Genomic DNA, 57,671 nt, shown 5'->3' with positions numbered 1-57,671 from the left:
GTGCTCCAGATGGCGATGGTGCTGCTGCTGGCCGCCGTGGCCGTCGTCCTGCTGGTGCTGACGGTCCACCGCCAGGCCATCCGCGCCGCGACCGATCGTTCCTTCGCCGTCGCCGAGACGATCGCCCGGACCCCGAGCGTCGTGGCGGCCCTGGAATCCCCGGACCCGACGGCGGAGCTGCAACCACGGGCCGAAGCGATCAGGAAAGCCGCAGGCCTCGACTTCGTCGTCGTCGTGAGCAGGGACGGAATCACCTACACGTCGCCCGATCCGGAGAACATCGGTACGCGCATCCCCTACCGCGACGACCACGAGGCGCTGCGGACCGGGCGTGCGGTCACGGGGCGCAACGACAGCGCCGACGGCACCGCGGTCCGTACGTTCCAGCCCATCCAGGACAGCGACGGCACGGTGATCGGCGGGGTCGCCGTGGGTATCACGGTGGCGACCGTCAACGCCGAGGCCATGCGGCAGCTGCCGGTCCTGCTGGGCGTCACGGCCGCCGCCGTGGCCGTCAGCACGATCGGCGCGGTACTGGTCGCCAGACGCCTGCTGCGCCAGACCCATGGCCTCGGCCCGGCCGAGATCACCCGCATGTACGAGCACCACGACGCGGTCCTGCACGCCGCGCGCGAGGGCGTCGTCATCGTCGACGCCGACCGCCGTCTGCTGCTGGCCAACGAGGAGGCACAGCGGCTGCTCGAACTGGACGCGGACGCGCAGGGCCGGCGGATGGACGAGCTGGGGCTCGCGCCGCAGACCGCCGAGCTGCTGGCCTCGGGGCGCGAGGCCACCGACGAGGTGCATCTGGCCGGTGGCCGGGTGCTGGCGGTGAACCAGCGGCCCCTGGCCCGCTACGGGGGGCCGTCGGGCAGCGTGGCGACCCTGCGGGACTGGACCGAGCTGAGAGTGCTGTCCGACCGGGCGGAGGCGGCCCGGGAGCGCCTGAAGGTGCTCTACGACGCGAGTATCCGCATCGGCACCACCCTGGACGTGACCCGGACGGCCGAGGAACTGGCCGAGGTGGCGGTGCCGCGGTTCACCGACTACGTCACCGTCGACCTCGCCGAGCCGGTGCTGCGCGGCGACGAGCCGACCGGACGGGAGGAGGTGCTGCGCCGTGTCGCCGCCGCCGGGATCCGCGGGGACGCTCCGTTCGTCCGGGTGGGCCAGAGCGTCACCTTCGTGCCGCCGGACTCGCGGGCGGGCGGCCTGGCCGCCGTGCGCGCCGTGATCGATCCGGACCTGCGCGCCGTTCCCGGATTCGTCCCGGGGTACGTCCCCGGGTTCCGGGTCCAGGATCCCGAACGTGCCCGGCGCATCGTCGACCACGGGATCCACTCGCTCATCACGGTCCCGTTGCGGGCCCGCGGCGTGGTCCTGGGCGTGGCCGGCTTCTGGCGCTCGTCGAAGCCCGAGCCGTTCGAGAACGACGACCTGGCCCTGGCCGAGGAGATGGCCACGCGGGCCGCGGTGGCCATCGACAACGCCCGCCGCTACACCCGCGAGCACACCATGGCCGTGACGTTGCAGCGCAGCCTGCTGCCCCGGTCCCTGTCCGCGCCCAGTGCCCTGGACGTCGCCCACCGCTATCTGCCCGCCGAGTCCGGCGAGGTGGGCGGCGACTGGTTCGACATCATCCCGCTGCCCGGAGCGCGCGTGGCCCTGGTGGTCGGGGACGTCGTCGGCCACGGTCTGCACGCCGCGGCCACCATGGGCCGGCTGCGGACCGCCGTGCACAACTTCTCCTCCCTCGACCTGGCCCCCGGCGAGCTCCTGGCCCACCTGGACGAGCTCGTCACCCGGATCGACGCGGACGAGGCCGACGGCTACGGCGGCACCGCCGGCGGCGACACGGGTGACAGGGGCGACGGGGACGGCGGCGGCGACGACGGCCGGGCCGTCACCGGAGCCACCTGCCTGTACGTCATCTACGATCCCGCCTCCGGCCTGGCCACCATGGCGCGGGCCGGACATCCGGGACCGGCCCTGGTCCACCCCGACGGCACCGTGGACTTCCTCCCCGTGCCCGTCTCCCCGCCCTTGGGCGTGGGGGGCACGGAACCTTTCGACGCGGCCGAGCTGCGACTGGCCGAGGGAAGCCGGCTGGTGCTGTACACCGACGGGCTCGTCGAGGAACGCGGCCGCGACATCGACGTGGGCCTCGGTCTCCTGCGGGACGCGCTGGCCGGTCACCCGGGGCGGGACCCGGAGGAGACCTGCCGGGCCGTCTTCGACGCCCTGCTGCCCACCGCCCCCCGGGACGACGTCGCCCTGCTGGTGGCCCGGACCCGCCTGCTGGAACCGGACAGGATCGCCCGCTGGGAGATCCCGTCCGACCCCGCGGCGGTGGCGCCGGTGCGCGCCGCCTGCGGACGGCGGCTGGCGGCCTGGGGTCTGGAACACCTCGGCTTCGCCACCGAGCTGATCCTCTCCGAACTGGCCACCAACGCCGTCCGCTACGGCTCCCCGCCCATCACCGTCCGCCTGCTGTACGACCGGTCCCTGATCTGCGAGGTGTCCGACGGCAGCAGCACCTCACCGCACCTGCGGCGGGCTGCCGCCACCGACGAGGGGGGCCGTGGACTGTTCCTCGTGGCCCGGTTCGCACAGCGCTGGGGCACCCGCTACACCGCGCACGGCAAGGTGATCTGGACCGAGCAGGCACTGTACGACGAGGGCGCCGCGGAACCCGGCGACGACCTGACCGACGTCCTGCTCGACCAGTGGGGCGACGACACCATGTGACCGGGGCGGGCCCCACCGGCCGTGCGCGAGCCCTACCGTACGGCGGTGAGGGTCGCGTAGACCACGACGTTGCCCTGGTACCCGGCGCGCTCGACGTAACCGCCACCGCAGGTGATCACCCGTAGTTCGGGCCGGCCGGAACCGCCGTACACCTTCTCGTCCGGGAAGCTCTCCTTGGCGTAGACCTCCACCGCGTCGACGGTGAACACGGCCGTGCGCCGGTCCGCCCGGGGGATCTCGATCGTGTTGCCCTTGGTGAGCGCGCCGAGGCCGTAGAAGACGCCGGGCCTGCCGGTGGGCAGGTCCACGTGGCCCGTGGTGACCGCCGTGCCGGCGGAGCCGGGCGCTGTGCCCCCGCCGTACCAGCCGGCGAGGCCGGGGTCGTCGGCGGGCGGGGGCCGCAGTGCCCCCGATGCGTCGAGGCCCAGCTTCGTCAGGGGGGCGTCCACGCCGATGGCGGGGATCCGGAGCCGGAGCGGTCGCGCGGGGGGCAGCGGCCGGACGCCGGAGTGCGCTGCCCGCGCCGTGCCGCCGGGCGTGGGGGCCGCCGTGGCGGAGAACGCCTGGCCCACGGACGGCTGCGGCGGCTGCTCGTCGCGCAACGCGCTGGTCACCAGCACGGCGCCCGCCACCAGGGTCCAGGTCAGGACCTTGACCGACGGGACGAACGACGTCGACGGCGACGGCGTCGCCGACGTCGAGGACGGCGCGGACGCGCCGGTGTCCCGCGCCGGTGGCACTGCTTCGGCGTCGTGTGCCCGAGGCGGGGGCGGGGAGGACGGCGGAGGGGGCGGGTTCGGGGTAGGGCGACGCGGCCCCCGGGGCGAAGACGGTACCGGGGGCCGGCGCGCTGGAACGCGGGCGGTCAGGTGCGGCTTCCGTTCGAGCGGTGCCGTACCCGCACCAGCCACCCGGCCGCGGCCGCGGCGACCAGCGCCCCGCCCAGGGCGAGCTGCGGGCCGGTGTCCGCGGAGTCGCCGAAACCGGCCTCGACGGCGCCGCGGGGCCGTCGCTCCGTGAGCTCGTAGGTGTCCGTGATCCTGGTCCGCGGCGGGCACTTCACGGTCACGGTGTCGGTGCCGGGCGAGGCCTCTTCCGGCACCGTGAACTCGCCGGTCAGCACCCCCTTGCCCTCCTCCCCGTAGAGGTGGAACGGTCCCGCCACCTCAGACTCGCCCTTGCCGTACGTCACGTCGTCGCCGCAGGCGTTGGTGCTGACGGTGACCGTGGAGCCGGCGGAGCCCGCCCGGGGGCGGATGTCGAGACCCGAGTCGTCGGTGGCGGCGGCGGCCGGAGCCTGCAGGGCCAGGGCACCGAGCACCAGGCCGATACCCACGCCAACATGTGCGCTTCTCAAGATTCCTCCCATAACGCGGCGTCCAGCCGGTCTGCGCGACGCCCCTGTTCTACGCCACTTATGAGGCAATCGACCCCCCGTCACCACCGCAACATGGCGCATCGGCGCACGAGTCACCCGGGCAGGCGTAACGGTTGCTGCAAATCGAGCATCGGCGCAGGTCACTGCCGCGAAATCCGCGGCCGTCGAGGAATCCTCGGAGGTCGGCGAACAGCGTAACCAGCTAGCTTGGCAGTGTCATGTCAATTCGGGGCGGCCTGTCGAGGCGGCGACTTGCAGTTTGTGCAATGTTTGCGGGCTCTGCAAGAATGCGGTCGTGACCTCCCCGCCCCCCTCCTCCCGTGACGCCGTCTCCACGACGCCCTCCGCCGCACCGGAAGGGCTGCGGGCTCGCCGGCGGCGGGAGACGGCGCAGGCGATCCATGCCGCCGCCGTGCGGCTCGTGGAGCGTGACGGGCTGGCGCACGTGACCGTCGACATGATCAGCGCCGAGGCCGGGATCTCCCCGCGGACCTTCTTCAACTACTTCCCCACCAAGGAGTCCGCCCTCTCCGTCGGCCCCCCGCCGCTCACCGACGAGCAGCGGCTCCGGATCGCCGAGGGGGACCCGCGGCCGCGCCGCGTCCTGGAGGACCTGGTGGACGTCCTCATCCACCAGCTGGACGAGGACTCCCCGCCCCCGGGCGGACGCCGGCACTTCCGGGCGATGGTCCGCATCGCCACCGCGCATCCCGAACTGGCCGCCGTCCTGCACGCCCGGTTCGACGCCTTCGAGAGCGAACTGACCGGTGTCGTGGCCCACCGCCTCGGCGTCCCCGCGGCGGATCCCCTGCCCGCCCTGCTGACCGGCCTCGCCCTGTCCGTCGTCCGCGTCGGCCTCCAGCAGTGGTCCACCGCCGAGGAGGAGCCCGCGGAGCGCGACGGCACCCACGGCACGCCCACCCGGGCGGAGCGGCGCGACACCGGCGAGCCGGGGGACTCCTCGCCGGCCGCGGAACTCCGACACGCCGCCGCCCTGCTCCGCACGGTCCTGTCCGACCAGCCCGAGTGAGGGACGCGGATCCCGGCCGCTCCGGCGCCGGTGCCCCGCACCCTCCCCCCCGGCCCTTCAGCCCGCGTACCTCCCGCACCGGACCGGACGCCGGGCTGCCCGCACCACCGAACGAGTCAGAAAGTTCCCGACATGCCCACAGCCTCCTCCACCGCGGCCCGGCCCGACCCCGGCATACCCGGGCAGGGCGCGGCAGACGCTCCGCCCGCCGAACCCACCGGCCTCCCGCGCCACTTCGGGCTGATCTTCGCCAGCCTCATGATCGCGATGCTGCTCGGGGCCCTCGACCAGACCATCGTCTCCACGGCCCTGCCCACGATCGTCGGCGAACTCGACGGCGTCAGCCACATGGCCTGGGTGACCACCGCGTACATCCTCGCCGCCACCATCGGCATGCCCGTCTACGGCAAGCTCGGCGACATGCTGGGCCGCAAGGCCGTCTTCCTCTCCGGCATAGCCGTCTTCATCCTGGGCTCCGCCCTCGCCGGCGCCGCGCAGTCCATGACACTCCTCGTCATCGGCCGGGCCGTGCAGGGCCTGGGCGGCGGCGGCCTGATGATCACCAGTCAGGCGATCATCGCCGACCTGGTGCCGCCCCGGCAGCGCGCCAAGTACATGGCGCCGATGGGCGCCGTGTTCGGCCTCGCCTCGGTCGCCGGACCGCTGCTCGGCGGCTGGTTCACCGACAGCTCCGACTGGCGCTGGTGCTTCTGGATCAACCTGCCGCTCGGCGCACTCGCCCTGGCCATCTGCGCCTTCGGCATGCGACTGCCGCGCCGCCACGTCAAGGTCGCCTTCGACTACGCCGGCTTCGTGCTGATGGCCGCGGCCGTCGCCTGCACGGTGCTCGTCGCCACCTGGGGCGGCAACGACTACGACTGGACCGACCCGCTGATCCTGGCCCTGGCCGCCGGAGGCGTCGCCGCCTGGATCCTGTTCTTCACGGTGGAGCGCAGGGTCGCCGAGCCCATCATCCCGCCGGGCATCTTCCGCAGCCGGATCTTCAACATCTCCACCCTGATCGGTCTCCTCGTCGTCGGCGTCGGCATGTTCGCCGTCGTCGGCTACCTGCCCACCTACCTCCAGATGGTGTACGGCAAGACCGCCACCGAGGCCGGACTGCTGATGCTGCCGATGGTCGTCGGCATCATGTCCACCGCCATCCCGTCCGGCGCCCTGATCAGCAAGACCGGCCGCTACCGGGCCTACCCCATCGCCGGCTCGGTCATCACGGGCATCGCCGTCTTCCTGATGTCGACGCTGGACGTGGACGACTCGATCGTGCTCGTCTGCGTGTACGTCTTCCTGATGGGCGCCGGCGTGGGCCTGCTGATGCAGACCCTCGTCCTCGCCGTGCAGAACGACTTCCCGGCCACCGAGGTCGGCACCGCCACCTCGTCCAACAACTTCTTCCGCGAGATCGGCGCCACCCTCGGCACCGCCGCCGTCGGCTCCGTGTTCGCCTCCCGGCTCACCGACCAGCTCGCCGCCACCCTGCCGGGCGGCGCCACCGCCTCCGTCGGCAGCTCCGAGTCGCTGACCCCCGCCCTGGTCCACGCCCTCCCGGCGCAGACCCAGTCCCTGGTCATCGACGCCTACCAGCATGCGCTGACACCAGTGTTCCTGTACCTCACGCCGGTCTTCGTCGTCGGCCTGGTGCTCGCCCTGATCCTGCCGGAGAAGCCCCTCGCCGACACACAGCCCGACGCGGCGGACGACGCCTCCGACACCACCGCCAAGGAGGCGGCCCCGCAGGCCTAGCCCGACGGGGCGGCCGGCCGACCGGACGGGTCCGTCCGGTCAGCGATCACTGACGCGACGGGGGACGGGATCGAGCCGCTGATGCGGGCCGATCCGGTCCCCGGTCCGTGGTGGAAGCGCGTCCTGGAGGCGAGCCGGTCGTCCGGGAGACGGCCGGCTCCTCCCTGCTCCTCCCGGCTCTGCAAGTAGCCTCCGGGTGAGGAGAGCTCCGCTACGAGCAGCGGGCCCTCACCGCGGGAGTGTGCGCTCATCCGTGGTGGACACCACGTGTACCCGCGCGAGGTGGAGGAGGTCCTGCTGACGCACCCGGGCGTCCGCCTCGCGGCGGTCACCGGGGTGCCGCACCCCGGCTACGGCGAAGAGATCAAGGCCGTGGTGATCCTCGAACCCGGCAGCGGTCTCTCGAAGAACGCCCTCATCGCCTGGTGCGGGGAGAAGGATGCCCTCATCGCCTGGTGCGGGGAGACGACGGCCGCGCACAAGTACCCGCGCGTCGTCGAGTTCGCCGAGACCCTGCCCATGACCGCGACGGGCAAGATCCTCGAACGGGACCTGGCCACCCCGAACGCCAACGCCTGATCAGGGCCCGTCGGCCGCCTCCCGGGGCGGCTGGACGTCCGGACGCGCCCGGGTCGTGCGGTGCAGCGCCAGTCCCAGGCCGTCGAGGAACAGCTCCAGTGCTCCGGCGTAGGCGCTGCCGTTCATGGTGTCCGCCAGGGCGTCCACCGCCTCGGCGATGTGGGGGTACTGGTCCGCCGGGAGGTCGGCGTAGGCCGCCCGCCACGCCGCGCGGTCGGCCGCGGCGGCCTCCGGGGGCAGGGCCATGGCGGCCGCGTCGATCGCCGCGAAGCCCAGGGCCAGGTCGATGAAGCGGTGGTAGTGCCGGGATGCCTCGTCGGGGGAGAAGCCGGCTCGGCGCAGGACTCCCAAACCGATCTCCACCCCTTTGATCTCGTTGGGGCGGCGGGTGACCCGCGAGGCGGCGAGGACCGCGGCCTCGCGGGTGGGCGGTGTAGACGCGGTGCAGGCCCGTCCCGATGCGGTGCAGGTCCGCACGCCGGTCACCGCTGACGTAGACATCCCGCAGGCTCATGCCGATCAGTTCGTCCGCGACCGCGAGCACGAGGTCGTCGGTGCTGCGGAAGTAGCGGTACACCGACGACGGATCCGCTCCCAGCGCGGTTCCCAGCCGGCGCACGCTCAGTGCCTCACTGCCGTGCCGGCCGAGCAGGCGGAGCGCGGTCTGCACGATCAGATCGTGATCGAGGACGGTCCCCGTCTTGGTGGGGCGGCGCCGGCGTCCGGCCGCGAGCCGTTCCGCAGGGGCCGCGCGGTCGGCGTCGTCGAAGGCACTCATACAGGCTCCGGTCTGTCGCGATGGCGGGACGCCCGGTCCACTTCCACGCCCTGGGCGACCGGGCGGTACGCGAGGCCCTCGACGCCGTCGCCGCCGCCCGCACCGCCAACGGACGGCGGGACACCCGCCCCCACCTGGCCCATCTCCAAGTCGTCCTCCCCGACGACATCCACCGCTTCCGGCACCTGGGAGCCACCGCCAACATCCAGCCCCTGTGGGCCGCCCACGAACCGCAGATGGACGAACTGACCATCCCCTTCCTCGGCCCCGGACGCTCCGCCTGGCAGTACCCCTTCGGTGACCTGCTCCGCGCCGGCACCACCTTCGCGGCGGGCAGCGACTGGCCCGTCTCCAGCCCCGACCCGCTCGCCGGCATCCACGTCGCCGTCAACCGCGTCCTGCCCGGGACGGCGGCCGAACCGTTCCTGCCCGAACAGGCCCTCGACCTCACCACCGCCCTTGCCGCCTGCACCGCGGGCAGCGCCCACGTGAACCACCTCGACGACACCGGAAGCCTCCGCCCGGGCAACCGGGCCGACCTCGTCGTCCTCGACCGCGACCCCTTCGCCGCCGCACCGGAATCGATCGCCGACACCCGCGTTCACCTCACGTACGTGGACGGCCGCCGCATGTACGCGGCACCGGAAGCCTGACGGGGTCAGGCCGTCGTGGCGGTCTGCGCGGTCAGGGCCTCGAGCAGCCAGTCGTGCGCCGAGCCGGGGGTCGGCTCGGGCCGGCCGCCCGGGGGAGTGGTCAGTTCGGCGACGAGCTCCCAGTACCGGTCGATCCTCGGGTCTGCCGTGAGCTGCCCGGACAGCAGCCGGCGGAAGTCCGGGGTGTCCCGGGTGCCGTACGCGCTCGCGTACGCGGCCACGAAGCCGTCCAGCGCCTCGCCGGGACACGGCTCCCGGTCGCGGCGCAGCTGGTCGCCCGCCAGCGCGTACGCCTCGGCCAGGCCCGCGTACAGCACGGCCGCCCCGCGGGCCCCGGTGAGCCGGTGCGCCTCGGGCTGGGGCCGCGCGGCGCCCGCACACGGGCTGGTCGTCAGCGCGTGCAGCCGGGCGAAGGCGAGCACGTGGGCCGGGGCCGGGTCGTCGGGCGGCTGAGGGACCGCCGCCTCCAGGAACGCGGCCACCGACCGGGCCGGCATCCGCGGCGGGAGCCAGGCGCGCCAGAAACGGGCCGGCGCGGCCGTGCTCGGTGGGGCCGCCACCGCGCCGACCAGGCGCAGCCGGTCGGCGCGCTCCCCGGGCGGGCAGTCCCGCACCAGCCGCAGCGCCGCCTCCCGCCAGCGCAGCGCCCTGAGCTCGGAGCCGAGCGCACGCAGCCGTCCGGCGACGGCGTCCTCCAGCACGCCGCCCTCCGCACACCCCCGGTCCTGCTCGTCGAGGATGCGGCGCACCTCGGGCACCGGCAGGTCCAGGGCGCGCAGGGACCGGATAAGGCGCAGCCGGTCCAGGGCGTCGGGGCCGTAGCGGCGGTGCCCGCCGGCGCTGCGCGAGGTCTCCGGCAGCAGACCGCGGTCGGAGTAGAAGCGGACGGTCTTGACGGTCACGCCCGCGTGCTCGGAGAGTTCGCCGATGCTCCACAGGCCGTCGTACGACATGGACAGCTGAACCTCCCTTGAACCTCGCTTGAACCTCCCTCAGGGGGAGTTCCTACCGTACCGGCGAGCGCGGGCGGCACGAGCGGGCCGGTCCGCGGACGACGACGTGCTGGAGGAGAGAGTCATGACCGTGTTCATCCTGGTGTCCGGCGTGTTCACCGGTGCCCACGTGTGGGAGGAGACGGCCGCGCGACTGACCGCGGCGGGCGCCGAGGCGCACACGGCCCCCCTCACCGGGCTCGACGGGGCCCGCCGTGCCGAGCGGACCCGGATCGACCTGGAGACCCACATCGCGGACGTGGTCGCGGTGATCGACGCGGTGGGCGCGGCGCCGGCCGGGCGGGACATCGTGCTGGTCGGCCACGACTACGGCGTCCACCCGGTGCTCGGCGCCGCCGACCGCCGGGCGGAGCGCGTCGCGCGCGTCGTCTGCGTGGACGCGGGACTGCCGCGGGACGGCGTCCCGGCCCTCGCGGCCCTGCCCGACCACGAGCTGCGCGCGCGGTCGGCCGGGCACGGCGCGACGAGCGGGACCGACGGGGAGCTGGCGCCTCCCGGCCGTGACGCGTGGCAGCGCTGGGGCAGCACCGCCGGAGTGCCCGACCCGGCGCTGGAACGGCTCACCGCCCTCGCCGCACCGCAGCCCCTGGGCACCCTGCTCCAGCCGCTGCGGCTGACCGGCGCGGTGGCCGCGGTGCCCACCACCGGCGTGCTGTGCACCGGCAACGGTGCGAGCATCGAGACCGTCCAGAGACTCGTCGACTTCGGCGACCCCGCCCTTCAGGCGCTGACCGGTCCCCGGGTGACGTTCTTCGAACTCCCCACCGGGCACTGGCCGATGCTGTCCTGCCCCGCCGAGCTGGCCGACGTCCTGCTGCGGGCCGCGTCCGGCGAAGGGCACCGGCTGGCTCCGGCCGCTCGGGCGGAACCGCCCGCGCACCTGCGGCCGTTCCTGCTCGACGTGCCCGCACTCCCGCGCGAACGCCACGACCACGTCGACCTCTACCTGCCCGAGACCGAGGGCCGGCGTCCGGCGGTGGTGTTCGTGCACGGCGGCCCGGTGCCCGCCGAGGCCGTTCCGACCCCGCGGGACTGGCCGGCCCTGGTCGGGTACGCCCGGTACGCCGCCGGGCAAGGGGTGGTGGGCGCCACCCTCGACCACCGTCTGCACGACGTGGCGCACTACGAGCGCGCCGCCGCCGACGTGGCCGCCGCGGTGGAGCTGGTGCGGGCCCATCCGCGGGTGGACCCCGACCGGGTCGCGCTGTGGTTCTTCTCGGGCGGCGGACTGCTCACGGCCGACTGGCTGGGGGCGCCGCCGGCGTGGCTGCGCTGCCTGGCGGCCACCTATCCGGTCCTGGCGCCCCTGCCGAACTGGGGTCTGGCCGACAGCCGCTTCCACCCGGCGGACGCGCTGGCCGGGGCGGGCACCCTGCCCGTCGTGCTGACCCGGGTCGGGCGGGAGACCCCCGAGATCGCCGCGACCGTCGAGGAGTTCCTGACCGCGGCCGGGGACTGCGGGGCGAACGTCGAGGTGATCGACGTGCCGCACGGCCACCACGGCTTCGAGCCCCTCGACCCGACCGGCGAGTCCCGCGAGGCCGTGCACCGCGCGATGCGCTCGGTGCTGGCCCGTCTGACGGCGTGAGCCCCGGCCCCGCCCCCGGAGGGGACCCGGCCGCCATGGCCGTCACCCAGCAACTCGCCCGGACCCCGGCGGAGTACCTCACCGCCTGCCGGCGCGCGCACGCCCTGCGCTCCCGCGCGCGCGGCCCCGTCGCCGCGGCGAGCGGCAGCGGCGCCGGCCGGAACGCGTCGGCGTGCGCGGCTACTTCGTCGGCTCCCCGCCCGCGTCCGTGCCGAGGAAGCCGGCGACGAGGGCGGCGAACTCGTCGGGGCCGGCCAGGCGGATGCCGAGGGTCTCGGCCTTGGCGCGCTTGGAGTCGGCGTTCTCCCCGGCGACGACGAGGGTGGTCTTCCTGGAGACGGTGGAGGAGGAGCGGCCGCCGGCGCGTTCGACGAGCTCGTTCATCTGGTTGCGGCTGAGCCGCTCCAGCGGGCCGGTCATCGCGCCGGTGACGACCACGGTCATGCCGTCCAGCGGACCCCCGCCGCCGGACGGCTGCTCGGGCACGGTGCCGTCCGCGGTGTCGTGTGCGGGGGTGGGCGGGGTGGCGCCGGGCTCGGTCATGTTGACGCCGACCGCGACGAGTCTGTCGATGAGCGGGCCGAGTTCCGCGGGCTCGGCCACGATGGACGGCGCCTTCTCGGTGCCGATGCCCTCCACCTGCTGGACCGTCTCGGCGTCGGCGGCGCGGAGATTGTCCATGGTGGCGAAGTACCGGGCGATCCGGCGGGACATGGAGCGGCCGGTGCCCCGCACACCGAGCGCGCACAGCACCCGCGACAGCGGCTGGTTCCTGGCCGCGGCCAGCGCCGCGAGGAGGTTGTCGGTGCTGGTGTCCCCCATGCGGTCCAGACCGAGGAGCTGGTCGCGGGTGAGGGTGAACAGGTCGGCGAGATCGGCGACCAGGCCGGCCTCGACGAGCTGGACGACCCGGGTGTGGCCGAGCCCTTCGATGTCGAGCTGGTCGCGGCCGGCGGCGTAGGAGAGGGACGCGACGAGGTGGCAGTCGCGGCCGTTCTCACAGCGCCAGCGCTGCTCGCTGCCGTCGATGCCGGACCCGCAGCGCGGACACGCCTCGGGGAAGACGATCGGCTGCTCGTCGCCGGTCCGCAGGTGAGCGACGGGCGCTTCGACACGGGGGATGACGTCACCGGCCCGGTGGACCATCACATGGTCGCCCAGGCGCAGGTCGCGGCGGGTGATGTCGGCCGGGTTGTGGAGGGTGGCGTAGGTGATCGTGGAGCCGTCGATCGTGACCGGCTCCAGGACGGCGCGGGGGGCGATGACGCCGGTGCGGCCCACGTTCCACTCCACCGCCAGCAGCCGGGTGATCTTCTCGACGGCGGGCAGCTTGAAGGCGACCGCGTGACGCGGTGCCCGCGACCCCGACCCGGCGGCCCGCTGGTCGGCGGCGAGGTCGGCCTTGACCACGATCCCGTCGATCCCGAACGGCAGTCCGGGCCGCAGGGCCTCGATCTCCCGCACCCTCCCGAGGACCTCGTCGACGGTGCCGGCGGTGACGCCGGGCACGGCGGTGGCGGCGGTCGTGTTCACCCCGAGGGCGGCGGCCCGGGCCATCAGGTCGCTGTGCGCGGCCTCCGCCAGCCGGCCGGCGAGCGCGGACCCGGTGCCGGCGAGGGGCAGCAGGCCGTAGCCGAAGAACGTCATCGGCACCGTGTACGCGCGGTCCCTGGCACGCAGGGTGCCCGCCGCGGCGTTGCGCGGGTTGGCGAAGGGCTGGCCGCCGTGCGCGGTGCGCACCTCGTTGGCGTGCTCGAACTGGGCGGTGGTCATCAGGACTTCACCGCGCACCTCCACCGAGACCGGCTCGGCCAGTTGCTCCGGCAGGCCCTCGACGGTGCCGATCGCGTGCGAGACGTCCTCCCCGGCCGTCCCGTCGCCCCGGGTGATCAGCCGCGTCAGGCGGCCGTCGGTGTAGCGGGCCGCGATCGCCAGGCCGTCCAGTTTCGGCTCGACACTGAACCGCTCCACTTCGTGACCGACACGGCGGGCCAGCGACGCGGCCCACGCGGCGAACTCGTCCGGCGAGAACACGTTGTCCAGGCTCAGCATCGCCACCGTGTGCGGGACGTCCCCCCCCGACGGCGCCGCCGGCGACCTTCCCGGTCGGCGAGTCGGGCACCACCTGCCCGGGATGGTCCGCCTCCCAGGCCGCGATGCCGCGCACCAGCCGGTCGTAGGCGTCGTCGTCCAGTGCCGAGGTGCCCCCGGAGTAGTAGGCGGCCGACGCCTTCACCGCGTCCTCGACCGCCTGTGCGTAGGCGGTGGCGTCCACGATCACTGCAGCAGGTGTTGTCATGCGGGTCATCCTGCCTGCCACCACTGACAACGCCCCTCCGCCGCCGGGCCACGCTCGGGCCGGGGGAGGGACCGGCGAAGCCGGCCGTCCGGCCGCCCGACGCGTCCGCGCGGTTGCTACGCTCCCCGGATGAGGATTCCGGGACCCGATGAGATCCGTGCCCTGCACGAGAAGTACGCGCCGACCGCCGAGGCGTTGGCGCTGGTGCACGCGCACTGCGAGGTCGTCTGGTCCATCGCCGAGCAACTCCTCTCCGCGCCGCACCTGCGTCATCTCGACGCCGAACTGGTCCGCGCCGGCTGCCTCCTCCACGACATCGGCGTCTACCGCCTCTACGGGGACGACGGACGGCTGGACCACGAGAACTACATCCGGCACGGACTGCTCGGCCACGCCCTCCTCCAGGACGAAGGCCTCCCCGAGGTCCTGTGCCGCTTCTGCTCCCACCACACCGGAGTGGGAGTCACGAAGAACGACGTCCTGAGCCAGGGCCTCCCGCTGCCCGTCGCCGACTACCTGGCGGTGACGGACGAGGAGAAGCTGGTGATGTACGCGGACAAGTTCCACAGCAAGTCCAGGCCCACGGCGTTCCTCTCCGCCGACGAGTACGCCGCCCACGTCCGCCGCTTCGGCGAGGACAAGGTCACCGCCTTCCAGGCCCTGCGCGCACGGTTCGGCGACCCGGACCTCGCTGTTCCGGTGCCGCGCGGATGACGTGTCCGGCCGCCGCCCGTGACCGCGCTTCCACCCCGGCCGCGGCGGGGACGGGACCCTCCGCCGCGGCCGGGGCCGGCCGGGTCAGGACAGGTTCTTCTGCAGGACGTCCCAGTCGGTGGAGCACAGACCGCAGTTCGGCCCGACGAACTGGGCGCGCGCGGCGGTGTCGCCCTTGAGCTGCCACTTCAGCCAGTTCACGCCGACCCGCCCGAACTCACCGCCGTTCGGTTCGGCGTAGGTGCCGTAGTGCCCGACGTCCAGGTTGCCCATGAAGGCGGGCAGCCCGGCGGGGAGCCGGGACCAGTCGTCCATGGCGTTCTCGTACGCGATGTCGTCCGGCCCGCCGACGAAGTAGGCGATCGGCGCGTGCAGGTCGGGCAGCTGGGTCCATTTGTCGAGCAGGCTCAGCAGTCCGCTGTTCCACATCACGGTGGTGTCGATGCGCGGATCGTCCGCCACCTCCATGGTCTCCAGCCCGCCGCAGGACTGGCCCATCACCGCGACCTCGGACGTGTCGATCCTGCCCCTGTACTTGCTGAGCGGGTCGTTGTTCTCCGCGATCGCCCAGTCGACCGCCTCGATGAGCATGTCCGAGGAGGTCTGGCCGGTACCGCCGGGGCGGCCGTTGGCGATGACCAGGAAGCCGTGCGAGGCGAACTCGGTGAGGATGTTCTGGAACCAGGTGCCGTCCGCCCGGCACGCCCCGTTGCCCCAGGCCACGATCGGCAGTTTCCCGCTGGCCGGCAGGGTGTCCGGCCGGTAGACGGTGTGGTCGGGCAGATCGGAGACCGTCTCGTAGCCGGCCGGATACGGTCCTGTGCCGCCCGCCGCCAGGGCCGCGGTGTCCGCGGCTGCCGCGGTGGCCGGGGTGAGGAGTGCGGCGAGGAGCAGACCCGCCGCCGCGCCGGAGATACGGCGCATCAGGTGCTTCATTCCTGTGACACCTCCTGGATGGGGAACCCCCGTCGGTCGAGCAAGCTAGGGGCGGTGTCCGGGAGGTGTCACCGGCGGAGCCGGAAGACTGGCGAAAGTACCGATGACGACGGACGCGACGGACGGGCCGTTCCGGTCACGGGCCGGCGCAACAGCCGTCGGCCGCCGTTGTCAGTGGCCGCTCCTATGGTGTGAGCAGTGGGACCCGCCGGAAAGACCGCGGGTCCGTGTTCGGGGAGGGGCTGTCATGTCTGCGGGGTCCGCGGTGTCGACGACGTATCTGGAGCTGTCGCAGGAGAGCGGAGGCGCGCACAAGTTCTACGAAGTGGCCGTCGACGGCCAGGTGGTGACGCTGCGGTACGGGCGGATCGGCGCCGCCGGCCAGACCCAGACGACGACGTTCCCGACCCCGCAGAAGGCGCAGGCCGCCGCCGCGAAGAAGGTGGGGGAGAAGGTCCGCAAGGGATACGCCCCGGCTGTCGCCGGACAGCGGGCCCCCCGCGCGGTGACCCGGCGTCAGGTGTCGTCGGCTCCGTCCACCGCGCGCGCCGTGGCCCCGGTGCTGTGGCGGTTCCGCACGGGCTCGTCGGCGTTCGGCATCCACGTCGACGACCGGCACTGCTGGGTCGGCAACCAGTCCGGTGACGTGTACACCCTGGACCACGACGGCGGCGTCCTCGCCCGCTTCAGCCTGCCGGACGGCGTCAAGTGCCTGGTCGCCGACGACTTCTGGATCTACGCCGGCTGCGACGACGGCAAGGTCTACGACCTGTCCTCCAAGCTGCCGTTCGCCGCGTACGACATCGCCGCGGACGTCGACATCTTCTGGCTGGACATCCACGAGGGCATCCTGAACGTCTCCGACCGCGACGGCCGGCTCACCGTCATCGACCACGAGGACGAACACCAGTGGGCCCGCCGCAGCCAGGGCGAGCACGCCTGGATGGTCCGCGCCGACGACCGGGCCGTCTACCACGGTCACTACCGCGGCGTCACCGCCTACGCGCCCGACGGCGGCGGCGAACTGTGGCACACGCCCACCCGGGGCGGGGTGCTGTTCGGCTGGCAGGAGGACGACGCCGTGTACGCGGGAACCGCGCACCGCGTGGTGCAGCGACTGTCGAAGGCGACCGGCGGCATCGAGGCCACCTACGCCTGCGACAGCGCGGTGTACTCGTGCGCCACGTCGCCCGGCGGCCGGTTCGTCTTCGCCGGCGACGCCTCCTCCTCCGTCTACTGCTTCGACCAGGACGGTACGCGGCTGTGGAAGCTGGGTACGGGCGGAGGCTCGGCGCTGTCGATGCAGTACCGCGAGGAGCGGCTGTACCTGGTGACCACGGACGGCTCCCTGGTGTGCGTGGACGCGAGTGAGGCGGCCGTCGCCGCGGCCCAGCAGGGCACGGTGCCGGTGGCGCGGGACATCAAGCTCGCCGCGGCCCTGCCGGTCCACGCGCCGGCGACGGCCGCGGACGCGGTGGCCGGCGTGGACCGGGCTCCCGCCGGAACGGTCGTGGTCGAGTGCGTCAGCGAGGGCGGCCGGCTCCGCGTGCACGTGGTGTCCGACGGCTACGACTCGTCCTGGAGGGTCCAGTTCCCCCGCGCGATACGGGTACCCGGGGCACGCTACGTCGTGGACGCGCTGCACCCGGCGGCCGGCGGCTTCTACCGGGTCCGCGGCGACATCCGGCGCCTGCTGTAGACCGGGACGGACACACCCTCGGCCCGCGCGAGCGCGACCGGGCCGGTGCCGCAAGCCCTCGGCCTCACCCCGCGCGACGAGACCGGCGTGGCCGGGGGCCCGGCCCGGACCGCTGAGCCTCCCGCCCGTCCGGGTTCCGTCCGACCCGTCCCCGCCCCGCCCGTCCCCGTCCGTTCCGTCCCCGCCCCGTCCTGCCCCAGCCGACCGTTCGTCGCAGACCACCCGGTACCCGGCACCCGGTACCCGGCATCACAGCTCTTCTACAGAGTGACGGGTATCCCGCCCGCCAATCCCTACGGAGCGTGGTGGTGCCCGGGGCGCCGGAGAGATCAGAATGCCGTAGACAGCGGCCGACCCTGATGTCGGCCGCACACGGACCGGGTCTTCGGAGCGGACGGCGCCACAGGCGCCGCCCAGGCCGAGCGGGAGGACGAACAGCGTGATGGGCGAGCTGACCACGAACGACGGCATACGTCTGGTCTTCCGGGACAGCGGCGGCGGCGGAGTGCCGCTGGTCATGCTCCACGGGTGGGGGCAGACGCAGGCGATGTTCCACCACCAGACGGAAGGCCTGGCGCCGTCACGCCGTGTCATCACGCTCGACCTGCGCGGCCACGGACTCTCCGCCAAGCCGCGGCACGGCTACCGCATCGCCCGGCTGGCCCGCGACGTCCTCGACCTCGTGGACCACCTCGGGCTGGAGCGGTTCGACGCGCTGGGCTGGTCGATGGGCGTGTCGGTGTGGTGGAGCTTCATCGACCAGTTCGGCACGGACCGGATCCGCCGGTTCGTCGCCGTCGACCAGCCGGCCGCCGTCGCCGCCGTTCCGTGGATGACCCCGGAAGAACAGCGCGAGTCGGGGGCGATCTTCGACGTGGCCGGGCTGCTGGAACTGGGGGCCGCGCTGGCGGGCCCGGACGGGGAGCGGGTCCGCCACGACTTCGTCCGCGGCATGTTCACCGGCGATCCGGACCCCGAGATACTCGCCTTCGTCGCCCGGGAGATCACCTCGACACCGGCCTACGCGGGCGTGCCGCTGCTGTTCGACCACTGCGCCCAGGACTGGCGGGACCTCCTCCCGCGGGTCGACGTGCCGACGCTGGTCATCGGCTGTGACGGCAGCCATGTGCACCCCGACTCGCAGCGGTACATCGCCGACCGCATTCCCGACGCCCGGCTGCACGTCTTCCCCACCGACGTGGCCGGCTCGCACTTCCCGTTCCTCGAGAACCCGCCCGCCTTCAACGCCGTGGTCGAGAAGTTCCTCTCCTGAGGCGCGGCCGCCGCACCTGACCGGGCACCCGGCCCGCGCCGACGAGCGGCCTGCGGACGACACTCCCTCCATATCCTTTCCTTGACGCGACTGGAGCAGAAAATGACCACGTCGGTCCGGTCGACCATGTCCGAACCCGAGGAGAACGAATTCCTCTCCGATCACCTCGGGGCCGATTCCGGTCGGTTCATGGCTCTTCCCCTTCCTCCTCACGCGGGCGCCGCTGAAAGCCTCTACCTGGGCCTGTGTCTGGAGAACTGCACCACGGAGACGGACTGGGGGCATGAGCTTTCCGTGGCGGCCGGCGACCTGCTGTTCATGGGAACGAAGCCTCCTTCCCTCCCCATCTACGGGGACGCCTTCGCCTTCTTTCGAATTCCCTTCCTGTACCTGGGCATATCGGCCCGGGAAGGGACGCGCCTCGCCGGCCTGCACGTGCGGGGCGACTCGGGCGTCGCCGCGCTGGCGTCGCAGTTCCTCGGGTCGTTCGCCCAGGACGAGTGGCTCGCCCGGTCCCACAGCGGCCGGCGGCTCGCCCTCAACGCCGCCGATCTGCTGGCCCTGCTGGTCGCGGAGTTGCCGGCGGCGCGGCGGACCGCCCACGCGGACACCAGGGACGCGGTGATGTGCCGTATCCGCGCCCACATCGATGAGCACCTGGGAGACCCGGAGCTGGGCCCGGAGTCGATCGCCCGCGCGCACTTCATGTCGGTGCGCTACCTGCACAAGCTGTTCCAGCGGGACGGCGTCACGGTGAGCGCCTACATCCGCCGTCGCCGTCTCGACGCGTGCCGTCTCGAACTGGGCCGGCCGCCGAACCGCAGGCGCTCCGTGGCCGCGGTGGCACAGACCTACGGATTCGTCAGCCCCTCCCATTTCAGCCGGGTTTTCCGCAGTGCCTTCGGCACGTCTCCCAGCCAGTGGCAGGAGAGGGTTCCGAGCAAATCCGCGGACCATTCCTGAGGTGCGGGGAAACGACTGCGGCACGGTCGGAGAACAGCCGACCCGCACCGCGGGGAACGGGACACCGGCGGAATGCGGTGACGGGGCACCGGCGGAATGCGGTGACGGAACACGTCCGGTGCACGGTGGCAACGGCCGCCGGCTCGCACCGCCCCGCCTCGGGAGAACATCCGGCTCACGCAGCTGCCTGATCCTCACCCCTTTCATTCACTCACAGCGCCCGGTGCGCGGGCGCCCCATGTCGGGAGATCCACCCATGTCCCCTTCCCCACCCACCGTCGTCCTCGTGCACGGCGCGTTCGCCGACGCCGCCGGCTGGCTCGGTGTCATCGACGAACTCCAGCGCGACGGCATCCGGGTTCTCGCACCCCCCAACCCGCTGCGCGGCCTCGCCTCGGACGCCGCCTACCTCACGTCGGTCGTCGAGCAGATCGACGGCCCGGTCGTCCTGGCCGGTCACTCCTACGGCGGCGCGCTGATCACCGTCGCGGGCACCGCGAGCAACGTCGTCGGCCTGGTCTACGTCGCCGCGTACGTCCTCGAAGAGGGGGAGAGCCTCGGCGAACTGCAAGGCCGCTTCCCCGGTTCCCCGCTGGCCGCGCACCTCGAACAGTGGACCTGCCCCGCCCCCGACGGCGGTACGGCCACCGAGGTGACCATCTCCGCCGAGGCGTTCCCCGAGGTGTTCGCCGCCGACGTCTCCCCGTCCGTCGCCCGTATCCTCGCCGTCTCCCAACGGCCTCTGGTCACCTCGGCGTTCACCGAGACCGCGGCGGCGGCAGCCTGGCGGGCCAGGCCGGTGTGGGCGGTCGTCGCCGGGGCGGACCAGGCCATCAACCCCGAGGTGGAGCGGTTCGGCGCGGAGCGGGCGGGCGCGACCGTCGTCGAACTCGACGGAGCCTCCCACGCGGTCGCCCTCTCCCGGCCGAAGGCGGTCGCCGACGTGATCCGCGACGCGGTCCACGCGACGACGCGCTGACCGCCGGCGTGTGCCGTCCAGCCGGCCCGCCTCCGTCGGCGCCGTGGCCGCGCCGCCCGCTGCCGGACCCCACCGAGGCCTGACGGCGCACGCCGACATCACGTCCGTCCCCGACACGCCACGACCACTTCGAGGTGAGACCCATGACCACGCCCCCGCTGCCCGAGCAGGGACTGCGCCCCCCGAGCGACATCATCGCCCTGGACGTCACCGTCGGACTGCTGGTCGGCGACGCCGAACTCCTGCCGATCCCGGCCCGGTTCGTCTACGACCCGCGGCTCCCCTTCGAGGTACGCCTGGAGCTGCCCGGCCCCGACGGCGCGCGTGCCGCGCCATGGGTCTTCGCCCGGGACCTGCTCACGAACGGTCTGCGCCGCCCTTCGGGAGAGGGAGACGTCCGTGTCCACCCGCCGTGCCGGTGCCACGGACAGCAGGACACCCGCGTCCATCTGCACGGCACGAGCGGCACTGCCCTCCTGCACATCCCCGAACAGCCGCTGCGCGCCTGGCTCGTGCGCACCTGGGAGGCGGTCGCCCCCGGCGAGGAGAGCGGACGGATCGACTGGACCACGGCCCTGGACGGACTGCTGCCCGATTGAGCGCCCGCCCTACGCCGGGGTGTCCTGGTCCTTCGGGGCCAGCAGCTCCCGCACCTGGAGGCCCAGGTGCAGCACGAGCCGGTCGCGGCCGTCGTCCAGATCGAGACCGGTGATCTCCTGGATCTGCTTCAACCGGTAGTACAGCGAGGTGCGGTGGATCTGGAGCGCCTCGGCGGTGCGGGGCACGGACCCCGCGTGCTCCAGGAAACTCCGGAGCGTGTCCACCAGCCGGTGCCCTCCGGCCGCCTCCAGCAGGGTGCGCAGCGGCTGGGGCAGCAGTGACGGGTTGAGCGCGCGGTCCGGCAGCTGGAACAGCACCGCGAACTCGCCGAGCTCGTCCCAGTCGCCGACGCGCCCGAGGTGCGGCATGCGGCGCGCGGCGCGCGCGGCGACGAGCGCCTGCTCGTAGGAGATCCAGGCGTCCGCGAGTCCGTCCTGGCGTCCTCCGACGCCGACCACCGCTCCCGCCGAGGCCCCCAGGTAGGTGTCGAGCGCCTCGACGATGCGGGTGCACTGGGCGGTCACCTCCTGCGCCCGCAGCGGCCGTTCGCCGACCTGGAGCAGGACCGCCCGGTCACCGTTGACCGCGAGGAGCCCGTGCGCCGACCGGGTCCGGCGGAAGCCCTCCAGCGCGCCGCGCAGCGCGACCTCCACCTGACCGGACGCCTCCAGGGAACCCGGCGCACGGACGACGGTGACCAGGGCGTGGGGCGCGTCGGGCACCAGCCCGCCCTCCGCCAGCTGCCGGTGCGCCGTGCCGCGGCCCACAGGGCTCGCGCCCAGCAGCCCCAGCAGCAGCTCCTGCGCGTGGGCCTCCTCGGCGTCGCCCGCCCTGTGCTCCGCGTACATCTGCGCGGCGACGGCGGGGGCAGTCCGGGAGATGGCCCCGATCTCCTCCTCGGTGAGGTCCTTGTCCGGCGCCATGACCATCAGCAGGCCGAGCAGGTGCCCGCGCTCGCGCAGGGGGACGCAGTAGCGGGCGTTGAGCCCGAGGTCGTCGCGACCCTCGATGTATCCCGGGGCACGCCATTGAGCGACGCCCTGGTCGAGGACGTAGCGGATGATGTCGTCATCGGCCTGCCCCTGCAACAGGCTGCGGATCCGCACCGCGTCCGCGTCCCCGTAATGCCGGCTGGAGCAGATGAACCGTACGACCGGGTCGTCCAGCACCACCGACCGGCCGAGGAACTGCGCGAGTTCCTCGATCAGAGTCTGCAGAGCATCGCTGCCCACCCGGGCCCGTCGGAGCGGTTCGACCACGGCCATCCTTTCGTCGGATGGTCTTTCTACAAGCCGTGAATCCCTGGGATCAAATCTTCAACAATCCGAGAACACCTGGCCGTGCCATGCCGTGCCATGCCTGGCCCGGCCTGGCCTGGCCTGGCCCGGCATGGCACGGCACGGCACGTGGTGGTGCCGGATGCCGGCGATCGTGCGTTCGTTTGCGAGACAGGTGTGCGTGGCGGCGGCTATCTTGCTGCCCGTTCCGGGCAGCGCGCCCGCCCGTCCGACGGAGAGAGCCGAGTCGATGACCGTCCCCGCACCCGTCCCGCCGCCTCCCGTCGACCCGCCGGCTACCACCGCCGGCAGCCGTCCCTCCGCCCGGTGGAGAGCGCCGCTGATCGCGGCGGTCGTGGCCTGCGGCGCGGGGGTGGGTCTCGGCTGGCTGCTGTGGGCCGGCGGGGACAGCGCGGCCGCCGGTACCGGTCTGGGCGACGCCCGGGCCGACGCGGCGGGCGCCTGCCAGGCGTTCCGCCGGGTTCCGGAGCTGAGCGCCGTCTACGGTGGTTCCGACAGCGCCTTCGAGGCCCGCTACAACCGCGTGGGGGCCGCTGCCGCGCTGGCCCACTCCGCGGCCGAACTGGACGACCGCTACGACGACCTGGACACGGCGCTGCAGAACGTCGTGCGCCGTTTGCAGACCAACGACGTGAAGGGCGCGGAGGCCGTGGCCGCCCGCAACGAGGTGCGCACCCTGTGCGCGACGTACGACGACTAGAGCCGCTCTCCAGGGCCGGCAAAGACCGGCCGCCCCCGGCAGACCGGCCGCCCCCGGCGGACCCGCGGATCGGCGGATCGGCGGATTGGCGGAGGCGCTGAGAGGCCGAGGGGCCGGCACGGCACCACGCGCCTGATCCCCTCCTGGACGCGACACCCGCGGCAGGGCCTGCCACGGCGGACGCGCCGTCGGCGGCGCTGCCCGGCCGGTCATCTTGCCGATGCCGCGGCACGGGGAGGGGCCCCATCCTGCGGGGCATGGTCTTCCACAGCGTGGCGGGCGCGGATACCCGCTTCCCCTTACTCAGAATCAACGTCATCCTGGCGGCGGTCGTCGCGGTGCTGGCCGCGACGATGTTCTCCGCCGCTCCGGCGCGGGCGCAGACCGGCTTCCACGAAGTGCAGAACTTCGGCACCAACCCGGGCAACCTGAGGATGTTCGCCTACGTCCCGGAGCAGGCGCAGTCCGGCGCCCCGGTCGTGGTCCTCTTCCACGGCTGCGGCGGCTCCGCGCAGGACCTCGACGTCAACACCGGCTGGCGCAAGTACGCCGACGCCTACGGGTTCACGATCGTCTTCCCGGAGCAGAAGGACGAGAACGTCGGCTCCGGCGGCATCGTGCCGCACAAGTGTTTCAGCGCGTGGAACCCCGTCGACCGCACCCGCAGCGGCCAGGGCGAGGCCCGCTCGGTGGTCCAGATGGTCGACTACATGAAGGCGAACCACGCCGCTGACGCGAGCCGCGTCTACGCCACCGGGTACTCCGGCGGCGGCGCCGCCACCAACGTGATGCTCGCGGCCTACCCGGACGTGTTCAAGGCGGGCGCGGTGTTCTTCGGCATGGCGTACGGCTGTGCCGACACCGAGGACGACTACTTCGACACCGGCCTGCTCGCGCAGTGCCCGGGCATGATCAACTCCCTCACCCCGCGGCAATGGGGAGACAAGATCCGTAGCGCATACCCGGGCTACACCGGCGCGAGGCCGCGGGTGCAGATCTGGCACGGCGGCTCCGACTTGCTGATCAACAGGAACTCGCTGGAGAAGCAACGCGACGGCTGGACCGACGTGCTCGGCGTTTCGCAGACGTCCGCGTCCACGTCGCGTCCGGCCCTCGGCGTCACCAAGCAGGTGTACGGCAGCGGGCAGGTCGAGACGTACCTGATCAGCTCGATGGGCCACGAGGCGCCCGTCGATCCGGGCATCGGGATGGACAAGTGCGGCACCGTCGGCCAGGGCCACGACTCTCTCTGCGGGCCGTACTACGCGGCCGGGTTCTTCGGCCTCGACGGCTGAACCCGGACCGGGTCCCGCCCGCACCGCGGCCTGAACCGCCGCGGCGCGGCGCGGTGCGGTTACCGGGCGACTTCACCGTTCAGATCAGCGCACGCAGGTACCGCCCGCGCACACAGCGCTGGGCGAGCAGCAGGACGGGGTACGCGAGCCGCCACGGACCCGTCGGCGCGGCCCGGGTCAGCGACCGGAGCGTCAGGCGGACACGGCCGTCGCCGCCGCGGTGCGCGATGAACGCCTCCTCTCCGCTGACCGGGTGCCCCCAGCGGGTGCCGTAGGCGAAACCGCACCGGTCCGCGTCGTCCACCACGGCGACGACCTCGACGGGTTCGCGCACGGCGAGCGGGCCGAGCCCCGCTGTGACGGTGTAGCGCCCTCCCGGACGCACCTCGACGCCCGCCCCGTCGGCCGGGTCGACGTCGAACCCGCTGCGCCGCTTGACCTCCCACCGCATGACGGCCTCCCGGGCGGCGGCCCAGGCGCCCTCGCCCACGCCGACCGTCACGGTCCTCTCGAAGCGACGGAACCCGGCAGGGGCACTCCGCCAGCGAGGGTTTCCGGGGGACGTGGCCCCGGGAGTGCCGTAGTTCAGACCGTCGGTCGGACGGCCGGACATCCAGCGCGACCGCCGCCCCGGTCGTCCGGTGCCGTCACCCGCCATGCCCGTACCCCCATCTCGGCCCACCGCGCACCAGTCCGACGGCTGGACATTCCGGCTGTCAGCTGTCAGCTGTCAGCTGTCCGGCTAATCCGGCTGTGCGGCTCTCCGGCTCTCCGGCTCTCCGGCTCAACATATCGGCCTGGGGGCCTGGGGGTTTCGGCGGTGTGCCCCGCCTCACGCCGCCGGGTCACCGAGCACCACCGCGCACCACCGAGGACGGGCCGGGTGGGAGTGGCGGCCGGCCCGGCAGCGCCGCGGACGCGCCGAAGCGTCCGCGGCGAGGTCACGGCGGGATCAGGCGGCGGCCTGCCGGGCGCGCAGCGGTGCCAGTGCCTGGCTCCAGGAGATGACCTGGTCGAGCATGGTGGTCAGGACCGGGAGGTTGTGGTCGCCGGGCTTGAAGGTGCTGCGGTTCTCGAACTCGGTGGTGAACGGCAGGACGACCTGTGCGCGCACGTCGGCCATCATCAGCTCCCCGGCCATCGTCCGCAGGTGTTCCACGGCGCGGACGCCACCCTGGGGGCCGTAGGAGATGAATCCGACGGCCTTGTTGTTCCACTCGGCGAACAGGTAGTCCAGCGCGTTCTTCAGCACGCCGGTGGTGCTGTGGTTGTACTCCGGGGTGACGATGACGAACCCGTCGAACGAGGCGATCTTCTGTGCCCACCGGCGCGTGTGCTCGTGCTGGTACTGGCCGAACGACGGCGGCGCCGTCTCGTCCAGCAGGGGCAGCGGGAAGTCCCGCAGGTCCACCAGTTCGATCTCGGCGTCCTCGCGCTGCGAGGCCACTCGCACAGCCCAGCGCGCCACCGGCTCGCCTTTCCGGTCGGGGCGGGTACTGCCCAGGATGATCCCGATACGCGTCACGAGGGTTCCTCCACGTCGACATGGTACGTGTCATGGATAGTACGTGAGGTGTACTGTCCTGGAGCTGTACGATAGCGCCTGTGACCATCTCCCCGTCCACCGAAGCCCAGAGCGGCACCGGCCTCGCCGCGCGCGGGGAGGCCGAGGCCGACGCCACGGCCCTCATCCAGCTCTCCCGGCTGATCCGCGACACCTTCGCGCGGGTGGCCGAGCACTACGACCTCACCCCGGTCCAGGGCCGCATGCTGTGCGTCCTCGCGGAGAAACCTCGCGCCATGGCCGAACTCGCCCGCCACCTCGGCGTGGGCAAAGCGAACATGACCGGACTCGTCGACCGCGCCGCCCAGCGCCACCTCGTCGAACGCGTACCCGCGCCCGAAGACCGGCGCGCCGTCCACGTCGTCCTCACCGACGACGGCCGCCGCTCAGCCCTCGCCTTCCACCAGAGGGTGACCGACGAGCTCAACCGCCTTCTGGCTCCCCTCGCCCCTCAGGAGCGCACGGCCTTCCGTTCCACCGTGCTGGCCATCGCCGCCGACAGCGCCCTGCCGACTGCCGGAAAAGCGGTTGTCGATCCGGCACCGGACAGGAACCATCTCGGACCGTGACGACGAACAACGGCGAAGACCGATCCGAGCCCGGTCGGAGCCCCCTCCCCGCCGCCCGCCCAGTCGCCCTGGTCACCGGGGTCGGGCGCACCGTCGGCATCGGCGCGGGCATAGCCGGCCGACTGGCCCGGTCGGGCTGGGACATCGCCTTCACCTACTGGAGCGCCTACGACGAGCGCATGGCCTGGGGCGGCGAGCCCGGTGCACCCAGGGCGATCGGCGACGCCCTCGCCGAGCACGGTGCCGCCACCACGGCCGTCGAGGCGGACCTCGCCGACCCGGACGCCCCGAAGCGCGTCTTCGACGAGGTCGAACGCGTACTGGGCGGTGCCACCGCCCTGGTGATGTGCCACTGCGAGTCGGTCGACTCCGGTCTGCTCGACACCACCGTCGAGAGCTTCGACCGCCACTTCGCGGTCAACGCGCGCGCCACCTGGCTGCTGATCCGCGAGTACGGCCGGCGCTTCGCGTCCGCCCATGGCAGCGGCCGGATCATCGCCCTCACCAGTGACCACACCGTCGGCAACCTGCCCTACGGCGCGAGCAAGGGCGCCCTGGACCGCATCACCCTGGCCGCCTCGCACGAACTCGCCCACCTCGGTGTCACCGCCAACGTCATCAATCCCGGGCCGGTGGACACCGGCTGGATGACCGACGACGTGCGCGAGCACGTGCTCGGCCGCACGCCGCTCAGCCGCCTCGGCACCCCGCGCGACACCGCGCACCTCGTGGACTTCCTCTGCTCCCCGCACGGCCAGTGGGTCAACGGCCAACTCCTGATGAGCAACGGCGGATTCGCGTAACGCGACCCGTGACGCCAGGTCCACCGCCCTCCCGGGTGCACTGCCGCCGCCGGCGAGGACCACCCGGCACGCCGGACCGCCTCCCCGCGCCCGCCGACAACGCGAGGCCCCGGCGTCGTCGTCCGGGGCCTCGTCCGGCGGACTTGGCAGGCTGACCGTCACACCCCGGAGGGGACCTCGGTCTTCTCGTCCGAGCCGGCTTCGCCGTCGGCGGCCGCGAGGGCGCGGTTGCGGCGGACGGAGGACCAGAAGGAGGCGCCGATCAGGACGACGCCGACCAGGCCGGTGATGATCTCGTTGATCTGGTACTGGATGGTGACCAGCAGGATCATGGCGAGGGCGCCGATGGCGTAGTGGGCGCCGTGCTCCAGGTAGACGTAGTCGTCGAGGGTGCCCTGGCGGACCAGGTAGACCGTCAGCGACCGCACGTACATGGCGCCGATGCCCAGGCCGAGGGCCATCAGGAGGATGTCGTTGGTGATGGCGAAGGCGCCGATCACGCCGTCGAAGGAGAAGGAGGCGTCCAGGACCTCGAGGTAGAGGAACATGAAGAACGCGGCCTTGCCGGCCAGGACGACCGCCGACTTGGGCCTGCCCTCGCGCTCGGCCTTCTCCTCGGCCTCGTGCTCGCGTTCCTCCTCCTCTTCGAGCCTGTCCTCGAAGAAGCCGGAGAGGCCGCCGACGATCATGTAGGTGATCAGGCCGGCGACGCCGGAGATCAGGACGGTCTCGGCCTTGTCGGCGTGGGTGCCGCCGTGCTGGTGGGCGTGGGTGGCGAAGGTCATCGACGAGATCAGCAGGACGATCAGCGCGATGCAGACCGACAGCATGTCGACCTTGCCGAGCTTGGACAGCGGCCGCTCCAGCCGGCCGAGCCACTTGATGTCCCGGTCCTCGAAGACGAAGTCCAGGAAGATCATGAGCAGGAACATGCCACCGAACGCGGCGATCGACGGATGGGCGTCCGTGACCAGCTGCTGGTAGCGGTCCTTGTCGGTCAGGGCGAGGTCGACGGCCTCGATGGGGCCCATGGAGGCGCTGACCGCGACGATCACGACGGGGAAGACCAGCCGCATGCCGAACACGGCGATGAGAATGCCGATCGTGAGGAAGATCTTCTGCCAGAAGGCACTCATCTTCTTCAGGATCCCGGCGTTGACCACCGCGTTGTCGAACGACAACGAGATCTCGAGCACGGCCAGGATCGCCACGACACCGAGGGCGGACCAGCCGCCGTAGAGGACACCTGCGACCAGCCCCAGCCCCGTGACCGCGAAGGCCCAGCGGAACGTCTTCACCAACACACGTCACCCGTTCTCGTCATACCGCTCCGCCCTGGTGCGGTGTACGCATCGCGTGCCCGGCACGGGTGGTGTCCATCCCCGGTGGTGTCCGCCCCGGCCGGCCGGAGTACCGGTTCCCCCACGCCGGGCGCGCACACCGCGTCGGCGGCCGGCCGGCCTGCCGCCGTGGCACGCACCCGCACCTCACGCGATGACGGACGCAGCCTACTCAGCCCGGACCGCCCCACCCCCGGCGTGGCCCACGAGAGGGCAGGGCCCGCGAGGCCGGCACGCCTCGGGCCGACGGGGGCCGGGGCCGACCGACGGCCGGAAAACGCTGTTGACCGGGCACCGCCCGCGTACTGTGATGGAGGTGACATGCCCTGGGGGGCTGTTGTCTGCCCGCACATCCCCCTCCCGGGCACACAGCCCTCGGTGATACGCACGCATCCCACCGTCCGATGACGAGGAGCGCGACGTGAGTGAGCGGCAGGCATCGACGCCGACGGCCGGTGAGCGGTCATGAGCAGCGGCGACACGGCCGCCGCCTCCGTGGATGCCTGCAACGTGTTCTGCAACGCGTCCGGCTCCGCCGTCCTCGCCCGGGGCCGCAGGCTCCTGGCCCTCGCGGGAGCCGCGCGGGGCCGGAACTCCACCGACGAGGCCCGCACCCTGGCCCTGCGCGCGGCGGCGGACCTGGAGGCCGGTGTACGGCTCAGCCGGCAGGCGACGGAGCCCTCCGCGGTGCGCTGCCGAGCCCTGCTGGACCTGGCCGAGGCCCGGGCGGTGGCGGCGGGCGACACGGGGGCCCCCGGGGTGCTGGACGCCCTGGAACAGGCGGTCGAGGCACTGCCGGACGGCGGCCCCGACCAGCGAGGCCCCGACCAGCGAGGCCCAGACCAGCGAGGCCCAGACCTGCGCGTGCAGGCCCTGCGCCGCCTCGCCGAGGCGCACAGCGCCCGCTACCGCCACACCGCCGAGACGACCGAACTCGACGCCGCCGACCGGGTCTTCGCCCAGGCCCAGACCTTGGTGGACCTCGACGACCCGCTGCGGGCGCAACTGCTCGTGGGCCGCGGCGAGGTGCTGGTGGCCCGTGCCGAGCGGGGCGGCGGACTGGCGGACGCCACCGACGCGGCACGGGTGCTGCGTCGGGCGCTCGCCCTCACCCCTCGCAGCGATCCCCGCCTGGCGGAACGCCAACTGCTCTTCGGACAGGCCCTGCACCGCCACCATGCCGCGGGCGGTGCGCCGACCGACCTGCACGAGGCCGAGTGGGTGCTCGCCAGCGCGGCCCGCGGCACGGCCGTGGAGCGCACCGCGGCACTGGCATGGCTGGAGCGCGGGGACGTGTCGGTGAAGCTGGCCGACCGGACCGGCGCGCCGGAGTGGCTGGACACGGCGGCCGAGTCGTATCACCGTGCCGCACGCAGTGCGGACCGGGCCGGTGAGCCGCTGCTGGCTGCCCGGTCACACCACCAGCGCGGGGTCGTCCTGGAGCGGACGGCGGGGCCCGAGCGGGCCCTGGCGTCCTATCGGGAGGCATGGGCGCTGTGGCAGCGGGCTCAGGCGGCGCAGGGACCGCTGGCCCGGTCCACGTTCGAGCGCATGCGCGCGCTCGGCGGCACAGGGTGAGGAGCCCAGGGTGACAGAGTTGACCGAAGAGCGGACCCCCGCACGGCAGGAGCCGGCCGGCGGCGACGGACAGCGGGTGGACGACGGGCAGCAGTCGGTGGGCGACGGACAGCGGGTGGACGACGGACAGCAGTCGGTGGGCGACGGACAGCGGGTGGACGACGGGCAGCCGGTGGGCGGCGGGTGGGCGGACGCGCCGCTTCCCGACCACACGGGGCATGACCTCGCCGTGCTGCGCAGCAGGGTCGGCCATCCTGTGCTCGGCGCGGTGCTGGCCACGCTGCTGGCCCGTGCCGGCAGCGCCGACGGTGGAGCCGTGGCGTATCACGAGGACTCCCCCGGGGGAGACCCGTAGATGGCCCGGCGGACCGGTGAGGCGGGCAGCTGACGAGGTCATGGGAGGCGACGCCATGCACATCGCGCCGGACGAGAACGCGCGGACGGCCGACCGGGACCACGCACCCTGGCCCCACACCGAACTCGACGTGGCGGCCGCGCGGAAGGCGGGCCACCGGCCCCTGCCGTTCCGCCAGTTCGTCCTGAAGGTGCACAGCCGGTGCAACCTGGACTGCACGTACTGCGTGATCTACCAGGGCCAGGACGCCAGTTGGCGGGACCGGCCGGTCCGGGTCCCGCTCGACGTGATGCGGCAGACCGCCCGCCGGATCGCGGAGCACGCCGCCCGGCACGCGCTCACCGAGGTGCGGGTCGACCTGCACGGCGGGGAACCGCTCCTGAACGGCGCCGACACCGCCCGGGCGTACACGGCGGCGGTACGGGCGGCACTGCCGTCGCACACCGCGTTGCGGGCCACCGTGCAGACCAACGGCACCCTCGCCACCGAGCGCGTGCTGGACCGGCTCTCCGACGCGGGCATCCGGGTCGGACTCAGCCTGGACGGCGGTTCGGCCGCACTCAACTGGCGGCGCGTCGACCACGCCGGCCGGCCCGCCTGGCCGACGGCGTCGCGGGCCGCGCGACTGCTCGCCGACCGCCCCGAGATCTACGCCGGCGTCCTGTGCGCGATCGACGTCGCCGCCGACCCCGCGGAGGTGTACTCCTCCCTGGCCGCGATGCGCCCGCCCCGCCTGGACCTCCTGCTTCCGCACGCCAACTGGTCCAGCCCGCCGCCGGGCCTGCCCGAACGCTCGCCGCACGCGGCCCGCACCCGGGTGGTGCCCACTCCCTACGGTGACTGGCTGGCCACCGCCTTCGACCTGTGGTGGGACGCGGCGTCCGACGGGGAGCAGCCGAGGGTCCGGCTGTTCACCGAGATCGTGGCGCTGCTGCTGGGCGTGCCCAGCAGCACCGAGTCGATCGGCCTGTCGCCGTCCTGCGCCGTGGTGGTGGACACCGACGGCGCACTGGAGCAGATCGACTCGCTCAAGGTCGCCTACCACCGGGCCACCGCCACCGGGCTCGACGTCTTCCGGCACGGCTTCGACGAGGCGCTGGACCATCCGGGCATCGTCGCCCGCCAGCTCGGCTCCGACGCGCTGGCGGACACGTGCCGGTCCTGTCCGGTGGGACGGGTGTGCGGCGGCGGGAACTACGGACACCGTTACGCCCGCGGAACGGGCTTCCGTCACCCTTCCGTGTACTGCGCGGACCTGGAACGGCTCGTGCGGCACGCGGCGCGGCGGCTGAGCGCGGTGATGCCCGCGGACTGAACCCCAGCCCGTCGTCTCCGTCGTCTCCTCCCTCCTGCCCGCCGGAGACGACATCGGCCATAACTGACGCAGCGTCGGCCCCGCCGCCCGCGCATCGACTATGGTGCACGTAGAAATCCGCCCAAAACGTTCTGGTGCAGTCATTCCGGTTGAGGGGGAGACGGTCGGATGGCCGAGAAGTCCAAGGGCCCCGGGTCCCACGAGCACTTCACGATCAGCTATGCGGGGTTCAACCGGCCGTGGGCCACCTGGATCGCACACCAGCTCGAGCAGCTGGGTCACGAGACGACCCTGCTGCGCTGGGATCCGCCGTTGCGGGTGCCGCTCGCCGACGCCCTGCGCAGCCTGCTCCAGGCTCCCGGACGGGTGCTGCTCGTCCTCGACGACTGGTACTTCTCCCTGGGCCCGCGCACGGACGCCGAGTGGACGCAGGCGCTGCACGACGTGGTCCCGCCGCACGTGGACCGGTTCTCCGCGATGAGCGTGGCGACCCGCGCGCTGCCCGCCACCGCCGCGCCGCTGCGCCCGGTCGACCTGCGCGACCTGGACTCCCGCGAGGCACGACGGCGTATCCTGCGCCGCCTCGACCTGGAGGCCGGCGAGCAGCGCACGGCCGAGGGCCCGTCCGGCGCCTCCGCGCCGCGCTTCCCCAACGACCCCCCGTCGGTGTGGGACGTGCCCCGCCGCAACGTCCGCTTCACCGGCCGCGACGCCATCCTGGAGGAACTCCACGCCCGCTTCGAGCAGGGCGGCCACAGCGGCTCCCGCTGCGCGCTGAGAGGCATCTCCGGCGTCGGCAAGAGCCAGATCGCCATCGAGTACGCCCACCGGTTCGGCAACGACTACGACATCGTGTGGTTCGTCGGCGCCCGCTTCCGGGCCCCCGCCCGCGAGAAGTTCGCCCAGCTCGCGCCGCCCCTCCAGCTGCCGGTCGGCCAGGAGCTCGGCGAACGGATCCGCGCCGTCCACGAGTCGCTGCGCACCGGGAACCCCTACCGGCGCTGGCTGCTCGTCCTGGACGGCGCCGACGAGATGGAGCAGATCGAAGACCTGCTGCCCGAGGGCAACGGCCACGTCCTGATCACCACCCTCACCCAGGACTGGGCGGCCTCCGGCAGCGTCACCGAGATCGAGGTCGAGCCCTTCCGCCGCCCCGAGAGCGTCGCCTACGTACGCCGCCGCGCCCCGCGGCTGAGCGACGACGAGGCCGACCAGCTCGCGGACGCAGTGCAGGACCTGCCGCTGCTGCTCGCGCAGACCGCGGCCTGGCTGGACGCCAACGCCATGCCCGCCAAGGACTACATCTCCATGATCCGGCGCGGTGAGGCCAGCCAGATCGGCATCCGGATCTCCGTCGACTACCCGATGGGCTTCCAGACGAGCTGGTCGATAACGCTGAACACGCTCCAGGAGAACAATCCCGAGGCGGTCGAGCTCCTGCACCTGTTCGCGCTGTTCTCGCCGGACGCCATCCCGGCCCGGCTCATGCAGGCCGCCCACCCCTCCGACCTGCCGGCCCATCTGGCCGCGCTGGCCGCGGACCCGATCCGATGGCACACGGCGCTGCGCCGGCTGTCGGAGTCGACGGCGGTCCGCCTGGACTACGTCGAGTCCTCCGACGCCGAGCCGGTCGTCGAACGCGTCTCCATGCACCGCCTCTACCACAGCTTCCTGCTCAGCACGCTCACCGAGGAACGCCGCGAGTCGCTGTCCGCCATCGCCTGCACCCTGCTGGCGGGCGCCGACCCGCGCCGGCCCACCGACACCCGTGAGTGGCCCCGCTACGCCGAGCTCATCTCCCACCTGGAGACGGCCGGCGCGCTGGACAGCACCGAGCCCGTGGTGCGCCGGCTCATCCTGAACTGCGTCGAGTACATGCGGGTGCGGGGTGAGAACCGGGCCGCGCTGCGGCTGTGCGAACAGACCGTCGTCCGCTGGCGGACCCGGCTGGACCCCGAGGACCGGGACATGCTGATCCTCACCCACGACCACGCCAACATGCTCCGGCGCAGCGGCCGCTACCTGGAGGCGGAGGCCGTCGGCCGGTCCGTCCTCGACCAGCTCGCCGAGACCCGCGACGCCGCCGACCCCGACCTGCTGCGGGCGATGAACGGCCTGGCGGGCACGCTGGTGTCGCTCGGCCGCTACGACGAGGCCCACCGGATGTTCCGGGAATGCGTCCAGGCCTACACGACCAGCCTCGGCCCCGAGGCGCCCCGCACCCTTCAGGACCGCGGCAACCTCGCCGTCGTCACCGGCCTGCTGGGCCGCTACGAGGAATCACTCGGACTGCACCGCGACATCCTGCTGCTGCGTGAGCGACTGCTCCATCCCCGCCACCACCTCACCCTGCGCACCGGCATGTTCTACGCCTGGAACCTGCGCCTGCTCGGACGCTACGCGGAGGCCACCTCCCGGCAGGAGCTCAACGTCCGGGCACACCGCCAGGCCATGGACCGCTACACGCCCCAGACCCTGTTCGCGGAACACAACCTGGCCCTGTGCAAACGGCGCAACGGAGACCTGCTGGCGGCCGAGTCGCTGATGCGCGGCGTCGTGGAGCGCTTCGTGCAGCGGCAGGGCCCGCGCCACCCCGACTCGCTCCTGGTGCAGGCCGACTTCGCCACGTTCCTCCGGGAACACGGCGACCTGGACCAGGCGCGCGAACTGGCGACCACCGTGGCCGAGCAGTACGCCGCGCTGGCCGGCCGCGACCACCCCTACTCGGTGGGCACCACGGGCAACGTGGGCCTCGTGCTGTGGGAGTACGGGGAGCGCGAGGAGGCACTGGCGGTCGCGGAACGGGTGCTCAACGCCATGAGCGCCGCCGTCGGGCCCTCGCACCCCTGGACGCTCGGCGCCGCGCTCAACACCTGCGGCGCCCGCAGCCTGGCCGGTGACGAAGAGGGAGCCACCGAGCTCAGCCGGACGACCCTGGAGACGGCCCGGACCGTCATGGGGGAGACCCACCCCATGACCCTGTCCTGCAAGGCGGCCCTGGCCGGCGACCTGCGCGGCATGCGCCGCACCCAGGAGGCCGACAAACTCGAGAGGGAGGCACTGACGCAACTCGCCGAGACACTCGGCGGCCAGCACCCCCACACCATCTCGATCCGCCGCAGGGAACGCCCCTACTGGGACTTCGAACCACTGCCCACATAGCGGCCGGACCGCCGGCCGGTCCGGCCTCCGGCCCGCGTCCCCGCGCATCCGGGCATCCGGGCATCCGGGCATCCGGGCATCCGGGCATCCGGGCATCCGGGCATCCGGGCATCCGGGCATCCGGGCATCCGGGCATCCGCGCATCCGCGCATCCGCGCATCCGGGCGACGCGTCAACACCCCGTTCCCCCCGAGCGGCCGGGTGAAACCTGGAGCGGTCGCCAGGCCGCTAGCATGGGCGGCGCCCCCTGTCCAAGGGGGGCTTCGGCCTTCCTGGAGAGGTGAGCGTGCGGGGAACACATGGGGGCGGCCCACCCATGCCGGGAGAACGCGAGAACGGCGCGGCGCTGCCCGACCTGACCGACCTGGACCTGACGACGCTGTCCCGCACGTCGTCGCACCCGGTGCTGGCGGCGGTCGCCGCCGGCCTGCTGCCCCGGGCGCTCCGCGCGGAACCCCCCATGGCCTTCTACGAGGACAGCCCCTACCGACAGTGACCGCCCGCTGGCCGCTCGACGAACTGGACGTCCCGGAACTGCGGCGCTCCGGCGTCCGGCCCGTACCCTTCCGGCAGTTCGTGCTGAAGGTGCACAGCCGCTGCAACCTCGCCTGTAGCTACTGCTATGTCTACGCGGGCGCCGACAGCAGCTGGCGCAGCCGCCCGCGCAGGGTCTCCCCGGCGGTGGTCCGGCGCACCGCGGCGGCCATCGCCCAGCACGCTGCGGCGCACGACCTGCCCTCCCTCCAGATCAATCTGCACGGGGGCGAGCCCCTGCTGGCCGGGGCGGGCAACCTGGTCGGCTACGTCACCGCGGTACGCGAGGCCGTCCGCGCCGCCTGCGGCCGGCGCTGCGCCGTCGACGCCAGCGTGCAGACCAACGCGACCCTGCTCACCGACGCCGCGGTACGGGAACTGGCCACGGCCGGAGTACGGATCGGGGTGAGCCTCGACGGCGGCACCCCGCGCCTGAACCGCCGCCGCCACGACCACGCGGGACGCCCCTCCTGGGCTGCGGCGGCGGCCGGGCTGCGGGTGCTGCGCCGGTACCCGGAGGCGTACGCCGGCATCCTCACCGTGGTCGACCCGCGCACCGATCCCACGGAGGTGTACACCTCGCTCACGGCCTTCCGGCCGCCCTCCATGGACCTGCTGTTACCCCACGCCAACTGGACCTCCCCGCCGCACGCCCCGGGCTCGCACCCCTACGCCGACTGGCTCATCCAGGTGTTCGACCTGTGGTTCACCGCCACCGGCCGCACCGTCCCGGTCCGCCTGTTCCACGAGATCATCGCCCTGCTGCTCGGCCTGCCGGGCCGCGCCGAGGCGGTGGGCAACTCACCCGTGGTCGCCGTGGTCGTCGACACCGACGGCGCCATCGAGCAGGTCGACTCCCTCAAGACCGCCTACGAGGGCGCGCCCGCCACCGGATGCAGCGTCTTCCGGCACACCTTCGACGACGTCCTCGACCACCCCGGCGTGGTGGCGCGGCAACTGGGCCGTGCCGCACTCGCCCCGGACTGCCTGGGCTGCCCGCTGGTGGAGGTGTGCGGCGGCGGCAACTACGCGCACCGCTACCGGTCCGACGACGGTTTCCGCAACCCGTCCGTGTACTGCGCCGACCTGGAGCGCCTCATCCGGCACGTCGCCGGCCGGGTCCGCTCCGCCGCCGACCGCCGCCCCACGGAGTCTTTCCCGTCAACCCGGCACGATTTCACGCTTGTTGGCGACGCGCCGGAACTGGGAAGAGTAAACAAGGAGGGGCAGAGGGAGCCGGCTCACTGACGGGGGAAGTGCCGCATGGCGATCGTGACACGCGTGGCCGCGGGTGGCCTGGGGGAATCGGTCCTCGTCGAGGTCGACTCGGTGCCGGCGGAATCCGATCTCGACGATGTCTTCGACGGGGTGAGGACCCGGCAGTCGGTGGCGGACCGCGTGGTGCGCACCGCCCGCGACGTCTACGACGACGGTCTCGACCTCGCCCGGCGCTGCGCCGTGCAGGCCGCGCAGCGCATCGGCGAGTTCGGCGAAGGACTCAAGCCCGACGAGGTGGAGCTCCAACTGGCCATCAGGCTGGACGCCGAACTCGGGGCGGTGCTGGTGAAGTCGAAGGCCGAGGCCCAGCTCCAGGTGACGTTCCGCTGGAAGCCGGGCGGCACCTCGTGACACCCGGCGACGGCGTGCGCATCCTGCCCTACGCCCAGGTGGTGGGCCAGTCCGAGCTGAAGCTCGCCCTCGAGCTCAACTACGTCGCGCCCCGGATCGGCGGCGTCCTCGTCAGCGGCCAGCGCGGCACGGCCAAGTCCACCGCCGTCAGGGCGTTCTCGCTGATGACCCGGGGCGAGCTGCCCGTCACGTTGCCCATCAACGCCACGGACGACCGGGTCCTCGGCGGCTGGGAACTCGACGCCCTGATGCGGGGCGAGGCCCGCACCCAGCGCGGACTGCTCGAAGAGGCCGGCGAGAAGGGGATGCTGTACATCGACGAGGTCAACCTGCTGGACGACCACATCGTCAACATCATCCTCGACGTGGTGTCGACCGGCGTGCTGTCGGTGCAGCGGGAGGCCATCGACACCGTACGCAACGTCGGTTTCGGACTCGTCGGCACCATGAACCCCGAGGAGGGCGGGCTCCGCCCGCAGTTGCTCGACCGGTTCGGGCTGATGGTGACCGTGTCCGAACTCACCCAGGAAGAACGCCGGGCCATGGTGCTGGCCGTCCTGCGCTTCGACGACGAGGCGGACACCGACTCCGCCTGGCTGGCCGAGGGGCTCGCGGCGGACCGGGCGCTGTGCGAGCGGCTGGGACGGGCCAGGGAGGCCGTCAAGGACGTACGGCTCGGCGAGGACATCGCGCAACTGTGCGCCGACGTGGCCACCAAGTTGCGAGCGGTGGGCCACCGCGGCGAGGTCGTCACCGCCTGGGCGGCCCGCGCCCTGGCCGCCTTCGAGGAGGCGGACGAGGTCGGCGCCCACCATGTGCGGCGGGTCGTGCCACTCGCGCTGCGCCACCGCCGCCCCGAGGCGGCGCACGGCGGCCCCGTCGAGTGGACCGAGGAGGAGTCCGAACTGCTCGACAGGCTAGTGGGATGACGGGGCCGGTGCAGTTGCGGCGGCCCGCGGACGCCCGGCGGCACCGGCTGCTGCAGGTGCTGGCCTGCTCCGCGCTGGGCCCCGGCCTGGACGGCGTCCTGCTGTTCGACCTGGAGCCGGAGATGCTGGCCCCGGTGACCGACGCCTTCGCCCGCCTCCTGCGGCTGCGCGACGGCCGCCCGGTGCGCCGTACGACGCTCGGCTCGGTCACCGGGGACGACGAGCTGTGGCTGCGGCCCACCCTGCGCCACGACGACAGCGGGGCCGCGTTCTCGCTGGAGCCGGGACCGCTGGTGGACACCCGGGACGAGGCGTCCGCGCTGGTGGTGGTGCCCGACCTGGCGAGGCTCAGCCTCCCCGGCATGCGGGCGGCCGTCCACCTGCTCGGCGCGGACGTCGCCGCCGTGGAGCGCTCCGGCTTCCGGGCCCGCTGGCGGCCGCGGGCGCGCTGGCTCGCCGCCTGCCGCGAGGCGGACGTCAACCAGCTGTCCCCGCACCTGCTGGACCGCTTCCCGATCCGGCTGAACGCCGCGGGCCTGCGACGCGCCTCCTCCGGACCGGAGCGGGTGCTCAGCGCCCTGGCCGGACGAGACCCCGACCCCGGGTTCGGCGAGGTGCCCGAGCAGTGGCGGACCGCGCTCACCGCGCGACGCGGCACCGCCTGCCCGCTGACCGAGGAGGCCGCCACGCACGCGGTGAGCATGTTCGAAGCCGGCACCAGCGGCCGCCGGCCGATCGCGCTGGCCCGGCTCGCCCGCGCCCTGGCCGTCCTCGCGGACGCCGCCGGCTGCGACACCGACCGCGTCGACGAGGCGGCGCGCCTGATCGGCGTGGCCGCCCGGCCCGCACCGCAGCCCGGCACCGGCCCCTTCCCGGACGGCGCACCCGGCCCGTCCGACGCCCCCGGTGACGGCCCGCCGCAGCCCGAGCCACCGAGGCCCGACCTTCCTGGGGAGGAGAGCGGCCCACCCGCGGCCGGCCCCGCGGTGGCCCTGCCGGCGAGTCCCACCGAGACGCTGGACACCTTCGCCGCCGACACGGGCGAGGGACGGCGCTCCCCCTACCCGGAGGACGACCCACAGCTCCTGAGGGAGTTCGCCCCCCTCCGCATCCCCTGGCAGCGGCGCCCGGAACCGAGCACCGCACGCGGCCCGGTGATCGGGGTGCGGTCCGCCACCGCGGTGCGCGACCTCGCGTTCGTCGCCACCGCGATGGAGGCCGCCAAGCACCAGAACCTGCCCGCCCGGCGGGCGCTGCGCGCACCCGGTACCGGACGGCTGGTGGTCCTGCCCGCCGACTTCCGCAGCTACGCACGCCTGCCGGTGGCCGAACGCATGCTGGTGCTGGTGCTCGACCACACCTGCCGGCGCGGCTGGGACTGGCGGCCCGCCCTCGCCCCCTACCTCCAGTGGGCCTACACCGGCCGGGCCTCGGTCTGCGCGGTCGAAGTCGGCGGCCGCACCGCGGAGCACGAACTGCGCGCCGACCACTTCCTCGCGCGCAGCGTCCTGGACCCACGCGTCGGCCACGCCCTCGACCGGGCCCCCGGACGCAGCAGCCCGCTCGCCCACGGACTGGCCATCACCGACCAGTTGCTGCGCCGGGCCTTCCGACAGCGGTCCAACCTGGTGGAGGCGTGGCTGGTCGTGGTGTCCGACGGGCGCGGCAACGTGCCGCTGGACGCCAGCGTCGCCGGACGGCTGCACGGACCCGTGCGACGCACCGGCATCGAGGACGCGCTGGCCGCGGCCGGCCGCATCGGCGCCATGGGCCGGATGCGCCTGCACGCCGTGGTCGTCGACGCGGCCCGCCGGCCCCACCCCGACCTCACGTTCCTGCTCGCCGACGCACTGGGCGGCATCACGGTCGCCGGACGCACCACGCGAGGGGGACAGCGTGTCCGCTGACGTGCCCGGGCACCTGGGCCTGGGCGGGGCCGTCCCCCAGGGCCCCGGCCTGCGCGGCACCGTGCCGATGCCCGAGCCGCTCACCGCGCCCCGCCCGACCGCGATCCCCGAGCACGTGACGGAGTCCTACGACCTCGTGCCGCTCACGCCGGCACCCGTGAACCCCGACGAACGGCTGCCCGAAGGCTTCGCCAAGCTGTCGGTGCACCGGGCCCACGACGGACTCGGGCAGGAGATGTTCTGGCTCACCGGCCACAGCGAGGACGTACGGCTGACGCTCGACTCCGAGGACACCCGGCTCAGACCGAGCGGAATCACCCTGGACAACCTGCACAAGGACGGTGTCGCACCGAGCGAACTGCTGCTGGCCGTCGCCGACTGGTCGGAAGGCCAGGAGGACCTGGTCCGCTGGATCAACGGACTGCGCGCCCGGCACGGAACAGAGCTGCACCTGGTCATCTGGGACGACACCGACTACAACATCCCCTGGGAACTGCTGCACCTCACCGAGGACGACGGCCGCGGGCTGGACGCCGGCATCCTGGGCGCCCTGGTGACGGTGGTGCGCTGGACCACCATCCGCAAGGCGGGCACCACACCCTTCAGCGAACCGGCGTCCTGCACCGGCGGCGTACTGGGCTACTACGCCACGGAGATGCGCCGTGACGTCGGCGTGTTCCAGAACTTCGAACACACCGGCCACTACGGCAGCACCCGCACCTTCCTCGGCGAGCTGGCCCGCGGCGACCTCGACGCCGGCCTGGTCTACATGGGCTGCCACGCCACCTACGGGCAGCACGTCACCGACCTCAGGATCGGCACCGTCACCTGGAGCGAACTCAACCGGCAGCCCATGCCCGCGCTGAGCGACGGACGCACCCTGGTCTGCCTCAACGCCTGCCACTCCGCCCGCTCCGTCCGCAACACCCAGCGCGGGGAGAACGCCCTGCGCGGATTCGCCGAGCTGTTCCTGCGCAAGGGCGCCGGCGGCTGCATCGCCACCTCCGGACGCGTCGGCGACGACGTCGCGCACACCCTCGTCCACGAACTGGTCGGCCTGCTCTGCGAGGACCCGGACCTGCCGGTGGCTCAGGCACTGCGCAGGTTCCGCGCCGCGGCGGCGGCCCGGATACCCGATCCGCTGCCGCACCTGTTCGGCGACGACGAAAAGGTCGACGCCGAGGGGCAGCGGCTGATCCTGCCCTTCCTGTACAGCTTCATGTTCCTGTACTTCGGGCACCCGCTCACCACGCTCCGGCTGACCGTCCGAGTGCAGGAGGCACGGGCATGAACGGTGATCCCGCGGCACTGATGGTGGAACCCCTGGTGGGCTGGCCCCGCACCGCGCGACCCGGTTCGACCTTCCTCGTCACCGTCGACCTCGGGGGACCCGTCGGAGCGGACAACTGGCCCTACGAGGAGGAGGAGTTCGACTTCGGCATCGCCCTCGACGGGACACCGCAGTTCGTGTGCGCGGCCCTGAGCGACCCCACCGTCGTCCTCCACCGCTTCGGAGGCACCTACGGGCCGGCCCGGTTCCTGGTCACCGCCGACCACATACTCGGCCCGGCCACGATCTGGCTGACCATCAGCAACCGCTGGGGAGTACCCGTACGCACCGTCGAACTGCCCAGCGACATCAGGGCGGACGCCCCCGTCGGCGGACAGAGCCAGGTGGTGGTCCCCGCGCTGAACGGCAGGCCCGCGCACCCCGCCTTCGGCCGGTCGCCCGCCGCCGTCCCCGCGCAGCGCTCCGGCCGCCGCCCGTCCGAGGCACCCGACGTCTGGTCACCGGACCACATCACCGTCTGCTACGCCGGGCCCCGCTGGGCGTGGGCCACCTGGACCGCGCACCAGCTGAGACGCCACGGCTGCCGCACCGCGCTGCTGCGCTGGGACCCGCCGCCCGGAGTTCCCCTGACCCACCTGCTCACCGAGTTCCTCACCGCCCCGGGCCGCGTCCTGCTGCTCCTCGACGACACCTTCCTGCGCCTCGGCCGGCGCGACGACCAGGAGTGGGAGGAGGCGCTGCGCTCGGTGGTCGTGCCGCACGCGGACCGCTTCGCGGTGGTCAACCTCTCCACCCGCATACTGCCGGAAGCGGCCGTCCCCCTGGGCCCCCCGGACCTGCACGGCCTCGATCCCGCCGAGGCGCTCCGGCGGCTGCTGACCGCGCTCGGCATCCGGCGGACCCCCCTCGACCCGGACGACGACACTCCCGGCGCCCCCCGCTTCCCGGACGCGCCACCGGCGGTGTGGAACGTGCCACGCAGAAACCTGCACTTCACGGGACGCGACGCGGTCCTTGAGGAACTGCACGCCCGCTTCGAGGAGAGCGGCGCACGCGGAGCACGCGTGGCCCTGCGGGGCATCGCCGGTGTCGGCAAGAGCCAGATTGCCATCGAGTACGCCCACCGGTTCGGCACCAGCTACGACGTCGTCTGGTTCGTCACCGCCCTCTCCCGGGCCCCCGCCCGCGAGCGGATCGCCCAGCTCACGCTCCCGCTGCGGCTGCCGGTGGGACCGGAGCCGGGCGAGCGGATCCGAGCCGTCCACGAGGCGTTCCGGACGGGCCGGCCCTACCGGCGCTGGCTGCTGGTGCTGGACAGCGCGGACGACATGGAACAGGTCGAGGACCTGGTCCCGGAGGGCACCGGACACGTCCTGATCACCACGCTCCGCCAGGACTGGGCGGCCTCCGGCGGTGTCACCGAGGTCGAGGTGCCCCCCTTCCACCGCCCCGAGAGCGTCGCGTACGTCCGCCGCCGCGCCCCCCGCCTGACCGAGGAGGAGGCCGACCAGCTCGCCGACGCGGTGCAGGACCTGCCGCTGCTGCTCGCCCAGACGGCCGCCTGGCTCGACGCCAACCCCATGCCCGCGCGGGACTACACGGAGCTGATCCGGGGCGGGGAGGCCAACCAGATCGGCATCCAGGTCTCCGCCGACTACCCGATGGGCTTCCAGACCAGCTGGTCCCTCACGCTCGACACCCTCCGCGAGGCCCACCCCGAGGCAGCCGAACTGCTGCACCTGTTCGCCATGTTCTCCCCGGGCTCCATTCCCGTACGGCGGCTCCGGCACGCCCGCCCCGGCGACCTCCCGCACCGCCTCGGCGAACTGGCCGCCGATCCGGTGCGCTGGCACGAGGCGCTGACCCGCCTGTCGGAGTCGACGGCCGTGCGGATGGACTACGTACAGACAGCCGACCACGAGCCCTACGTGGACAGCGTGGAGATGCACCACCTCTACCACCGCTTCCTGCGCCGCGCCCTGTCGCCCGCCGACCGCGACGAGCTGTCCGCCGTCGCCTGCCGGGTACTGGTCTCGGCCGACCCGCGGCGGCCGTCCGACGTACGGTCGTGGCCGGTGTACGCCGAACTGCTGCCGCACCTGTACCCGTCGGGCGCGCTCGAGAACACGGCGGGCCCGGTACGGGACCTGGTCCTGAACTGCATCGAGTACCTGCGCCTGCGCGACGAGGAGAGCACCGGACTCACCCTGTGCGAACAGGTGCTGGCCCGCTGGCGGCTGAGACTGCCGCCGACGCATCCGTCGATGCTCGTGCTGGTGCACCAGCACGCCAACATGCTGCGGCGGTGCGGCCGCTACCGGGAGGCGGAGGCCGTCGGCCGGGCCGTCGTCGAGCAGCTCGCCGAGGAGCGCGGGCCCGACGACGGCGACCTGCTCCGCGCCAAGTACGGGCTCGGCGGCTCCCTGATGGCACTGGGCCTCTTCACCGAGGCACACCAGCTCTTCGACGAGGTCTGGCGCGCCTACGAGGAACTGGCCGGCCCGGAAGCCCCCCGCACCCAGAGCTCACTGGCGAACCTCGGCACCGCTCTCGGCCTCCTCGGCCGCTACCGGGAAGCGGCCGCCGTCCACCTGGAGCTGCTGAGGCTGCGCGAGCGGCTCCTCGCCCCGGACGATCCGCTGACCCTCCTCAGCAGTCTGACCTACGCCCGCTCGCTCCGGCTCCTGGGCCGGCACGGGGAAGCCACGGCGCTCCAGGAGGCCAACTACCGGCTGCACCGGCAGACCATGGGCGACCACCACCCCCAGACCCTGGCCGCCCTGCACAACCACGCCCTGTGCCTGCGCCGAACCGGCGACGCCTCCGGCGCGGCGGACCTGCTGCGCGGACTCGTCGGGCGGTGCCTCCAGCTCCAGGGCGCACGCCACCCCACCACCCTCATGGTGCAGTCCGACTACGGCACCTTCCTGCGCGAGCACGGAGACGTGGGGGAGTCGGCCGACCTGGCGGTGCTGGTCGCCGAGGGCTACCGCCACCTCCTCGGCGACGACCACCCCTACACGGTGGGCGCGTCGGGCAACCTGGGCCTCCTGCGCTGGCGGACCGACGACCGGCGCGCCGCCCAGCGACTCCTGCTCCAGGCCCTGCGCGGCATGACCGGCGCGGTGGGTCCCGACCATCCCTGGACGCTCGGCTGCGCGCTCAACGTCGCCGCGGCCCATCGGCTGGCGGACCGGCCCGCCGCTGCCGCCGAGCTGCGCCACGACACCCTGCGGCGGGCGCGCCGGGCGATGCCGGAAGGCCACCCGCTGACGGAGGCCTGCGAGCGGGCCCTGACCGCCGAGGCCGAGGCCCCGCCGCACTGGGACTTCGAGCCCCAACCGATCTGACGCACCGGTGGGTCGAACGGGCCGGGACGGGCCGGCCGAGGCGGTGGGCCGGCGCGGCGGGCTACCGGCTCGGGCTGTGGGGGCGCTCCGAGTCCGGCCGGGAGCGACCCGCCGCCCCGTCGGGGCCGGCCGGTGAGGGTGAGGCGGCACGCCCGGTGCGCGCGGCGACCACCATCACGGCGAGGCCGAGCGCCACGATCGCCGCGCCCACGTACAGCGGCGCCGTGTAGCCCAGGCCGGCGCTGATCGCGAGGCCGCCGAGCCAGGCGCCCAGGGCGTTGCCGACGTTGGAGGCGGAGACGTTGGCGCCGGCGGCGAGCGGCGCGCCGCCGGCGGCGTCCGTGACACGGGTGATCATGCCGGGGACGCTCGCGAACCCGAAGACACCCATCAGGAAGACCAGGACCACCGACGCGACCCGCCCGTCGGCCATCAGCCCGAACGCCGTGAGCGTGGCGGCGAGTCCCGCCAGGGACGCGATCAGTGTGCGGTCGCGGTCACGGTCGGCCGCCCGGCCCCCGGCGATGTTGCCGATCACCAGGCCGCTGCCGTAGACGACGAGCAGCCAGGCGACGTCGGAGCCGGCGAAGCCGGTGACCTCGGTGAAGGTGTACGCGATGTAGCTGAACGCCCCGAACATGCCGCCGTAGCCGAGAGCGGTGGCGGCCAGGGTCAGCCAGACCTGCCAGGAGCGGAAGGCGCGCAGCTGGAGGCGCAGGCCGGCCGCCCGGTGGGACTCGTCCACGGCGCCCGCCCAGGCCGGCACCCACACGGCGATGGCGGCCACGGCCAGCACACCGATCCCGGTGATCGCCCAGAACGTGGCGCGCCAGCCCCAGCGTTCACCGACGAGAGCGCCGAACGGCACGCCCAGCACGTTGGCGACCGTCAGCCCGGCGAACATCACGGCGACCGCGCGCGAGGCCCGCTCCGGCGGGACGAGACGGCGGGCGACGAGCGAGCCGATACCGAAGAAGGAGCCGTGGCACAGGGCGGCGACGACACGGCCGAGCAGCGCCACGGTGTAGGTGGGCGCGACGGCGGACAGCAGGTTGCCGAGGACGAACAGCACCACGAGTCCCACGAGAACGGTCTTGCGGGGAAGGCGCGTGGTGGCGGCGGTCAGCAGGATCGCGCCGATCGCGACGCTCAGGGCGTATCCCGAGATGAGCCATCCGGCCGCGGCCTCGGAGACGTCCAGGCTGCGGCTCACCTGGGGCAGCAGGCCCGCGATCACGAACTCGGTCAGACCGATCCCGAAACTGCCGAGCGCGAGCGCGACCAGTGCGACGGGCATCCGCCCCGTGTCCCCGCTGAGTTCCCGCTCCTGTCTGATGTTCACGCAAACATCGTAGGGACCCGCCCGCCCGGCAGGGAGGCCCGGGCCGCCGCGCGGTCGTCGTCGCGGCCACAACCGCGGGCGGCCTTGTCCTGGGGCGTTCGGGTCGTGGAACCGGGAATCAGGACCGGTCGGGCCGCACGGTCCGTTCGAGACAGTCGATCACGTTCTCCATGGTGGGGCGATCCCGTGGGTCCTTGGCGAAACACATGTCGAGGACGCGCCAGAATTCCTGCGGGAACGCTTCGCGGTCGTATTCGGGCCTCCGCCGCTCGTTGGTGGAGAGGTAGGCGGCCACCCTGCCCACGGTGCTGTCCACCGTGCGGCGTTCGTTGCGCCAGGTACCGCACGCCGCGACCACCGCGGTGACCGCGAAGGAGTACACGTCGTTGGCGCTGATCACCCTTCCGTCGAAACGCTCGGGGGCCATGTAGCCCAGGGTGCCCTCCGGCTCCTGAGCTCCCGTCGGCTGTGTGAGACCGAAGTCCCCCAGCACCCAGCGCTGCCCGTAGCGCAGGATGTTGGCCGGTTTGACATCGCCGTGGACGAGCCGCCGGCGGTGGAGGTGGCGCAGTGCCCGGGCGAGGTCGAGCAGCATGGCGGTCAACCCGTCGTCCTTCAGCGGCTCCTCGTCGATCCAGTCACGGAGCGAGCCGTCGGCCAGCCCGGTGACGATGTAGCTCCACCCCTTGAGCGGCCCCGACGCCTCCGTTCCGGCCGCACGGTAGGGAATCACGTAGGGGCTGTCGAACCCGGCCATGGTGGCCGCCTCACGGGTGAAGTACCGGTAGCGCTTCGTCGTGTCCGGCGGTTGCAGTTTGACCGCCACACGGTTCAGCGTGCGTCCGAACGCCCGCTCCTCCGCCTCCCAGACGGCGTTCAGGGACCCCCGGCCGATCTCGCGCAGAAGCAGGTACCCGGGCCCCACCGTGGCTCCGGTCAGGTCGACCAGGGGCAGATCGCCGCGACTGAGGGTCGCCCTGCTGTCGGAGGCGTCGGCGGGTACGAAGGTCAGCGGATCGAACATGCTGCGGGCCAGCTCGGTTCGCTGTCGGTGACCGTTCGGGGAGGACGGCTCGTCGGACGCGAGGTCACCCAGCAGATCGCCCAGGAAGCGGGCCGCGTTGCGGCACGCGACCGGCTGCACCCGTTCGTCCTGGCCGGGCGACTTGTCGGCGAGGAGATCGGAGACCCCGCGGATCACCATGGCCGGCACACCGCTCCACTGCCGGGCCGCGGTCAGGAACCCCAGCCCTTCCATCTCCACGGCGACGGCGTCGTTGAACGACGCGCGCAGATGATCCCGGAACTCCCCCCGCTGTCCCGCCTGGATCTTCTCACCCGCGGCGATGGGCTCCACGTGCACCCACGGCGACTCCAGTCCGTCGCCGGACGCGGCCCTGACGGGGCGCCACTTCCCGGACGCGGCGATCCGGCGTGCGAAACCCACGGTCCGGGCATCCGCGAGGGCGATGTCGGGGCGGGCGAGCATCCGCTCGTCGGTCTGCTTGCCGGTCTCGTACCCGTAGACCTTCGTCGCGAAGACGACATCCCCCAGGCGCACGCCTTCCTTCAGTCCGCCCGCCGTACCGAGGAACACGATCAGTCGCGGCCGGAGGTCCTGGATGGCCTGACTGGCCTGCAACGCGGCGTTCACGTTGCCCTGCCCGATGCACGCCACCCATGTCTCCCAGGTCGCCGACGCGACGGTGAGGTGGCCGACCGTGTACGGCGCCCCCGAGACCGAGTTCAACGGGTCCTTGCTCTCCAGCAGTTCCAGTACCGCCGCGTACTCGACCACTGTGGCCGTCAACACCACGACACGACGCGCATTGGGCATGGGACGACCCTATCGGCAGACCCCGCCCCGCTGTTGACCTTCGGGTCGGTCGAAACCCGATGATGGCGACGTGCCGAACAATGAACTGATGCCGATCGGGGCCTTCGCCCAACGCAGCGGTCTGACCGCCGGCGCGTTGCGGTTCTACGCCGACTCCGGGCTGCTGCCGCCCGCCGAGGTCGACCCGGTCTCGGGCTACCGCTACTACAGCGCCGACCAGCTGGGCCGGGCGACCCTGCTGCGGCAGCTCCGTGAGATCGCCATGCCCCTCGCCGCTGTCGAGTCGGTCCTCGGGGCCGGGGCCGAGGAGGCGTCCCGGCTTCTCGACGAGCACGTGTCCGAGGTCGTCGGGAACGCGGCGGCGGCACAGCGGAAGGCCGCCGTCGTCAGGTCCGCGCTCGGTGACGTGCCGGGCCTTGTGATCGCGGCGCTGAAGGGGCCCGTGCTGGCCGACGCGGTCGAGCAGGTCCTGACGGCGGCCACGCACGAGCCCGGGATGCCGGTCCTCGCCGGCCTGCGCATCGAGGCGGATCACGAGGCGGTCACCCTGACCGCGACGGACCGGTACCGGCCCTCCACGCGCACGCTGGTGCCGGTCGAACCGCCGACGCGGACATGGGCCGGCACGGTCGACGGAGACGATCTGCGGGCCGCGGCCGCCGGGATCCGCCGCAGTGCGCTGGTGCGGCTCGAAGCGGTGTCGCACGGGATCCGGCTCCGCGTGACCGACCGGGAGGACCGGCACTGCCGGCTGCTGTCCGACGCGTTCCCCGACCACCGGCTGATGCTCGCGTCGCTGGACGAGGTCACCACCCGTGCGACGGTCTCCAAGGAACTGCTCCTGCGAGCCCTGGAGGACCAGCCGGGCGAACGTGTCGCGCTGCACGTCGCCGACGACGAGGTGAACGTCGCGTCGGCGGACGACGGACACCCCGGCATCCGGCTCCCCGCCACCGCGACGGGGCGTCCCCTCCGGGTCCGGTTCGAGCTGACCACCCTCTATCCCGCCGTGAGCACCGCGATCGGCCCCGACGTGATGCTCGACCTGAGGGGAGACGCCCGGCCCGTCACGATCCGCTCCGCCGACCGCGGCGACCTCACCACCCTGGCCATGCCGGTCGACTCCCTCCACCCCGCCTGACGGGACGGCGCGGCCGGACCGCTCGCCTGGCCACCGGTCCACGCGGCGGGCCACCACGACGGGGCGGTGCCGCGCCGGACCCCGGCCGGTCAGCGCAAGTCCCGCACGCGGGGCTCAGAAGGCGTACCGGATGCGCAGCCAGGGCGCGTGGAGGCCGATCAGGGCACGGAGGGCGTCCACCGCCTCGGCCTTGACCTCGTTGCGGTAGCGGACGTTGAGGGCGCCGTTCTCGGAGCGCTTGGCCTGCTGGAGTTCCGGCCGCCACAGGACCTCCTCGGCACGGGGATGCCAGCCGAGGTTGACCTCGTGCAGCTCCCGGTTGTGCGTGAGCATGATCACCTCGGCGGCGGCCTGGCGCTTCACCCGCGGCGGCAGGACGTCGTCGAGGTGCCGCAGCAGCTCGGCCCAGGCGTCCTGCCAGCCGGGGCGGACGACCACGGGGGAGAGGTTGAAGTGCACCTCGTAGCCGGCGTCCAGGAAGTCCGCGGCGGCGGCGATGCGCTCGGCGACCGGTGAGGTGCGCACGTCCAGCAGCCGGGAGTCGTCCGGCGGCATCAGCGAGAAGCGGATCCGGGTCCGGCCGCGCGGGTCGAGGCGGAGCAGGTCGGGATTGACGAACTTGGTGGCGAACGACGCCTTCGCGGTCGGCCACTGCCGGAAGGCGTGCACGAGATCCGCGGTGTTGTCGCAGATCAGGGCGTCCACCGAGCAGTCGCCGTTCTCGCCGACGTCGTACACCCAGGACTCGGCGTCGCACTGGTTCGGCTCGGGCTTGCGGCCCTGCCGCGCGATGTGCCGGGCCAGGTGGGCGACGATCCGCTCGACGTTGGTGAAGACGGTGACGGGATTGGCGTACCCCTTGCGCCGCGGCACGTAGCAGTAGGCGCAGGCCATGGCGCAGCCGTTGGAGGCGCCCGGGGCGATCCAGTCCGCGGACCGGCCGTTGGGGCGCGTGGTGAGCGTCTTCCTCTCGCCCAGGACCAGCGTCTCGCCCTTGACGCGGACCCAGCGCTCGATGTTGCCCTCGTTGCCGTGCAGTCCGGGGATGCGCCAGTGGGAGCCGACCGTGATCACCCGTGCTTCGGGGAACCGGGCGATGACCTGCCGGCCGCGCGGCGAGGCGGCCGCCGCGGGTTCGGCGTGGATCTCCCGTACGGGCAGCAGACGGCGGGCCGCGGCGGAGTCCCGGAAGAACGGGCCCGCACCGGCCGCGGCCGGCCCGGGACCGAGGGCGTCGAGCCCGAACAGGGTTCCGGAGCCGTCGTCCGGGGCGGTGGAGGGGTGGTTCATGAGTGCTCCGGGACGCCTGATGCGAAGAGGTGCGGGACGAGACCCCGTCTCCCACTGTACGGCGCCGCGTGCCGGTGGGGCGTCGGGCGGAATATTTCAGGGCTAAGATTTCGGTGAGTGGTCGGCGGAGCGGGTGACGTAGGGAGGGGCGGTCATGGCGGGGAAGAAGGCGGTGGCCCAGCAGGATGCCGTCGCGGCGATCATCGAGGACTGGGCCCGGGAGCGGCCCGAGTTGGACACGTCCCCGCTGGAGGTGCTGGCCAGACTGCACCGCAGCTTCCTGCGCTACAACACCGAACTGGCCGCCGCCATCGAACGGCACGGTCTGGCGGTGGCCGGCTTCGACGTGCTCACCGCGCTGCGCCGGGCCGGTGAGCCCTACCGGCTGACCGCCGGGCAGCTCGCGGACTCGGGCCTGATCTCCTCGGCGGGGGTGACCCTGCGCATCGACAGGCTGGAGAAGGACGGTTTCCTCGTGCGGGAACGGGACGCCGGCGACCGCCGTGTCGTCTACTCGCGGCTGACCGACGCCGGGCTGGCCAAGGTGGACGAGGTGTTCTCCGAGCACCTGGACAACGAGCGCCGGATGCTGGCGGGACTGTCGCCGGCCGAGCGGCGCCAACTGGCGCGGCTGCTGTCGAAGCTGGAGCGTTCCATCGTGGCCTCGGCGGGGGCGGGGGCGGAGGCGGGGGCGTAGGTGCAGGTGCAGGTGTGGGTGCGGGCGGAGAACGGCACGGCCGGCGTCCGCCACCCTGGCCGCCGTCTCCCTCGTCGGCGCCGTCGTCGCGGGCGTCTGCGCGGAGGAGACGGCCGGCCGGAGGCTGGAGGAGGTGTCGCCCTGAGGCCTGTCGGTTCGGATCGGGTGGCGGGGGAGCCGCGGCGGTCCCTCGACGCCGTCGGTCCCGCGGCAGCCGCCGCACGCGGAACCGCCCGCGCCCCAGGTGCACTGGGCGCGGGCGGCTCCGGCCACGACCGGCGGGTCAGCCGCCTCCGGTGATCGACCACACCGGGAGCGAGCAGCAGCACAGGTCGCCGGTGCCCGGCGGAACGGGACTCAGTTCCCGACGCCGAGGTCCGACATGAACGCCGACGGGTACCGGTCTCCGCGCGCCGAGCCCGCCGGCACGGCCTTCTCGATCTCGGCGAGGTCGTCCGCGGTGAGACCGAGCCCGGCCGCGGGCAGCGCCTCCGCCAGCCGCTCCCGGGTGCGGGCGCCGACCAGCGGCACGATGTCCTCCCCCTGTGCGGCCACCCAGGCGATGGCGAGCTGGGCGACGGTGCACCCCTTCGCCTCCGCCACCCGGCGCAGAGCCTCCACGAGGGCGAGGTTGTGTTCCACGTTCCCGCTCGCGAACCGCGGGCTGACACCGCGGAAGTCGCCGGGGCCGGCGGTGCGGCCGGCGGTCCAGTGCCCGGAGATGAGGCCGCGGCCGAGAACGCCGTACGCGGTCAGGCCGATGCCGAGCTCCCGCAGCGTGGGCAGGACGTCCGCCTCCACCGCGCGGGAGACCAGCGAGTACTCGATCTGGAGGTCGGCGATCGGGTGCACGGCGTGGGCGCGGCGGATCGTCGCCGCGTCGACCTCCGAGAGGCCGACGTGCCGCACATGGCCGGCGTCGATCATCTCCTTGATCGCGCCCACGGTCTCCTCGACCGGTACCGCCGGATCCAGCCGGGCGGGACGGTAGACGTCGACGTGGTCGGTGCCCAGCCGGGTCAGCGAGTGGGCCAGGAAGTTCTTCACCGCCTCGGGACGGCCGTCGTACCCGCCGAACTCGTGGCCCGGTCCCCGCAGCGCGCCGAACTTGACGCTCAGCCGGTAGCCGTCCCGGTCCCGGCCGCGCAGCGCCTCCGAGAGCAGCAGCTCGTTGTGGCCCATGCCGTAGAAGTCGCCGGTGTCGATCAGCGTGACACCGGCCTCCAGCGCGGCGTGCACGGTGGCGATGCTCTCCGCGCGGTCGGCCGCGCCGTACGCGCCCGACATGCCCATCGCACCCAGGCCCAGCGTGGAAACGGCCGGGCCGGTGCTGCCCAGGGTCCGTACCTGCATGACGTTCTCCTCACTCGTCGATCCGTCACCCACCCTGCGCCCGGGCCGCGGCGTGCGGGAGCGGAGCGTTCATCATGGGAGAGCCGCTCCCTGGCTCGGCTGCCCGCCGCCAGGGACCATGGGGACATGCAACGTGACCAGCTCGCCGACTTCCTGCGCCGCCGCCGCGAGGCGATCCGCCCGGCCGAGGTCGGCATCGCGGACGGCCCCCGCCGCCGCACCACCGGTCTGCGCCGGGAAGAGGTGGCCCTGCTCGCCGGCATGTCGGTGGACTACGTCGTGCGCCTCGAGCAGGGCCGCAGCAGTCAGCCCTCGCCCCAGCTGCTCGGCGCGCTCGCCCGGGCGTTGCGCCTCTCCGACGACGAACGCGACCACCTGTTCCACCTGGCCGGCCACCGGCCCCCGCCCGCCGACGGGGTGGCCCGCCTGGCCCGCGCGGGCCTGATGCGCATGCTCGACCTGCTCGGCGACACCCCGGCCCTGGTCCTGTCCGACCTGGGCGAGGTCCTCGCCCAGAACCGGGCGGCCGTCCTGCTGGCTGGCGACCTCACCTCCTTCTCCGGCGACCGGCGCTACCTCGTGTACCGCTGGTTCACCGACCCCGCCACCCGCGCCGTCCACCCGCCCGAGGAGCACGAGCACCACGCCCGCCAGTTCGTGGCCGACCTGCGCGCGGCAGCCGGCCGCCGGTCCGGCGACCCCACGGTCGACGGGCTCGTCGACCGGTTGCGGGCCGCGAGCGCGGACTTCCGCCGGCTCTGGTCCGAGCACGAGGTGGCGGTCCGGCGCACCGACCGCAAGACACTGGTGCACCCACGGGTGGGCCGCCTGCTGATGGACTGCGAGACGCTGGTCACGCCCGACCGGGGTCAGCTGCTGCTGGTGTTCACCCCGGCGGACACCGAGACCCGCGAGCGGCTGGAGCTGCTGCGGGTGCTCGGCGTCGAGGACTTCCCCACCGGGACGGCGGAGACGCCCTTGCGGTGAGACGGCCCGTCGGAGGCCCCGGCGGCCCCGGCGGCGTGCCGGCCACGCCGCCGGGGCCTCCCACGGGTTCACGCGGCCAGGTCGATGCGCGTCCCCGCACCGGACGCGGTGGCGAGGTCGATGAGGAGACGCGTCACGGCCAGGTCCTGAAGCCCCACGCCCACCGAGTCGAAGAGCGTGATGTCGTCGGCGGACGTGCGGCCCGGGGCCAGCCCCTCCAGGACGTGTCCCAGTTCGGTGGCGAAGTCGCCCTCGGCCAGGGCGCCTTCGGCCAGCGGGATCAGGACCTCCCCCGACTTGTGGCGGGCGGTCGCGAAGGAGTCGACGACCACGCGCGCGCGGACGACACCCTCCGTGTCGATCTCGCGGTGGTCGGGCCGGGGCGGTGCCCCCACCGCGTTGACGTGCTGTCCCGGCCGCAGCCAGGCACCCTCGACCACCGGCTCACGGGACGGGGTGAGGGTGCACAGGACGTCCGCCGCCTCGGTGACCTGACAGGGACCGGCGAGCAGTTCGGCCCGCAGCCCCAGCTCCCGCGTGACGCGGTCGACGAGGGCGGCGCCGTGCGCCGGAGTGCGCCCCCAGACCAGAACCGACGTCCAGTCCCGGACGGTCAGCAGCGCCCGCACGTGGGCCAGGGCCAGGGGCCCCGTCCCGATCAGCCCGAGCACGCGCGCGTCCTCGCGGGCGAGCGCCCGGGTGGCGACGGCCGTCGCGGCGGCCGTGCGGTAACGGGTGACCAGGGCCCCGTCCAGCACGGCCGCCACGGCGCCGTTCCGCGCGGACAGCGCCAGCACGGCCGAGCGCTGCGCGGGCAGGCCCCGCTCCCGGTTGCCGGGCAGGTCCGCGAGGAGTTTGACCGTCGCCAGACCGGCCGGCGAGGAGACGGACGTCATGGGCAGGAAGACACCGTCCGAGCCGGGGACGCTCAGGGCGGGCGGCGCCGGCAGCGCGGCCAGCCCCCGGGCGAGGTCGCGGTGGGCCTGCTCCACCGCCGCCTCCACCGCTGCGGTGGCGTGGTCGAGGAGGCCGTGGATGTCGGAGCGGTTCAGGATCAGGGTCATCGTGGGGGTCTCCGGTACGTGGGGCGGGTGGCTGGAGTGGCGGCGGCGACGGGTGGCGGCGGCGACGGGTGGCGGGTGGATGGAATCGGGTGCGGCCGGGGGCTGGGTGCTCCACAGCATCGCCGCGGCGATCAGCAGCACCAGCACGCTCTGCACGATCTGCACGGACGACGCGGGGACCCCGGCGGCGAGCTGGAGGTTGATGCCGCCGCTGGTGAGGAAGCCCAGCAGCAGGGAGACGGCGGCCATCGCGACCAGCGAGCCGCGGGCGAGCAGGCCCACCACGAGCCCGGAGAAGCCGTATCCGGAGGAGAAGTGCTCGGCGAGCACATACGGGGCGGTCGCGACCAGGCAGGCGCCCGCGAGCCCGGCGAGACCGCCCGCCACACCGAGTGCGGACTCCTGGAGGCGGGCCACCGGCAGACCCAGCCGCGCCGACGCGGCGGGCGAGTGCCCGACCGACTTCAGCCGCAGGCCGACACCCGTGAACCGCAGCACCACACCGGTGACGACCACTGCGGCCACCGCGACGACGACGATCGCGGTCGCGGGTGACTCGGGACCGGTGAGCAGGGGAAGTCGGGCACCGGGCGGCAGCGGCTGCGACTGGGGGAGGGTCTCCGACGAGGTCACCGGCTGCCGCAGCAGCCCCTCCTCGTGCACTGCCACCGATACGGCACCCACACCGACGAAGTTCAGCAGCAGGGTCGTGATGACCTCGCTGGTTCCCCGCCGGGCCCTGAGCACGGCGGCGACGGACGCCCACGCGGCACCCGCGAGGAACCCGGCCAGGAGCGTCGACGGCACGCCGATCACGGCCGGCACGTGCGCGGGCATGGCCAGCCCGCTCGCGGCGGCGGCCAGCCCGCCCGCGCACAACTGCCCCTCTCCGCCGGCGTTCACCAGGCCCGCGCGGTGGGCGACGCTGAAGCCGGTGGCGATGAGCGCGAGCACGGCGGCGGAGTTGAGGGAACTGCCGACGGAGTACGGCGAGCCGAACGTGCCCTCCTCGAGGGCGGCCCAGGCCGTGAGGGGATCGGCTCCCGCGGCGGCGACGAGCGCGGCGCCGACGCCGGTGGCCAGCAACGCGGCGCCGGCGGCGAGGACCAGCGGGTGACGCAGACGAATGGACAGACGGGCGAGCAGGGGCGGAGGCGCCAGGGAGAGGGTCATGACGGTCCTTGCGGGGAGACGGTCCTTGCGGGGAGGAGGACAGGGAGGAGGGAAGAGGGGGAGGGAAGAGGGGGAGGAGAAGGAGGAAGAGCAGCAGAAGGAGAAGGAGGAGGAGAAAGGAGAACGGGAGGAGGGGAGGCCGGCTGACCGGGGAGTGCGCGCCCGCGGCTACGGAGCGGGTGCGGCCGATCCGGTGGTTCCGGTGGTTCCGGCGCCGGTACTGCCGGTGCCGCCAGTACCGGCGGCACCGGCCGCACCGGCCGCACCGGCGGCACGGGCGGCACCGGCCGCATCGGCCGTCTCGTGCCGCCCCCCGGTCTCCTCGTCGGCGCCCAGCATCAGCCGGCCGATCCGTTCGCGGGCCCGGGGCCCGCCCGTGGCGACGGGTGCGGACAGGCGCCCCCGGTAGGCGACGACCACGCGGTCGCACAGGGCGAGCAGTTCGTCCAGTTCGGAGGAGACGACGAGCACCCCGGTGCCGCGGGACGCCGCCTCACGCAGCCGGGTGTGCACCGCGTCCACGGCGCCGACGTCCAGTCCGCGCGTGGGCTGTGCGGCGGCGAGGCAGACCAGGGGGTCCAGGGCGAGTTCGCGGGCCAGCACCACCTTCTGCTCGTTGCCGCCCGACAGGGCGGACAGGGCGGCGTCCGGGCCGTCGGCGCGGATGCCGTGGGCCGAGAGCACGGCGCCGGCCGCGCGGCGCATCGCGGACCGGTCCAGGAACAGCCCGGCGCGGCGGAAGTGCATGAGCCGTCCGAGGAAGAGGTTCTCCGCGACGGACAGTTCGGCGACGCAGCCTTCGTGGTGCCGGTCCTCGGGGACGACCCCGAGACCGGCGGCGGTGCGCCGCGCGGGCGTGGCCCGCGTGACGTCGCTCGCGCCGACCGCCACGTCGCCCGCGTCCGGTACGAGAGAGCCGCCGATCACGGCCATCAGCTCGCTCTGCCCGTTGCCCTCGACCCCGGCGACGCCCACGATCTCACCGGGCCCGACCTCCAGGCAGACCCGGTCGAGGGCGTGCGTGCCGTCGGTCCCGCGTACGGTGAGGCCGCTCACCCGCAGCGCGGGAGGCCCGGAGCGGTCCGCCCCACCCGCCGTCGGTGCGCGCGGCGCCGGGTCGGGCCCGCCCGCGGACTCCGTCCCGGCCGCCAGCCCGATCGTGCCGGACAGGGCCGGGTCCAGGGAACCGGCGGAGCGTCCGATCATCAGCGGTACGAGCCGCTCGGCGGGCAGTTCGGCCAGCGCCCCGCCGCCGGCGACCCGCCCCGCGCGCAGCACGGTCGCCGTGTCGCCGGCGCGGGCGACCTCGCCGAGCTTGTGGGTGATGAGGACCACCGCACCGCCCTGGTCCGCGATGCGCCGGCAGGTCGTGGGGAGGGCGTCGGTGCCGGCCGGGTCGAGGACCCCGGTCGGTTCGTCGAGCAGCAGCAGGCGTGGTTCGCGCAGCAGCGCCTTGACGATCTCGACCCGCTGGCGCAGCCCGACGGGCAGGTCGGCGACGCGCGCGCCGAGGTCGAGGGCGAGGCCGTACTCGTCGGCGACCCGTTCGACGCGCCGGGCCAGGCCGGGCAGCCTCAGCAGACGCAGGTTCTCCTCGACGGTGAGGGTGGGGACGAGGCTGAAGTGCTGGTGGACCATGGCGATGCCGGCGGCGAGCGCGTCGGCCGGCCGACGCGGGGTGTACGGCGTCCCGTACAGCCGCAGGGTGCCGGTGTCGGGGGAGAGCGAGCCGTCGATCAGATGGCACAGGGTGGATTTGCCGGCGCCGTTCTCGCCCAGCACGCAGTGCACGCTGCCGGACTCGACGACCAGGCTGACGTCGTCCAGGGCGCGGACGGCGCCGAAGGACTTGGCGAGGCGGTGGATCTCCAGGGCGGGCGCCGAGGTCCCGCGGTCGGGTGAGGTGGTCATCGGGTCGTGATGTCCCCGGCCGCGATCTTCGCCTTGAGCTCGTCGAGCTTCGTCCGAGCCGCCGCGGGCGGGGTACCGCACAGCACGATGTCGTTGCGTGGCTCGTCGAAGGTGAGCCCGAAGTGGACCGCCTCCGCCTTCCAGGTGCCGGCGGCGAGGTGGTCGGCGGCGTACTCGATCTCCGCGCCGATGTCCGTCTCGACGTATCCGGCGTAGGCCGCGTCGGCGGAGCACGGGTGCGCGATCGGGCTCTCGCCGCCCGCCTC

45 protein-coding genes and 3 pseudogenes (2 of these 48 running past the window's edge) are annotated in these 57,671 nt (G+C 73.4%); 32 read left to right on the top strand and 16 right to left on the bottom strand.

All coding sequences use genetic code 11. The annotated features are described in order from the left end of the window. A protein-coding gene (locus ACFV9M_RS16820) for a SpoIIE family protein phosphatase (protein WP_385063299.1) crosses the window boundary here: on the top strand, nucleotides 1-2,748 show its 3' portion. The gene continues 153 nt to the left of window position 1, outside the view; only the last 2,748 of its 2,901 coding nucleotides appear in the window; its start codon lies beyond the left edge, outside the window; its stop codon occupies nucleotides 2,746-2,748. Between the two features lie 32 nt (nucleotides 2,749-2,780). Here the strand turns inward: ACFV9M_RS16820 and ACFV9M_RS16815 are convergent, their stop codons facing one another. Together ACFV9M_RS16815 and ACFV9M_RS16810 are read right to left on the bottom strand one after the other, a co-directional pair. After that, nucleotides 2,781-3,395: a class F sortase gene (locus tag ACFV9M_RS16815; protein ID WP_385063422.1), complete on the bottom strand. Its 615-nt coding sequence runs from the start codon at nucleotides 3,393-3,395 to the stop codon at nucleotides 2,781-2,783. Nucleotides 3,396-3,613: 218 nt separating this feature from the next. Beyond that, on the bottom strand, nucleotides 3,614-4,084 hold the full coding sequence (locus ACFV9M_RS16810) for a sortase (RefSeq protein WP_385063298.1): 471 nt from the start codon (nucleotides 4,082-4,084) through the stop codon (nucleotides 3,614-3,616). A 337-nt stretch (nucleotides 4,085-4,421) separates the two neighbouring features. On the opposite strand from ACFV9M_RS16810, the gene ACFV9M_RS16805 reads away from it, so the two are divergent. The 3 genes from ACFV9M_RS16805 to ACFV9M_RS16795 all read left to right on the top strand — a co-directional run bounded on the left by ACFV9M_RS16805 (nucleotide 4,422) and on the right by ACFV9M_RS16795 (nucleotide 7,496). Then, a complete protein-coding gene (locus ACFV9M_RS16805; RefSeq protein ID WP_385063296.1) occupies nucleotides 4,422-5,156 on the top strand; it encodes a TetR/AcrR family transcriptional regulator in 735 nt (244 codons plus the stop codon). A 132-nt stretch (nucleotides 5,157-5,288) separates the two neighbouring features. Next, entirely contained in the window at nucleotides 5,289-6,917 is a 1,629-nt protein-coding gene (locus ACFV9M_RS16800; RefSeq protein ID WP_385063295.1) for an MDR family MFS transporter, read from the top strand. Between the two features lie 267 nt (nucleotides 6,918-7,184). Then, entirely contained in the window at nucleotides 7,185-7,496 is a 312-nt protein-coding gene (locus ACFV9M_RS16795; RefSeq protein ID WP_385063293.1) for a hypothetical protein, read from the top strand. Here ACFV9M_RS16795 and ACFV9M_RS16790 read toward each other — a convergent pair. After that, a pseudogene (locus ACFV9M_RS16790) lies at nucleotides 7,497-8,274 on the bottom strand (TetR/AcrR family transcriptional regulator). A gap of 26 nt (nucleotides 8,275-8,300) precedes the next feature. On the opposite strand from ACFV9M_RS16790, the pseudogene ACFV9M_RS16785 reads away from it, so the two are divergent. Continuing rightward, nucleotides 8,301-8,927 (top strand): annotated as a pseudogene (locus ACFV9M_RS16785) (amidohydrolase family protein); the annotation flags it as partial. Between the two features lie 5 nt (nucleotides 8,928-8,932). On the opposite strand, the gene ACFV9M_RS16780 reads toward ACFV9M_RS16785, so the two are convergent. After that, nucleotides 8,933-9,886, bottom strand: coding sequence for a MerR family transcriptional regulator (locus tag ACFV9M_RS16780; RefSeq protein ID WP_385063420.1), 954 nt, complete (start codon nucleotides 9,884-9,886; stop codon nucleotides 8,933-8,935). 118 nt (nucleotides 9,887-10,004) lie between these two features. Here ACFV9M_RS16780 and ACFV9M_RS16775 point away from each other — a divergent pair, with 118 nt between their 5' ends. Beyond that, complete coding sequence (locus ACFV9M_RS16775; protein WP_385063289.1) at nucleotides 10,005-11,528, top strand: alpha/beta fold hydrolase; 1,524 nt, start codon at nucleotides 10,005-10,007, stop codon at nucleotides 11,526-11,528. Between the two features lie 180 nt (nucleotides 11,529-11,708). Here the strand turns inward: ACFV9M_RS16775 and ligA are convergent. Continuing rightward, nucleotides 11,709-13,827 (bottom strand): annotated as a pseudogene (gene ligA, locus ACFV9M_RS16770) (NAD-dependent DNA ligase LigA). Nucleotides 13,828-13,956: 129 nt separating this feature from the next. On the opposite strand from ligA, the gene ACFV9M_RS16765 reads away from it, so the two are divergent. Further along, nucleotides 13,957-14,541, top strand: coding sequence for an HD domain-containing protein (locus tag ACFV9M_RS16765; RefSeq protein ID WP_385063287.1), 585 nt, complete (start codon nucleotides 13,957-13,959; stop codon nucleotides 14,539-14,541). An 84-nt stretch (nucleotides 14,542-14,625) separates the two neighbouring features. Here ACFV9M_RS16765 and ACFV9M_RS16760 read toward each other — a convergent pair whose 3' ends face one another. Beyond that, a complete protein-coding gene (locus tag ACFV9M_RS16760; RefSeq protein WP_385063285.1) occupies nucleotides 14,626-15,477 on the bottom strand; it encodes a hypothetical protein in 852 nt (283 codons plus the stop codon). 247 nt (nucleotides 15,478-15,724) lie between these two features. Between ACFV9M_RS16760 and ACFV9M_RS16755 the strand changes: the two genes are divergently transcribed. The 5 genes from ACFV9M_RS16755 to ACFV9M_RS16735 all read left to right on the top strand — a co-directional run bounded on the left by ACFV9M_RS16755 (nucleotide 15,725) and on the right by ACFV9M_RS16735 (nucleotide 20,990). Continuing rightward, nucleotides 15,725-17,176, top strand: a complete 1,452-nt coding sequence (locus ACFV9M_RS16755) for a WGR domain-containing protein (protein ID WP_385063283.1) — start codon at nucleotides 15,725-15,727, stop codon at nucleotides 17,174-17,176. 442 nt (nucleotides 17,177-17,618) lie between these two features. Further along, nucleotides 17,619-18,449, top strand: coding sequence for an alpha/beta fold hydrolase (locus ACFV9M_RS16750; protein ID WP_385063281.1), 831 nt, complete (start codon nucleotides 17,619-17,621; stop codon nucleotides 18,447-18,449). A gap of 189 nt (nucleotides 18,450-18,638) precedes the next feature. Then, a complete protein-coding gene (locus ACFV9M_RS16745) occupies nucleotides 18,639-19,412 on the top strand; it encodes a helix-turn-helix domain-containing protein (protein WP_385063279.1) in 774 nt (257 codons plus the stop codon). A 256-nt stretch (nucleotides 19,413-19,668) separates the two neighbouring features. Then, on the top strand, nucleotides 19,669-20,391 hold the full coding sequence (locus tag ACFV9M_RS16740) for an alpha/beta fold hydrolase (RefSeq protein WP_385063277.1): 723 nt from the start codon (nucleotides 19,669-19,671) through the stop codon (nucleotides 20,389-20,391). A 143-nt stretch (nucleotides 20,392-20,534) separates the two neighbouring features. Beyond that, entirely contained in the window at nucleotides 20,535-20,990 is a 456-nt protein-coding gene (locus ACFV9M_RS16735) for an SsgA family sporulation/cell division regulator (RefSeq protein ID WP_385063275.1), read from the top strand. 9 nt (nucleotides 20,991-20,999) lie between these two features. Here ACFV9M_RS16735 and ACFV9M_RS16730 read toward each other — a convergent pair whose 3' ends face one another. After that, nucleotides 21,000-22,250: a PucR family transcriptional regulator gene (locus ACFV9M_RS16730; RefSeq protein WP_385063273.1), complete on the bottom strand. Its 1,251-nt coding sequence runs from the start codon at nucleotides 22,248-22,250 to the stop codon at nucleotides 21,000-21,002. A gap of 268 nt (nucleotides 22,251-22,518) precedes the next feature. Here ACFV9M_RS16730 and ACFV9M_RS16725 point away from each other — a divergent pair, with 268 nt between their 5' ends. Together ACFV9M_RS16725 and ACFV9M_RS16720 are read left to right on the top strand one after the other, a co-directional pair. Continuing rightward, entirely contained in the window at nucleotides 22,519-22,989 is a 471-nt protein-coding gene (locus ACFV9M_RS16725) for a hypothetical protein (protein ID WP_385063271.1), read from the top strand. A 257-nt stretch (nucleotides 22,990-23,246) separates the two neighbouring features. After that, nucleotides 23,247-24,284: an alpha/beta hydrolase family esterase gene (locus ACFV9M_RS16720; protein ID WP_385063270.1), complete on the top strand. Its 1,038-nt coding sequence runs from the start codon at nucleotides 23,247-23,249 to the stop codon at nucleotides 24,282-24,284. A 79-nt stretch (nucleotides 24,285-24,363) separates the two neighbouring features. On the opposite strand, the gene ACFV9M_RS16715 is transcribed toward ACFV9M_RS16720, so the two are convergent. Together ACFV9M_RS16715 and ACFV9M_RS16710 are read right to left on the bottom strand one after the other, a co-directional pair. Beyond that, nucleotides 24,364-24,897, bottom strand: a complete 534-nt coding sequence (locus ACFV9M_RS16715) for a DUF1990 family protein (protein ID WP_385063268.1) — start codon at nucleotides 24,895-24,897, stop codon at nucleotides 24,364-24,366. Between the two features lie 339 nt (nucleotides 24,898-25,236). Further along, nucleotides 25,237-25,809: an NADPH-dependent FMN reductase gene (locus ACFV9M_RS16710; RefSeq protein ID WP_385063267.1), complete on the bottom strand. Its 573-nt coding sequence runs from the start codon at nucleotides 25,807-25,809 to the stop codon at nucleotides 25,237-25,239. Nucleotides 25,810-25,889: 80 nt separating this feature from the next. Between ACFV9M_RS16710 and ACFV9M_RS16705 the strand changes: the two genes are divergently transcribed. Together ACFV9M_RS16705 and ACFV9M_RS16700 are read left to right on the top strand one after the other, a co-directional pair. Then, nucleotides 25,890-26,417: a MarR family winged helix-turn-helix transcriptional regulator gene (locus ACFV9M_RS16705; RefSeq protein WP_385063266.1), complete on the top strand. Its 528-nt coding sequence runs from the start codon at nucleotides 25,890-25,892 to the stop codon at nucleotides 26,415-26,417. After that, entirely contained in the window at nucleotides 26,414-27,220 is an 807-nt protein-coding gene (locus tag ACFV9M_RS16700; RefSeq protein WP_385063265.1) for an SDR family oxidoreductase, read from the top strand. The genes ACFV9M_RS16705 and ACFV9M_RS16700 overlap by 4 nt, the downstream gene beginning before the upstream one ends. Nucleotides 27,221-27,378: 158 nt before the next feature. On the opposite strand, the gene ACFV9M_RS16695 is transcribed toward ACFV9M_RS16700, so the two are convergent. Continuing rightward, entirely contained in the window at nucleotides 27,379-28,524 is a 1,146-nt protein-coding gene (locus ACFV9M_RS16695; protein WP_385063264.1) for a DUF475 domain-containing protein, read from the bottom strand. 501 nt (nucleotides 28,525-29,025) lie between these two features. Between ACFV9M_RS16695 and ACFV9M_RS16690 the strand changes: the two genes are divergently transcribed. From ACFV9M_RS16690 to fxsT (ACFV9M_RS16640), 11 genes are all read left to right on the top strand, one after another. Beyond that, on the top strand, nucleotides 29,026-30,138 hold the full coding sequence (locus ACFV9M_RS16690) for a hypothetical protein (RefSeq protein WP_385063263.1): 1,113 nt from the start codon (nucleotides 29,026-29,028) through the stop codon (nucleotides 30,136-30,138). A gap of 10 nt (nucleotides 30,139-30,148) precedes the next feature. After that, the gene (locus ACFV9M_RS16685) at nucleotides 30,149-30,493 is read left to right on the top strand and encodes a YxD-tail cyclophane-containing RiPP peptide (protein ID WP_385063261.1); all 345 of its coding nucleotides are present in this window, start codon (nucleotides 30,149-30,151) and stop codon (nucleotides 30,491-30,493) included. 55 nt (nucleotides 30,494-30,548) lie between these two features. Then, nucleotides 30,549-31,808, top strand: a complete 1,260-nt coding sequence (locus tag ACFV9M_RS16680; protein ID WP_385063259.1) for an FxsB family cyclophane-forming radical SAM/SPASM peptide maturase — start codon at nucleotides 30,549-30,551, stop codon at nucleotides 31,806-31,808. Between the two features lie 168 nt (nucleotides 31,809-31,976). Next, nucleotides 31,977-34,970, top strand: a complete 2,994-nt coding sequence (gene fxsT / locus ACFV9M_RS16675) for an FxSxx-COOH system tetratricopeptide repeat protein (RefSeq protein ID WP_385063258.1) — start codon at nucleotides 31,977-31,979, stop codon at nucleotides 34,968-34,970. Nucleotides 34,971-35,286: 316 nt separating this feature from the next. Then, nucleotides 35,287-35,466 carry a YxD-tail cyclophane-containing RiPP peptide gene (locus ACFV9M_RS16670; protein WP_385063257.1) on the top strand — a complete coding sequence of 60 codons (180 nt, stop codon included), beginning with the start codon at nucleotides 35,287-35,289 and terminating at the stop codon, nucleotides 35,464-35,466. Then, on the top strand, nucleotides 35,463-36,752 hold the full coding sequence (locus tag ACFV9M_RS16665) for an FxsB family cyclophane-forming radical SAM/SPASM peptide maturase (RefSeq protein ID WP_385063256.1): 1,290 nt from the start codon (nucleotides 35,463-35,465) through the stop codon (nucleotides 36,750-36,752). Before ACFV9M_RS16670 ends, ACFV9M_RS16665 begins: the two co-directional genes overlap by 4 nt. A 15-nt stretch (nucleotides 36,753-36,767) precedes the next feature. Further along, a complete protein-coding gene (locus ACFV9M_RS16660; protein WP_385063254.1) occupies nucleotides 36,768-37,133 on the top strand; it encodes a CU044_2847 family protein in 366 nt (121 codons plus the stop codon). Next, nucleotides 37,130-38,062, top strand: a complete 933-nt coding sequence (locus ACFV9M_RS16655; RefSeq protein WP_385063253.1) for an AAA family ATPase — start codon at nucleotides 37,130-37,132, stop codon at nucleotides 38,060-38,062. The genes ACFV9M_RS16660 and ACFV9M_RS16655 overlap by 4 nt, the downstream gene beginning before the upstream one ends. Then, nucleotides 38,059-39,969, top strand: coding sequence for a hypothetical protein (locus ACFV9M_RS16650; RefSeq protein WP_385063252.1), 1,911 nt, complete (start codon nucleotides 38,059-38,061; stop codon nucleotides 39,967-39,969). The genes ACFV9M_RS16655 and ACFV9M_RS16650 overlap by 4 nt, the downstream gene beginning before the upstream one ends. Further along, nucleotides 39,959-41,260: a CHAT domain-containing protein gene (locus ACFV9M_RS16645; RefSeq protein WP_385063250.1), complete on the top strand. Its 1,302-nt coding sequence runs from the start codon at nucleotides 39,959-39,961 to the stop codon at nucleotides 41,258-41,260. The genes ACFV9M_RS16650 and ACFV9M_RS16645 overlap by 11 nt, the downstream gene beginning before the upstream one ends. Continuing rightward, a complete protein-coding gene (gene fxsT / locus ACFV9M_RS16640) occupies nucleotides 41,257-44,610 on the top strand; it encodes an FxSxx-COOH system tetratricopeptide repeat protein (protein WP_385063249.1) in 3,354 nt (1,117 codons plus the stop codon). The genes ACFV9M_RS16645 and fxsT (ACFV9M_RS16640) overlap by 4 nt, the downstream gene beginning before the upstream one ends. Nucleotides 44,611-44,671: 61 nt before the next feature. On the opposite strand, the gene ACFV9M_RS16635 is transcribed toward fxsT (ACFV9M_RS16640), so the two are convergent. Together ACFV9M_RS16635 and ACFV9M_RS16630 are read right to left on the bottom strand one after the other, a co-directional pair. Further along, entirely contained in the window at nucleotides 44,672-45,907 is a 1,236-nt protein-coding gene (locus ACFV9M_RS16635; protein WP_385063418.1) for an MFS transporter, read from the bottom strand. A gap of 163 nt (nucleotides 45,908-46,070) precedes the next feature. After that, entirely contained in the window at nucleotides 46,071-47,789 is a 1,719-nt protein-coding gene (locus tag ACFV9M_RS16630) for a protein kinase (RefSeq protein WP_385063247.1), read from the bottom strand. A gap of 70 nt (nucleotides 47,790-47,859) precedes the next feature. On the opposite strand from ACFV9M_RS16630, the gene ACFV9M_RS16625 reads away from it, so the two are divergent. Then, nucleotides 47,860-48,930 carry a MerR family transcriptional regulator gene (locus tag ACFV9M_RS16625; protein ID WP_385063245.1) on the top strand — a complete coding sequence of 357 codons (1,071 nt, stop codon included), beginning with the start codon at nucleotides 47,860-47,862 and terminating at the stop codon, nucleotides 48,928-48,930. A 114-nt stretch (nucleotides 48,931-49,044) separates the two neighbouring features. Here ACFV9M_RS16625 and ACFV9M_RS16620 read toward each other — a convergent pair whose 3' ends face one another. Beyond that, a complete protein-coding gene (locus tag ACFV9M_RS16620) occupies nucleotides 49,045-50,220 on the bottom strand; it encodes a spore photoproduct lyase family protein (RefSeq protein WP_385063244.1) in 1,176 nt (391 codons plus the stop codon). Nucleotides 50,221-50,374: 154 nt separating this feature from the next. Here ACFV9M_RS16620 and ACFV9M_RS16615 point away from each other — a divergent pair, with 154 nt between their 5' ends. Beyond that, nucleotides 50,375-50,917, top strand: coding sequence for a MarR family winged helix-turn-helix transcriptional regulator (locus tag ACFV9M_RS16615; protein ID WP_385063242.1), 543 nt, complete (start codon nucleotides 50,375-50,377; stop codon nucleotides 50,915-50,917). 357 nt (nucleotides 50,918-51,274) lie between these two features. Here the strand turns inward: ACFV9M_RS16615 and ACFV9M_RS16610 are convergent, their stop codons facing one another. Beyond that, nucleotides 51,275-52,270, bottom strand: a complete 996-nt coding sequence (locus ACFV9M_RS16610; protein ID WP_385063241.1) for an aldo/keto reductase — start codon at nucleotides 52,268-52,270, stop codon at nucleotides 51,275-51,277. A gap of 126 nt (nucleotides 52,271-52,396) precedes the next feature. Here ACFV9M_RS16610 and ACFV9M_RS16605 point away from each other — a divergent pair, with 126 nt between their 5' ends. Beyond that, the gene (locus ACFV9M_RS16605; RefSeq protein WP_385063239.1) at nucleotides 52,397-53,257 is read left to right on the top strand and encodes a helix-turn-helix transcriptional regulator; all 861 of its coding nucleotides are present in this window, start codon (nucleotides 52,397-52,399) and stop codon (nucleotides 53,255-53,257) included. 68 nt (nucleotides 53,258-53,325) lie between these two features. On the opposite strand, the gene ACFV9M_RS16600 is transcribed toward ACFV9M_RS16605, so the two are convergent. Then, the gene (locus ACFV9M_RS16600; RefSeq protein WP_385063237.1) at nucleotides 53,326-55,494 is read right to left on the bottom strand and encodes a hypothetical protein; all 2,169 of its coding nucleotides are present in this window, start codon (nucleotides 55,492-55,494) and stop codon (nucleotides 53,326-53,328) included. A 168-nt stretch (nucleotides 55,495-55,662) separates the two neighbouring features. Further along, a complete protein-coding gene (locus ACFV9M_RS16595; RefSeq protein ID WP_385063235.1) occupies nucleotides 55,663-57,405 on the bottom strand; it encodes an ABC transporter ATP-binding protein in 1,743 nt (580 codons plus the stop codon). A gap of 33 nt (nucleotides 57,406-57,438) precedes the next feature. Here ACFV9M_RS16595 and ACFV9M_RS16590 point away from each other — a divergent pair, with 33 nt between their 5' ends. Continuing rightward, nucleotides 57,439-57,621, top strand: a complete 183-nt coding sequence (locus ACFV9M_RS16590) for a hypothetical protein (RefSeq protein ID WP_385063233.1) — start codon at nucleotides 57,439-57,441, stop codon at nucleotides 57,619-57,621. Next, nucleotides 57,611-57,671 carry the 5' portion of an FCD domain-containing protein gene (locus ACFV9M_RS16585; RefSeq protein ID WP_385063416.1) on the top strand. 395 nt of this gene lie beyond the right edge of the window, so 61 of the gene's 456 nt are visible here — the first part of the coding sequence; it begins with the start codon at nucleotides 57,611-57,613; its stop codon lies off the right edge, out of view. Before ACFV9M_RS16590 ends, ACFV9M_RS16585 begins: the two co-directional genes overlap by 11 nt.

The sequence above is a fragment of the Streptomyces sp. NPDC059895 genome (genome assembly GCF_042731035.1).
Taxonomy (GTDB): Bacteria; Actinomycetota; Actinomycetes; order Streptomycetales; family Streptomycetaceae; genus Streptomyces.
This window is presented reverse-complemented; position numbering and strand designations above follow the sequence as displayed.

What these genes read in the sequence shown, in the direction of transcription:
- ACFV9M_RS16800 (WP_385063295.1), top strand. Translation starts at nt 5,289, where the DNA reads ATGCCCACAGCCTCCTCCACCGCGGCCCGGCCCGACCCCGGCATACCC.
- ACFV9M_RS16775 (WP_385063289.1), top strand. Translation starts at nt 10,005, where the DNA reads ATGACCGTGTTCATCCTGGTGTCCGGCGTGTTCACCGGTGCCCACGTG.
- ACFV9M_RS16765 (WP_385063287.1), top strand. Translation starts at nt 13,957, where the DNA reads ATGAGGATTCCGGGACCCGATGAGATCCGTGCCCTGCACGAGAAGTAC.
- ACFV9M_RS16760 (WP_385063285.1), bottom strand. Translation starts at nt 15,477, where the DNA reads ATGAAGCACCTGATGCGCCGTATCTCCGGCGCGGCGGCGGGTCTGCTC.
- ACFV9M_RS16755 (WP_385063283.1), top strand. Translation starts at nt 15,725, where the DNA reads ATGTCTGCGGGGTCCGCGGTGTCGACGACGTATCTGGAGCTGTCGCAG.
- ACFV9M_RS16750 (WP_385063281.1), top strand. Translation starts at nt 17,619, where the DNA reads ATGGGCGAGCTGACCACGAACGACGGCATACGTCTGGTCTTCCGGGAC.
- ACFV9M_RS16745 (WP_385063279.1), top strand. Translation starts at nt 18,639, where the DNA reads ATGGCTCTTCCCCTTCCTCCTCACGCGGGCGCCGCTGAAAGCCTCTAC.
- ACFV9M_RS16740 (WP_385063277.1), top strand. Translation starts at nt 19,669, where the DNA reads ATGTCCCCTTCCCCACCCACCGTCGTCCTCGTGCACGGCGCGTTCGCC.
- ACFV9M_RS16735 (WP_385063275.1), top strand. Translation starts at nt 20,535, where the DNA reads ATGACCACGCCCCCGCTGCCCGAGCAGGGACTGCGCCCCCCGAGCGAC.
- ACFV9M_RS16725 (WP_385063271.1), top strand. Translation starts at nt 22,519, where the DNA reads ATGACCGTCCCCGCACCCGTCCCGCCGCCTCCCGTCGACCCGCCGGCT.
- ACFV9M_RS16720 (WP_385063270.1), top strand. Translation starts at nt 23,247, where the DNA reads ATGGTCTTCCACAGCGTGGCGGGCGCGGATACCCGCTTCCCCTTACTC.
- ACFV9M_RS16715 (WP_385063268.1), bottom strand. Translation starts at nt 24,897, where the DNA reads ATGTCCGGCCGTCCGACCGACGGTCTGAACTACGGCACTCCCGGGGCC.
- ACFV9M_RS16690 (WP_385063263.1), top strand. Translation starts at nt 29,026, where the DNA reads ATGAGCAGCGGCGACACGGCCGCCGCCTCCGTGGATGCCTGCAACGTG.
- ACFV9M_RS16680 (WP_385063259.1), top strand. Translation starts at nt 30,549, where the DNA reads ATGCACATCGCGCCGGACGAGAACGCGCGGACGGCCGACCGGGACCAC.
- fxsT (WP_385063258.1), top strand. Translation starts at nt 31,977, where the DNA reads ATGGCCGAGAAGTCCAAGGGCCCCGGGTCCCACGAGCACTTCACGATC.
- ACFV9M_RS16670 (WP_385063257.1), top strand. Translation starts at nt 35,287, where the DNA reads ATGCCGGGAGAACGCGAGAACGGCGCGGCGCTGCCCGACCTGACCGAC.
- ACFV9M_RS16660 (WP_385063254.1), top strand. Translation starts at nt 36,768, where the DNA reads ATGGCGATCGTGACACGCGTGGCCGCGGGTGGCCTGGGGGAATCGGTC.
- ACFV9M_RS16650 (WP_385063252.1), top strand. Translation starts at nt 38,059, where the DNA reads ATGACGGGGCCGGTGCAGTTGCGGCGGCCCGCGGACGCCCGGCGGCAC.
- fxsT (WP_385063249.1), top strand. Translation starts at nt 41,257, where the DNA reads ATGAACGGTGATCCCGCGGCACTGATGGTGGAACCCCTGGTGGGCTGG.
- ACFV9M_RS16635 (WP_385063418.1), bottom strand. Translation starts at nt 45,907, where the DNA reads ATGCCCGTCGCACTGGTCGCGCTCGCGCTCGGCAGTTTCGGGATCGGT.
- ACFV9M_RS16630 (WP_385063247.1), bottom strand. Translation starts at nt 47,789, where the DNA reads ATGCCCAATGCGCGTCGTGTCGTGGTGTTGACGGCCACAGTGGTCGAG.
- ACFV9M_RS16620 (WP_385063244.1), bottom strand. Translation starts at nt 50,220, where the DNA reads ATGAACCACCCCTCCACCGCCCCGGACGACGGCTCCGGAACCCTGTTC.
- ACFV9M_RS16615 (WP_385063242.1), top strand. Translation starts at nt 50,375, where the DNA reads ATGGCGGGGAAGAAGGCGGTGGCCCAGCAGGATGCCGTCGCGGCGATC.
- ACFV9M_RS16610 (WP_385063241.1), bottom strand. Translation starts at nt 52,270, where the DNA reads ATGCAGGTACGGACCCTGGGCAGCACCGGCCCGGCCGTTTCCACGCTG.
- ACFV9M_RS16605 (WP_385063239.1), top strand. Translation starts at nt 52,397, where the DNA reads ATGCAACGTGACCAGCTCGCCGACTTCCTGCGCCGCCGCCGCGAGGCG.
- ACFV9M_RS16600 (WP_385063237.1), bottom strand. Translation starts at nt 55,494, where the DNA reads ATGACCCTCTCCCTGGCGCCTCCGCCCCTGCTCGCCCGTCTGTCCATT.
- ACFV9M_RS16595 (WP_385063235.1), bottom strand. Translation starts at nt 57,405, where the DNA reads ATGACCACCTCACCCGACCGCGGGACCTCGGCGCCCGCCCTGGAGATC.